The organism is Halopenitus salinus, from assembly GCF_042662125.1.
Lineage (GTDB): Archaea > Halobacteriota > Halobacteria > Halobacteriales > Haloferacaceae > Halopenitus > Halopenitus salinus.
Genome location: NZ_JBHSXL010000004.1, coordinates 1 through 54573 on the forward strand (window position 1 = coordinate 1; position 54573 = coordinate 54573).

The 54573-nt window shown below is 61.0% G+C and carries 59 protein-coding genes and 3 pseudogenes; 34 read left to right on the top strand and 28 right to left on the bottom strand.

Features of this window, described 5'->3' with window-relative positions; genetic code table 11:
* Positions 1-1245: 1245 nt before the first annotated feature.
* Positions 1246-1671: pseudogene (locus ACFQE9_RS05170) on the top strand (DNA-binding protein); the annotation flags it as partial.
* 188 nt (positions 1672-1859) lie between these two features.
* On the opposite strand, the gene ACFQE9_RS05175 reads toward ACFQE9_RS05170, so the two are convergent.
* On the bottom strand, positions 1860-2672 hold the full coding sequence (locus ACFQE9_RS05175) for a DUF3267 domain-containing protein (RefSeq protein WP_379741358.1): 813 nt from the start codon (positions 2670-2672) through the stop codon (positions 1860-1862).
* Positions 2673-3045: 373 nt separating this feature from the next.
* On the opposite strand from ACFQE9_RS05175, the gene ACFQE9_RS05180 reads away from it, so the two are divergent.
* From ACFQE9_RS05180 to ACFQE9_RS15240, 4 genes are all read left to right on the top strand, one after another.
* Positions 3046-3462, top strand: coding sequence for a DUF2178 domain-containing protein (locus ACFQE9_RS05180; protein WP_465261097.1), 417 nt, complete (start codon positions 3046-3048; stop codon positions 3460-3462).
* 5 nt (positions 3463-3467) lie between these two features.
* Entirely contained in the window at positions 3468-3671 is a 204-nt protein-coding gene (locus ACFQE9_RS05185; protein ID WP_379741364.1) for a helix-turn-helix transcriptional regulator, read from the top strand.
* Between the two features lie 121 nt (positions 3672-3792).
* Positions 3793-4239, top strand: coding sequence for a DUF8162 family protein (locus tag ACFQE9_RS05190; RefSeq protein WP_379801125.1), 447 nt, complete (start codon positions 3793-3795; stop codon positions 4237-4239).
* Between the two features lie 109 nt (positions 4240-4348).
* The gene (locus ACFQE9_RS15240) at positions 4349-4585 is read left to right on the top strand and encodes a DUF8066 domain-containing protein (protein WP_379801217.1); all 237 of its coding nucleotides are present in this window, start codon (positions 4349-4351) and stop codon (positions 4583-4585) included.
* Positions 4586-4661: 76 nt separating this feature from the next.
* Here the strand turns inward: ACFQE9_RS15240 and ACFQE9_RS05200 are convergent.
* Positions 4662-4793 (bottom strand): annotated as a pseudogene (locus tag ACFQE9_RS05200) (TRAM domain-containing protein); the annotation flags it as partial.
* Between the two features lie 64 nt (positions 4794-4857).
* On the opposite strand from ACFQE9_RS05200, the gene ACFQE9_RS05205 reads away from it, so the two are divergent.
* The gene (locus tag ACFQE9_RS05205; protein WP_379741371.1) at positions 4858-6633 is read left to right on the top strand and encodes a hypothetical protein; all 1776 of its coding nucleotides are present in this window, start codon (positions 4858-4860) and stop codon (positions 6631-6633) included.
* 62 nt (positions 6634-6695) lie between these two features.
* Positions 6696-7124, top strand: coding sequence for an RDD family protein (locus ACFQE9_RS05210; RefSeq protein WP_379741374.1), 429 nt, complete (start codon positions 6696-6698; stop codon positions 7122-7124).
* A gap of 60 nt (positions 7125-7184) precedes the next feature.
* On the opposite strand, the gene ACFQE9_RS05215 is transcribed toward ACFQE9_RS05210, so the two are convergent.
* The gene (locus ACFQE9_RS05215; protein ID WP_379741378.1) at positions 7185-7871 is read right to left on the bottom strand and encodes a helix-turn-helix domain-containing protein; all 687 of its coding nucleotides are present in this window, start codon (positions 7869-7871) and stop codon (positions 7185-7187) included.
* 339 nt (positions 7872-8210) lie between these two features.
* Between ACFQE9_RS05215 and ACFQE9_RS05220 the strand changes: the two are divergent.
* Together ACFQE9_RS05220 and ACFQE9_RS05225 are read left to right on the top strand one after the other, a co-directional pair.
* Positions 8211-9007 (top strand): annotated as a pseudogene (locus ACFQE9_RS05220) (alpha/beta fold hydrolase).
* Between the two features lie 208 nt (positions 9008-9215).
* The gene (locus ACFQE9_RS05225; RefSeq protein WP_379741381.1) at positions 9216-9992 is read left to right on the top strand and encodes a CPBP family intramembrane glutamic endopeptidase; all 777 of its coding nucleotides are present in this window, start codon (positions 9216-9218) and stop codon (positions 9990-9992) included.
* 293 nt (positions 9993-10285) lie between these two features.
* Here ACFQE9_RS05225 and ACFQE9_RS05230 read toward each other — a convergent pair whose 3' ends face one another.
* A complete protein-coding gene (locus ACFQE9_RS05230; RefSeq protein ID WP_379741384.1) occupies positions 10286-11149 on the bottom strand; it encodes a halocyanin domain-containing protein in 864 nt (287 codons plus the stop codon).
* 226 nt (positions 11150-11375) lie between these two features.
* On the opposite strand from ACFQE9_RS05230, the gene ACFQE9_RS05235 reads away from it, so the two are divergent.
* The 3 genes from ACFQE9_RS05235 (at position 11376) to ACFQE9_RS05245 (ending at position 14209) form a co-directional block, all read left to right on the top strand.
* Complete coding sequence (locus ACFQE9_RS05235) at positions 11376-12152, top strand: ABC transporter ATP-binding protein (RefSeq protein ID WP_379741387.1); 777 nt, start codon at positions 11376-11378, stop codon at positions 12150-12152.
* Positions 12149-13765 (top strand): hypothetical protein, encoded by a 1617-nt coding sequence (locus ACFQE9_RS05240; RefSeq protein ID WP_379741390.1) that lies wholly within the window; start codon positions 12149-12151, stop codon positions 13763-13765. Before ACFQE9_RS05235 ends, ACFQE9_RS05240 begins: the two co-directional genes overlap by 4 nt.
* 78 nt (positions 13766-13843) lie before the next feature.
* A complete protein-coding gene (locus tag ACFQE9_RS05245) occupies positions 13844-14209 on the top strand; it encodes a hypothetical protein (protein ID WP_379741393.1) in 366 nt (121 codons plus the stop codon).
* A 127-nt stretch (positions 14210-14336) separates the two neighbouring features.
* Here ACFQE9_RS05245 and ACFQE9_RS05250 read toward each other — a convergent pair whose 3' ends face one another.
* Positions 14337-14858: a hypothetical protein gene (locus ACFQE9_RS05250; RefSeq protein WP_379741396.1), complete on the bottom strand. Its 522-nt coding sequence runs from the start codon at positions 14856-14858 to the stop codon at positions 14337-14339.
* 273 nt (positions 14859-15131) lie between these two features.
* Here ACFQE9_RS05250 and ACFQE9_RS05255 point away from each other — a divergent pair, with 273 nt between their 5' ends.
* Together ACFQE9_RS05255 and ACFQE9_RS05260 are read left to right on the top strand one after the other, a co-directional pair.
* A complete protein-coding gene (locus ACFQE9_RS05255; RefSeq protein WP_379741399.1) occupies positions 15132-16232 on the top strand; it encodes a PQQ-binding-like beta-propeller repeat protein in 1101 nt (366 codons plus the stop codon).
* A gap of 179 nt (positions 16233-16411) precedes the next feature.
* On the top strand, positions 16412-17020 hold the full coding sequence (locus ACFQE9_RS05260; RefSeq protein ID WP_379741402.1) for a hypothetical protein: 609 nt from the start codon (positions 16412-16414) through the stop codon (positions 17018-17020).
* A gap of 217 nt (positions 17021-17237) precedes the next feature.
* Here the strand turns inward: ACFQE9_RS05260 and ACFQE9_RS05265 are convergent, their stop codons facing one another.
* The gene (locus tag ACFQE9_RS05265; RefSeq protein WP_379741406.1) at positions 17238-18305 is read right to left on the bottom strand and encodes a DUF8173 domain-containing protein; all 1068 of its coding nucleotides are present in this window, start codon (positions 18303-18305) and stop codon (positions 17238-17240) included.
* 348 nt (positions 18306-18653) lie between these two features.
* Here ACFQE9_RS05265 and ACFQE9_RS05270 point away from each other — a divergent pair, with 348 nt between their 5' ends.
* The 3 genes from ACFQE9_RS05270 (at position 18654) to ACFQE9_RS05280 (ending at position 21639) form a co-directional block, all read left to right on the top strand.
* Positions 18654-19829 (top strand): hypothetical protein, encoded by a 1176-nt coding sequence (locus tag ACFQE9_RS05270; RefSeq protein WP_379741409.1) that lies wholly within the window; start codon positions 18654-18656, stop codon positions 19827-19829.
* Positions 19830-20030: 201 nt separating this feature from the next.
* Positions 20031-21227, top strand: coding sequence for an outer membrane protein assembly factor BamB family protein (locus ACFQE9_RS05275; protein WP_379741412.1), 1197 nt, complete (start codon positions 20031-20033; stop codon positions 21225-21227).
* Complete coding sequence (locus ACFQE9_RS05280; protein ID WP_379741415.1) at positions 21220-21639, top strand: hypothetical protein; 420 nt, start codon at positions 21220-21222, stop codon at positions 21637-21639. The genes ACFQE9_RS05275 and ACFQE9_RS05280 overlap by 8 nt, the downstream gene beginning before the upstream one ends.
* A gap of 32 nt (positions 21640-21671) precedes the next feature.
* Here ACFQE9_RS05280 and ACFQE9_RS05285 read toward each other — a convergent pair whose 3' ends face one another.
* Entirely contained in the window at positions 21672-22010 is a 339-nt protein-coding gene (locus ACFQE9_RS05285) for an ArsR/SmtB family transcription factor (protein WP_379741417.1), read from the bottom strand.
* Between the two features lie 136 nt (positions 22011-22146).
* Between ACFQE9_RS05285 and ACFQE9_RS05290 the strand changes: the two genes are divergently transcribed.
* Positions 22147-22653, top strand: coding sequence for a GbsR/MarR family transcriptional regulator (locus ACFQE9_RS05290; RefSeq protein ID WP_379741420.1), 507 nt, complete (start codon positions 22147-22149; stop codon positions 22651-22653).
* A 9-nt stretch (positions 22654-22662) separates the two neighbouring features.
* Here ACFQE9_RS05290 and ACFQE9_RS05295 read toward each other — a convergent pair whose 3' ends face one another.
* Together ACFQE9_RS05295 and ACFQE9_RS05300 are read right to left on the bottom strand one after the other, a co-directional pair.
* Positions 22663-23214 (bottom strand): hypothetical protein, encoded by a 552-nt coding sequence (locus ACFQE9_RS05295; RefSeq protein WP_379741423.1) that lies wholly within the window; start codon positions 23212-23214, stop codon positions 22663-22665.
* A 54-nt stretch (positions 23215-23268) separates the two neighbouring features.
* Positions 23269-23682 carry a phosphopyruvate hydratase family protein gene (locus ACFQE9_RS05300; protein ID WP_379741426.1) on the bottom strand — a complete coding sequence of 138 codons (414 nt, stop codon included), beginning with the start codon at positions 23680-23682 and terminating at the stop codon, positions 23269-23271.
* A gap of 17 nt (positions 23683-23699) precedes the next feature.
* Between ACFQE9_RS05300 and ACFQE9_RS15245 the strand changes: the two genes are divergently transcribed.
* From ACFQE9_RS15245 to ACFQE9_RS05315, 4 genes are all read left to right on the top strand, one after another.
* Entirely contained in the window at positions 23700-23864 is a 165-nt protein-coding gene (locus ACFQE9_RS15245) for a DUF7987 family protein (protein ID WP_465261084.1), read from the top strand.
* A gap of 423 nt (positions 23865-24287) precedes the next feature.
* Positions 24288-25016: a hypothetical protein gene (locus ACFQE9_RS05305; protein ID WP_379741429.1), complete on the top strand. Its 729-nt coding sequence runs from the start codon at positions 24288-24290 to the stop codon at positions 25014-25016.
* A gap of 377 nt (positions 25017-25393) precedes the next feature.
* A complete protein-coding gene (locus ACFQE9_RS05310; RefSeq protein WP_379741432.1) occupies positions 25394-26422 on the top strand; it encodes a hypothetical protein in 1029 nt (342 codons plus the stop codon).
* Between the two features lie 60 nt (positions 26423-26482).
* The gene (locus tag ACFQE9_RS05315) at positions 26483-26728 is read left to right on the top strand and encodes a PRC-barrel domain-containing protein (protein ID WP_379741435.1); all 246 of its coding nucleotides are present in this window, start codon (positions 26483-26485) and stop codon (positions 26726-26728) included.
* Here ACFQE9_RS05315 and ACFQE9_RS05320 read toward each other — a convergent pair whose 3' ends face one another.
* From ACFQE9_RS05320 to ACFQE9_RS05330, 3 genes are all read right to left on the bottom strand, one after another.
* On the bottom strand, positions 26729-27448 hold the full coding sequence (locus ACFQE9_RS05320; protein ID WP_379741438.1) for a hypothetical protein: 720 nt from the start codon (positions 27446-27448) through the stop codon (positions 26729-26731).
* Positions 27448-28284: a hypothetical protein gene (locus tag ACFQE9_RS05325; protein ID WP_379741441.1), complete on the bottom strand. Its 837-nt coding sequence runs from the start codon at positions 28282-28284 to the stop codon at positions 27448-27450. Before ACFQE9_RS05325 ends, ACFQE9_RS05320 begins: the two co-directional genes overlap by 1 nt.
* A gap of 297 nt (positions 28285-28581) precedes the next feature.
* Positions 28582-29247, bottom strand: a complete 666-nt coding sequence (locus tag ACFQE9_RS05330) for an AIM24 family protein (RefSeq protein ID WP_379741444.1) — start codon at positions 29245-29247, stop codon at positions 28582-28584.
* Between the two features lie 424 nt (positions 29248-29671).
* Between ACFQE9_RS05330 and ACFQE9_RS05335 the strand changes: the two genes are divergently transcribed.
* Positions 29672-30181, top strand: a complete 510-nt coding sequence (locus ACFQE9_RS05335) for a hypothetical protein (RefSeq protein WP_379741447.1) — start codon at positions 29672-29674, stop codon at positions 30179-30181.
* Between the two features lie 381 nt (positions 30182-30562).
* Positions 30563-31558 carry a M48 family metallopeptidase gene (locus ACFQE9_RS05340; protein ID WP_379741450.1) on the top strand — a complete coding sequence of 332 codons (996 nt, stop codon included), beginning with the start codon at positions 30563-30565 and terminating at the stop codon, positions 31556-31558.
* On the opposite strand, the gene ACFQE9_RS05345 is transcribed toward ACFQE9_RS05340, so the two are convergent.
* Positions 31555-31932, bottom strand: a complete 378-nt coding sequence (locus tag ACFQE9_RS05345) for a YccF domain-containing protein (RefSeq protein ID WP_379741453.1) — start codon at positions 31930-31932, stop codon at positions 31555-31557. The genes ACFQE9_RS05340 and ACFQE9_RS05345 overlap by 4 nt on opposite strands.
* A gap of 182 nt (positions 31933-32114) precedes the next feature.
* Here ACFQE9_RS05345 and ACFQE9_RS05350 point away from each other — a divergent pair, with 182 nt between their 5' ends.
* A complete protein-coding gene (locus ACFQE9_RS05350; RefSeq protein ID WP_379741456.1) occupies positions 32115-32480 on the top strand; it encodes a sensor histidine kinase in 366 nt (121 codons plus the stop codon).
* A gap of 552 nt (positions 32481-33032) precedes the next feature.
* On the opposite strand, the gene ACFQE9_RS05355 is transcribed toward ACFQE9_RS05350, so the two are convergent.
* Positions 33033-33857: an SDR family oxidoreductase gene (locus ACFQE9_RS05355; protein ID WP_379741459.1), complete on the bottom strand. Its 825-nt coding sequence runs from the start codon at positions 33855-33857 to the stop codon at positions 33033-33035.
* Positions 33858-34143: 286 nt separating this feature from the next.
* Complete coding sequence (locus ACFQE9_RS05360) at positions 34144-35307, bottom strand: mandelate racemase/muconate lactonizing enzyme family protein (protein ID WP_379741462.1); 1164 nt, start codon at positions 35305-35307, stop codon at positions 34144-34146.
* Positions 35308-35422: 115 nt separating this feature from the next.
* On the opposite strand from ACFQE9_RS05360, the gene ACFQE9_RS05365 reads away from it, so the two are divergent.
* The 3 genes from ACFQE9_RS05365 (at position 35423) to ACFQE9_RS05375 (ending at position 37714) form a co-directional block, all read left to right on the top strand.
* Positions 35423-36262 (top strand): NAD-dependent epimerase/dehydratase family protein, encoded by an 840-nt coding sequence (locus ACFQE9_RS05365; protein ID WP_379741466.1) that lies wholly within the window; start codon positions 35423-35425, stop codon positions 36260-36262.
* Positions 36263-36416: 154 nt separating this feature from the next.
* Positions 36417-36545: a hypothetical protein gene (locus ACFQE9_RS05370; protein WP_379741469.1), complete on the top strand. Its 129-nt coding sequence runs from the start codon at positions 36417-36419 to the stop codon at positions 36543-36545.
* Positions 36542-37714: an MFS transporter gene (locus tag ACFQE9_RS05375; protein WP_379741472.1), complete on the top strand. Its 1173-nt coding sequence runs from the start codon at positions 36542-36544 to the stop codon at positions 37712-37714. Before ACFQE9_RS05370 ends, ACFQE9_RS05375 begins: the two co-directional genes overlap by 4 nt.
* Positions 37715-37780: 66 nt before the next feature.
* On the opposite strand, the gene ACFQE9_RS05380 is transcribed toward ACFQE9_RS05375, so the two are convergent.
* Both ACFQE9_RS05380 and ACFQE9_RS05385 read right to left on the bottom strand, forming a co-directional pair.
* Positions 37781-38884: an AI-2E family transporter gene (locus tag ACFQE9_RS05380; RefSeq protein WP_379741475.1), complete on the bottom strand. Its 1104-nt coding sequence runs from the start codon at positions 38882-38884 to the stop codon at positions 37781-37783.
* Between the two features lie 118 nt (positions 38885-39002).
* Positions 39003-39443, bottom strand: coding sequence for a universal stress protein (locus ACFQE9_RS05385; RefSeq protein ID WP_379741478.1), 441 nt, complete (start codon positions 39441-39443; stop codon positions 39003-39005).
* A gap of 110 nt (positions 39444-39553) precedes the next feature.
* Between ACFQE9_RS05385 and ACFQE9_RS05390 the strand changes: the two genes are divergently transcribed.
* Positions 39554-40876, top strand: a complete 1323-nt coding sequence (locus ACFQE9_RS05390) for a divalent metal cation transporter (protein ID WP_379741481.1) — start codon at positions 39554-39556, stop codon at positions 40874-40876.
* A gap of 43 nt (positions 40877-40919) precedes the next feature.
* Here ACFQE9_RS05390 and ACFQE9_RS05395 read toward each other — a convergent pair whose 3' ends face one another.
* Positions 40920-43796 (bottom strand): PAS domain S-box protein, encoded by a 2877-nt coding sequence (locus tag ACFQE9_RS05395; RefSeq protein ID WP_379741484.1) that lies wholly within the window; start codon positions 43794-43796, stop codon positions 40920-40922.
* A gap of 222 nt (positions 43797-44018) precedes the next feature.
* Between ACFQE9_RS05395 and ACFQE9_RS05400 the strand changes: the two genes are divergently transcribed.
* The 3 genes from ACFQE9_RS05400 (at position 44019) to ACFQE9_RS05410 (ending at position 45984) form a co-directional block, all read left to right on the top strand.
* Positions 44019-44279, top strand: coding sequence for a glutathione S-transferase N-terminal domain-containing protein (locus ACFQE9_RS05400; protein WP_379741487.1), 261 nt, complete (start codon positions 44019-44021; stop codon positions 44277-44279).
* Complete coding sequence (locus ACFQE9_RS05405) at positions 44276-45088, top strand: nucleoside phosphorylase (protein WP_379741490.1); 813 nt, start codon at positions 44276-44278, stop codon at positions 45086-45088. The genes ACFQE9_RS05400 and ACFQE9_RS05405 overlap by 4 nt, the downstream gene beginning before the upstream one ends.
* Positions 45089-45381: 293 nt before the next feature.
* Positions 45382-45984 carry an LURP-one-related/scramblase family protein gene (locus ACFQE9_RS05410; RefSeq protein ID WP_379741493.1) on the top strand — a complete coding sequence of 201 codons (603 nt, stop codon included), beginning with the start codon at positions 45382-45384 and terminating at the stop codon, positions 45982-45984.
* 57 nt (positions 45985-46041) lie between these two features.
* Here ACFQE9_RS05410 and ACFQE9_RS05415 read toward each other — a convergent pair whose 3' ends face one another.
* The 6 genes from ACFQE9_RS05415 to ACFQE9_RS05440 all read right to left on the bottom strand — a co-directional run bounded on the left by ACFQE9_RS05415 (position 46042) and on the right by ACFQE9_RS05440 (position 51048).
* Positions 46042-47049 (bottom strand): sulfite exporter TauE/SafE family protein, encoded by a 1008-nt coding sequence (locus ACFQE9_RS05415; RefSeq protein WP_379741806.1) that lies wholly within the window; start codon positions 47047-47049, stop codon positions 46042-46044.
* A gap of 64 nt (positions 47050-47113) precedes the next feature.
* Entirely contained in the window at positions 47114-47266 is a 153-nt protein-coding gene (locus ACFQE9_RS05420; RefSeq protein WP_379741496.1) for a DUF7512 family protein, read from the bottom strand.
* Positions 47267-47613: 347 nt separating this feature from the next.
* On the bottom strand, positions 47614-48804 hold the full coding sequence (locus tag ACFQE9_RS05425; RefSeq protein ID WP_379741499.1) for an inorganic phosphate transporter: 1191 nt from the start codon (positions 48802-48804) through the stop codon (positions 47614-47616).
* Between the two features lie 25 nt (positions 48805-48829).
* Positions 48830-49288 (bottom strand): YeeE/YedE family protein, encoded by a 459-nt coding sequence (locus ACFQE9_RS05430; protein WP_379741502.1) that lies wholly within the window; start codon positions 49286-49288, stop codon positions 48830-48832.
* Positions 49289-49846, bottom strand: coding sequence for a YeeE/YedE family protein (locus tag ACFQE9_RS05435; protein ID WP_379741505.1), 558 nt, complete (start codon positions 49844-49846; stop codon positions 49289-49291).
* An 8-nt stretch (positions 49847-49854) separates the two neighbouring features.
* Positions 49855-51048, bottom strand: coding sequence for an MBL fold metallo-hydrolase (locus ACFQE9_RS05440; protein ID WP_379741508.1), 1194 nt, complete (start codon positions 51046-51048; stop codon positions 49855-49857).
* Between the two features lie 249 nt (positions 51049-51297).
* On the opposite strand from ACFQE9_RS05440, the gene ACFQE9_RS05445 reads away from it, so the two are divergent.
* Positions 51298-51543, top strand: a complete 246-nt coding sequence (locus ACFQE9_RS05445; RefSeq protein WP_379741512.1) for a sulfurtransferase TusA family protein — start codon at positions 51298-51300, stop codon at positions 51541-51543.
* Positions 51544-51545: 2 nt separating this feature from the next.
* On the top strand, positions 51546-52118 hold the full coding sequence (locus ACFQE9_RS05450) for a DsrE/DsrF/DrsH-like family protein (protein WP_379741515.1): 573 nt from the start codon (positions 51546-51548) through the stop codon (positions 52116-52118).
* 26 nt (positions 52119-52144) lie between these two features.
* Here the strand turns inward: ACFQE9_RS05450 and ACFQE9_RS05455 are convergent, their stop codons facing one another.
* The 4 genes from ACFQE9_RS05455 to ACFQE9_RS05470 form a co-directional block, all read right to left on the bottom strand.
* Complete coding sequence (locus tag ACFQE9_RS05455; protein WP_379741518.1) at positions 52145-52411, bottom strand: DUF1641 domain-containing protein; 267 nt, start codon at positions 52409-52411, stop codon at positions 52145-52147.
* Positions 52380-53633 (bottom strand): M20 family metallopeptidase, encoded by a 1254-nt coding sequence (locus ACFQE9_RS05460; RefSeq protein ID WP_379741521.1) that lies wholly within the window; start codon positions 53631-53633, stop codon positions 52380-52382. Before ACFQE9_RS05460 ends, ACFQE9_RS05455 begins: the two co-directional genes overlap by 32 nt.
* A 37-nt stretch (positions 53634-53670) precedes the next feature.
* Complete coding sequence (locus ACFQE9_RS05465) at positions 53671-53841, bottom strand: hypothetical protein (RefSeq protein ID WP_379741524.1); 171 nt, start codon at positions 53839-53841, stop codon at positions 53671-53673.
* A 77-nt stretch (positions 53842-53918) separates the two neighbouring features.
* Complete coding sequence (locus ACFQE9_RS05470) at positions 53919-54557, bottom strand: methyltransferase family protein (protein WP_379741527.1); 639 nt, start codon at positions 54555-54557, stop codon at positions 53919-53921.
* Between the last annotated feature and the right edge of the window lie 16 nt (positions 54558-54573).

Below are 54573 nucleotides of genomic sequence, written 5' to 3' on the forward strand. Positions count from 1 at the left end.
TTGTGTCGGCTTGTTTCCGTCAACATTGTCAAGCGCCTCTTGGAGTTCTTCGACGGAGATCTCGTTGAGGTGATCCATTAGATACTATATTAATCTCTGAGTAAAAAATTCTATCGGCTACTATATTTATGCATGTGATATCACACGTGTGAGCCAATCTCGGGTGTGGTATCAAACATACAACCATCGCGAGTACGAGTCTATTCGAACTTCTACAACCTCGTCGGCAGCACTCGGGGATCACCGAAACGATCGGATATCGATCCAGCGGTAAAAGCAGGGTATCAATCGATGTGACGAATTCCTCGCAGAACGCCAACTCCGGGGGGAAGAACACGCTCGCCAAAATTGTAAACGAACACGCAACGGATTGCCATCGGGCGCACGGAACCATCCGGTTCTATTGGAATTCTCGTCTAATGATAGATTCTGATCCGGTGGTGATCAGTACATCAGCTGTACTGAACGTTTTGGCCCATACGGGGCTTCCTCTCCCGACGGTCTGTGGCGTGGATCTACAACTACCTACCTCGTCGTATCGTGTCTATTAAATCAACACCGGGATTACAACCCCTTTGAAACTTTTTGAAAAGAAGGGTGAGGGACGCCCACCAGTAGATGTTCTCGGTCTTGTAGCCGTATTAGCGGTGTTCTCAGCTCTCTCATTCCTGTTTGCAGCACTATCTCAGTTATCAGGGCCAGTTGTTGAAACCGGGGTCAGTCCCCAAACTGTCGCTGGTCTTCAATGGAGTGCGGTAGGGATTGTACTTAGTATACTGGCGGGGTTTGTGTATCTGCAAAGGCCTATTGGCTGGTACGGAACACTCGTAGCGGCAATGGTTTGTGTGATTCGGGCTGTGAGAATATATATTCCATTTGAGGTATTGATCATCTACCTATCAGTCCCAATGGTCGTGATCACTCTTCTGTTGGTACGACGAAACATTTTCTTTGGTCGGTAGGTTCGAACTCCTTAGCGACCAGTTGTTTCAGCTTATTCCATGTCTGAAGATATCCTCCATGAAGTATCGGTTAACCACTGAAGACACCCCAAGATATCGTACTTGGTACTGATCGTCGAGGTCGGTTGGACGGATATGACGAGACGGATCGCCCCGCTCGCCGCCTACCGCCCGGCGCACCGAGGCGCTCCCAAAGTCGCGCCTCGCGTCTCTCACGACCGACCATTCCGGGCGTGCGGGCGCTCTCCGCACAGCGAGCGCCCGTTCCTAAAGTGCATGTGCCGCGAAGCAGCTGGGTGGCTGGACGCGGGCGGCGCTCAGTCGGCGAGTGGCCGATGAGTTGGTGCGTGGAACGAGTTGGATGGCTGCGGTCATCTGGGTCTTCGAAGAGCTCCGGATGGGGCCGGGACGGATCGTGCCGATCGAGAAGCTCGAGGACGTCGATCGACGAGAGGTGGCGGTTGAGGGGCGCATCGAGACGTTGTGGGAGCCGTCGAATCGGAAGATCGCGTAGGTCGGACTCATCAGTGACGACAGTGGAACGACTCGAGTGACCGTGTGGAAGGCGTCCAAGCAACCGTGGATGCGCGAGGGCGAACGAGTGCGCATCTACGGGGCGGCCCGAAACTGGTACGAGGGGCGCGTCTCACTCGCGCTGACCGGGTGGAGCACCGTCCATTTCCCCGAGCGCGATCGGTGGTGGGAGTAGCCAGGTCGTCGCACCCCTTTTTGCTAATGCCGGGCGCCGACCCAAACCCCACCTCCCCACCCACCGCTCCGTGCTCGCTCCCTCCGGTCGCTGCGCGCGCAGCCACGACCTTGCTCGCAACACTCCTCAAACGTCAAAGAGCTCTAGATATGGGATTTACGCCACCGCGTCAATTGAATGTCTTCAGATCAACTCCTCGTACGTTGATAACTTCGAACGAAGGCGTAACAAAGCCCTATCACGGTTCCAACGATGAAGACTGCAGGACCGACACTTAGAGAGATCTCGGTTGGCGAGCTTGTGAAGGCGAACAGGAACGTGATCGTTTCTGGGGTGCCTATCGTGAACGATCGGATCCCGAGACGGTCCAGAACGAGCGGGCCACCGATCGCCAACAGGAGCAACAGTCCGACTGCCGCGACGGCGGCGCCGGCGAGCGCATCCCAGACGAGTGCAGTCACCGATAGCGGACGACGTCGATCACGCTCCCGACCGAGAATTCTCACTCCATCGCGGTGGTCCTCAAGCCGAACGTCGGCGGGAAAGCCCAACAACGTCAGCGTCATCCAGAGATCGACGATCGCCCCGGCAGCGTTCGCAGCCAGCGGCACGATGAGCCACTCCCACTCGAACACGAGCATGAGCGGCACGCCGATGGCGGTCATCACTACGAGCGGCGTCAACAGAACGACGATGAACTGATCGCGGGTGAACTCGTGGTCGGTCGTCGCGTACGCATACGGGAGGATGAAGTGAGCGAGGCCGACACCGTACGTCGGCTCACCGCCGTAATACCGGATTGCGAGACCGTGTAACCACTCATGAGGAACGAGGATGACCGTCGCGAGCAGCAGGATCACCAGGAGATTCACCGCTTCGGTCCACCAGCCGACGCCGGCGGGCGCAAACTGAAACGTCACTGGCTGTCCGGTAACCGTTTCATACAGGCCGGCGAGAACGCCCACGGCGACGGCTAGCCCCAGCGTCCCGAGCGCCGTCATCTGGATCGTGAGCCCACGAGTCAGTTCGAGCTCCGCGAGGACCGTCTCCGTGTCAGTATCTGTGTGCGTTACCGTTCACCAAGGTCTATCGAATGACTCTCAATGAACGGCATAACTGTACCGGACCAACAATGTGGGCGGTTACCTGGGTGGTGATCGTTCGCTGTCTCCCAGATCGATTCGGTATCCGTCCCGATGGACCACGAGTACGCGACTGGCTAGTATGGTGGGTAATCGATATCGTGATCACTGCACTGGGGTTGCCGATCGCCCTCGAGCTACTCATTCTCCTCGGAGCGATCTGAGAGTGAGCCAGCAGGCAAAGATTCATTTGCATGTAAAGTTTGCTTTACTGTAAAGCATGCTTGACACCATGATCCCCAACGTGGATGCTCCGGGACGGGCCCGACGCGTGTACTATGGGGTCGTATACGCTATCGTGGCTGTCTCGATCGTCGGATTACTCGCTGGAATGGGCACGGGACGCGAACTTGTCGGAACGATCGTTTATGCCGTCGGCGTATGGATCGGCGGCGGGATCGCGTTTCTCGCACCAAAACTCACCGAGATGCCGCTTCAGGACGAGCGCGACAGTGATCTCTACAACCGTGCAAGCGGATTGACGCTCGGCGTCCTGTTCGTGGTTGGACTCTCGGTCATCCCCGCCATCTACGTACTCGAAGCTGCGGAACGTGTCGAGACGCCGCCGGAAGTGAACGGGGCGGTACTGCTCGCTTCCGGGCTGTTCCTACTGTGGGGAGTCGCCTACGGGATCGTCAAACGACGCTGATCGCCATGGAGAACGACCTTCCACGACGACGCGAGGCGGCGGGACTCAGCCAGGGCGAACTGGCTGAAGCGGTCGGCGTCACCCGCCAGACGATCAACGCCATCGAACGCGAGCGATACGACCCGTCCCTCGAACTCGCCTTCAAACTCGCAGTACATTTCGAGTGCAATATCGAGGACATCTTCCAGCCGAACGTCGACGACGAGTAGGCGTGAGACTATTCAAAACGTGTTTTGAGTCTCCTGTACGGTTTTCACGCACGGACTCGTATATGGCCCATGTACCACCTCGAACTGTGGAGACGTGGGTTCACCGCAAGCCTCCAGATCGATGTTTGACACGCTCGCGTTCGTGTTCACTCCCGGAATCGTCGCGTCGATCCTCTGGAGTCCGATCCTGCTCATCGGCCGATTCCGTTCGTTGTTCGATCGACTGCCGCCCGCCCGATCGATGATCGCAAGTTACCTCCTCGTCGCTGTTGGGCTATCGCTCCCGTTCGTGATCGGTACCGGGTTCGTGTTTGCGACGATGAGTATGGGGGGAGCTGGGCTTTCGAATGCGCTATTGAACGTGGTCTTTTTGCTCACGATCGCATACGTGATCGTACTCCCCCTCGTCGCGGGCGTGGGGCTGCCGCGGATCGGTCTCGATTGGGACCCGGCTGACTACGGAGTCGGGACGTGGCTGTTGCTCGTCGGTGCGATGGTGTGGTACGCTGCGGTCTTCGTCATACCGTTAGCGTTCTTCGCGTTCGTCCTCGCGCTACCAACCGGGTGAAACAGCTGGGACTGTTCGGCTGACCATGAAAAGTGAACATCGCGAGTGCATTCGTTCCGAACCTCCAGTATGAGCAATTCCTAAGTTGTTTGTAGCCATTTGCGGTTCTATGGCTAATTGGTCCTCTCCAGCCCTCTCACGGTCTTGGCTTGTTACGATCGTGGTACTGTACGCGTTGCTCCTCGCGTATTCGATAGTTATCGCCGGTCGATTGTTACTCGGGGTGCTTCCCGGTCTCATCCTCCTCGTGATCTACCTTCTGTGGCGGTTCGTCATCGCCGTCGAGGCGATCGCCGACGCCCAGCAGCGGATCGCCAACCACGATGGCGAAGATGATACCGAGTGACCATCACAAGACGTGGATTGGTACTTCGAAGGTTAGGTAAGAGTGTACAAACAATTACGTTTGCCTTCCACTGGTGATAATAACTCACACGCTCCACAACTTCCGCGAAGGCGACATTCGCACCCACATCTGTTATCTCGATAGTAACACGCTCGCTCTGTTTGGTGTCGGGAACGATAACGACAAACCCGCGTTCAACACGATTCAGTTGATAAATATAATTGGCTACCGGTGATTTATGCAAAACCAGGTTATAGAACTAACTACTGAGGATGGCAAAACGGCGTCAATTTCTCCGTACGACGACTGTTGGCCTCGGGTGCGTGTTGGCAGGTTGTTCTGCTATTGGTTCATCAAACAAAAATTCTGATTCGGACCAACCATCTAATCTGCAAAAGTTCGAAAATGATACGCCTAAAGACCCGGTGGTAATTGAAGCACGATTTGCCAGATCAGAGTCAACAGAGGCGGATCTCCGAGCCGCTTTGGACATCATCTCTATTCCCCCATCCGGGAAGTATGGATCTGTGAATCTGGTTCTGGACGCCGTTAGCGATTTTACTCCCTTTTCTGCTAGTGTTGATACACTCCACCACGTAGATAGCGACGGCTTCGAAGAAATTAGACAGGGTATCTGGAAGTGGAACGGGCAGTCAAACGCTCCAAACCTCACTGTGGATATTGAGATTGGTGAGCGGGCGGGGATCAATTACGGAACATACGAATCAACGGTATTTGCATCATACGGATCGCACGTTCACGGCGTACCGGCGTCTTTCAACGCACAGTATCGGCCGAACGACGAACTTGACATTCCAGATGGAGCTACCACGGATATCCCGGTAGAGATAGATATAATGTTGGAGGACCAGGGATTTGGTTCTCGTCATTCCGAGGCATTTGTTGTATTTGGACCCCACGAACGCGTCCGACTATCTGATGATGATTTCGAATTATATACTGTTGGACTGCCAGACTTTTTCCCCGACGGACACGGCCCGGTTGCCATAGCTAGGTCACTTCATAACGTTCGCCAAACACTCCGACTAGGTGGTGGCATCAAGAAAGCACACGGTTGGACTATTCCACAGGAGAATGTAGCTGGACGCGCGTATGGGACAGAAGATGACATCGGCGAGTTTACTGCGACGAGAGATCTTGGTACATGGTTCCATGAGTATCTACATCTCGAACAACAATTCAATCTTGGTGATGACCTTATTTGGTTTAAAGAAGCAAGTGCGACGTATTTTGAAGAATTGGTCGGGCTTTATTTGGGATCTTTCGAGTACTCTCGATTCTATAGATTCGTTTCAAATTTTTCGTGGTCTGAAGCTGTGTCTGATATATCAGACCCAACACATGCTATGGCATACGGTGCGGGGGCACTATTAGGCGCTCTCGATGCCGAAATTAGGACAAGTAGTGGAGACACGACATTAGCCGCTGTCTTCCGATCAATGAACGATTATAATGGGACGATTAGTTACGACTTGTTTGCGGACTTCGTCGCGGAAGCCGCTGGTGAGCGACTTGATGGATGGTTAGAAGAGAACGTTTTGGAACCCGCAAGCACCTCCGTTCCGAATGATCCCAAACTATTCCTCAACCGCGATCAGTACGATATTCCGCAAAAATATGAATTGAAAGTGGGTGAGGTCGAACACCATACCGTAGGTATTGGTGGGAATTCCGAATCTCCAACAGATTCACAAGTCAGTTGGGAATCAGAACCGTCGGAGACTGCTAAAAAAAGTCTGGCCAAACCGGTCGTTCAGTACATCAACGCGCTCGATCGGAATAATTTCGATGCAGCTACTGCTGTAACCCATAGTGAAGCCAAAACAAACTTTAAATCCACCTACAATACTGCTCGCAATGGGAAATATGTAATCCAAACTATCGATGTGGATATACGTAATAAACACTATGTTGTTTCATTGATGGTTGTTTTCAAAAACAAAGAATCAGATGGGTCGATTACATTTAATTGGGATATCGAGATGATGAAAGAGAATTCTCAATGGAAGCTCTACAGAATCATATAAACACGGCTTAACTGCTACAATATTTCAACAATAATATAATATGGAGTAGTTACGGGTGAAATATGGAGAAACATCCGCAACCACAACTCGGGACAACTGGAGATGTAATCTTACACAGGATACTCGCGTTCTTTATCGACGGAATCCTCGTCGGGCTTCTCTGGGGTGGAGTCGTGTTCGTTGGGTCTGCTCTCGGCGATATTGCGTTTCTGGTACTGGCGCTACTCGGAGCGGTTGCGATTCTGATCTATGTCTTTCTTCTCGAGGGGCTCTATGGATACACCCCTGGAAAGTACTTGCTGGGATTAGTGGTAGTCAAATCCGACGGGTCGAACTGCACGATCGGTGCGTCGATCCTCCGGAATCTACTGTGGATCGTCGATTCACTTCCGACCGCAAACATCGTTGCGATGGTGTTGATATTGTTTACGGACGACAACCAACGTGTCGGCGATCTCGTCGCGGATACGATCGTCGTCAAACGATATTAGTCGAATCCGATCGATTTCTGGTTGACTAAATCACAAAATGACCGACAGTGAGAACCGGCTTCACTCTGGAAGGGGTGGCCACGTCGGTCCAACGGTTTCTTCGATCAGTTGTGTTTGTGCACGCCGGAGCCGTTCAGACACCGAAGAAGACGACACATCCAGCTCGTCGGCGATCTCCTCAAATGACGTTCGACGGGGGATATCGAAATATCCCAACTCGTACGCCGTCCGTAGCGCTTCGCGTTGACGATCTGTTAGCCCTTCTCCGGGGGATTCTGGGTCACCGCCACGAGTGAGCCGGAGCAATCGAAACCCTGCGTTTTCTCGCCAGAAGGAGGAGAACTCCTTGAAGGTGTCCCGAGTGGCGAACCAGCCGGTTTGACACCACCCGTATGACGTCACTTCGATACGCTCAATGATCGCGTCCGTTCTGGCCAATGTCTTGAGGTCCTCCAAATTCGCGATCGACTCTCCCAGTTGTTCCTCGAGACTGAGTGCCGGAATCGCCTGATACCGTCGAGTCTCATCCGCCTCTCCGATCAGCATCCAGTCCTCGACGTCGTAAGCCTCAGTGAACGCCATCTCGATTCGACGTCGAGTACTCCCCGTCACGGTGACGAGGAACAGAGGACGATCGCCGTGATTATACTGCAGTTCCAGGGTGGCATCTACATCGCCGAGATCTCCAATAGACGACACGAGCGGAAGATCCGTACAGTGTATCTCGAATTCGGCGACGAGCCCCATCGATCACTCACCAATCAACACGATTAGTCACTCGTTAGGGCTTCTTTCGGAGTGCTCTCGTTCATTCGCTCCTCGTTCGTCCTTTGTGTCGGCAAGGAGTCGGTCAGCGCTCGCCGATCGTCGGTGTTGTGGTGAGACGATCGCCTCTCCGGATCCCTCGATGCGGTCTTCGGGATCCCCCACCGAAAACCGATCACGGAGGTGAGAGAGAAGACATCGAATCATCGTCCGATCGAGTGTTCGAGGTGTGGGCTCTTCAGCGTTTGGCGGCGTCCGATATTTAAACGCCCGGATGGCTGAGAGAACGAGTTACCGCGTCGTCGATCGAACGACAAATGCATGCAGCGAACACGATCGCAAGATGAGACCGGGATAGCGTATGAACGATATGGTGACGGGCAACCGTTGATACTCCTCCACGGCGGGATGGCTCCCAAAGAGTACTGGCACGACGTGATTCCTGCCCTCACGGGATATGCCGCCATCGTCCCTCAACGGCCTGGTTTCGGTACCTGTCTCGATACCGTCGACGAGACGAGTGCCGACGAAGTGTTGGAGCGCGAGACGCGGTATGTCCGGTCTCTCGCGAAAGCAGTTGATGGTACTCCAATTCTGTTTGGTCACTCCTACGGGGCGCTCACCGCGATCGAAACGGCGGTCAAGCCGACCGCCAGTGTGGAAGCCGTCGTCGCGTACGAACCGGCGATCCTTCCCGAACAGTACCGCGAAACCGCCAATCTCGCCGATCGTATGGAAGCCCTCCTGGAGGATGGAAATCGTCGCGAGGCGGTGAAACGATACATCGAGAGGGTTCTTCATCCGGAAGGGATCACGGATCTCGACGCGTGGCTCGCGGAGTGGCCAGTTTGGCCTGAGTGTGTCGACCTCGCAGAGGAGGTAATCCGAATGAATCGCGCCGTCGAACGATACCGGCTTCCGGACAAGCTGGCGACGTCCCCGTTCTCGTGATGTCGGGTACCGATGGACCGGAATTTCTCCGCAAGAGCGCACGTACTGCTCACGATGCACTCGAAACAAGTCGATTCGTCGAGTTTAACGACCTCAGCCATTCGGGTCCTGCCGAGGCACCAGACGTGATCGCCGCAGAGGTGAAAACGTTCCTCCAGATCTGTTGAATTCCATTTCGCCAGGCAAATTCCCATCTAAATGGCTCTGTTGAAATCGTCAGAGATTGATAGAAATTCCGTACTGTCTACAGAGGATGTATGCAGCAAGCCTTCGTAACCTATCACCGGCTGGAGAATTCATCAACTGCAATCTTGAGATAATTGTTCACACATAACTAAGCATCCAGACCTAGAATAGAGATGATGGCTATACATAATGGATCCATCACCTGTCTCCCAAATCACGTCTGGAGACCCACCCGCCTCGGGCAAAGAGTCCAATCCGAGCCGCACGTTGCTTGTTGGCAGTGCGCTCCTTGCGGTTTCCGCCACAGGTGCTTTCCTCATCATTCAGGGATTCGAGTTACTCCAGATAGAACTAGGCTTCGCGAGTTTTGCGCTGACCTTCCTCGTCGGCGGTGGGTTGGCAACTCTCTGGTTGGCGATCTTCGGCTTGACGTATCTCTGGTTTCGACCGGTAAGAGTATCCTACGGGATCAGATGGCCAACACTCCGTGACGCAGGCTGGATCGTCGGTGGTGTGACCCTGTCCGTTATCGTCGCAGTCCTCGTCGAGATCGTCGTCATACCCTTCGGGGATGGCGGGGCGACGACCATTTCGTCCGCGGCAGCCGTCTCGAATCCTCTGGTAATCTACACGGTATTCCTCATCGGCAATCTCGTCTTCATCGCCCCAATCGAAGAATTCCTCTACCGCGGTGTCATTCAAGGTCGGCTACGCGAATCGTTCGGTCCCGTCGCCGCAATCTCTATTACATCGATCGGATTTGCACTTGGGCATATCCCAAGTTACTGGTTCGGCGGATCTGATCTCGTCTCGGTTTCCGTCGGCGGAGCGCTATTGGGTATCGGCGCCGGTGGGTTCGTCCTTGGTGCCATTTACGAATGGACTGAAAGTCTGTTGATCGTTAGCATTATCCACGGGATTCTCAATTCAATCGGGATCGGAATCGCGTTGCTGGCACTCTTGTGAGGCTTGTCGATCAATAGTGATTGACAGTTTATGCTGCTACAGTCGCGCTCTGTATTCAGCAGGACGCCGAAAACATGTCACCAGTTGAGGATTTCAACAGAGCCGGATTTTACTATTGGCTGTCCAGATTCGCGGTTGTCGCGTTGTTTCCCTTCTCTACAGGTGGAACAGGCCGAGTGCCTCGGGGTCGTTCGGGAGAGCGAAGCTCTCTCGTGATGACGAGACGCCTTCGGCGTCTCGAACCACTTGACCCCGAGGCAGTTCACAGAGGAACGAGAAGGATGCCCACGACTTCAGCCGTGGGAGGAATCAGACTCAACGATAATGGCACCACGCTGTCCGATAGCGTGGTGAGGTTCACAGGAATACCTAAAGACGCCAGTCTCGGTGAACGTTTCTTCGAAATGAACACCAGACTCGGAGTGGATAGTCTCACCGTCTAGATCGGCGTCTTGGAATGCAATATTGTGAGCACCACCATTCCCGGTCCACGACCACCGAACTGTAGTTCCGGTCGAGACTTTCACTGCATGCGGTTCAAACGCAAAATGGCCATCGTTCCCCTTCGCTCCAGTGGTGATCTCGACAAGGTCCGTACCCATACGGTCGGTGATTGTTCCATCATATTCGTTCGTTCCAGCGAGCCACTTGTCAACAGTCGGGTACTCGCTCGACGGTGCAGAATCGACCACAACGACACCTTTCATTCCGGCATCGGCGTGTGGCTCACTGACGTATTTGTACGTCCCTTGCTCTTCGAATGTGTACGCAAAAGTCTCTCCTGACTCCGAAGCAGGTAGACCACTATCAAAGGTGCCATCAGTAGCTACGACGTTGTGCTCTTCGTTGTCCCCAATCCACTCCCACGTCACCGTTGTGTCAGGTGCGATCTTGATCGCGGGCGGCGAGAATGATTTCGTATTCGACACACCAAGGTAGACTGTCGGTGGCTCATCATACCGGTGATCGCGAACCTGATGCGTCTGTGGATCATTCGCAGTTGCAAGCCACGTATCCAATGACTCTTCGTCATCGTTTTCGCCGGCGGAAGAAGTCGAATCAGCGTCCTGTGCTTTTACATTACTGAACCCAGTCAAAGAGCCGAGTCCAATAGCTATGCCTGCGCCGAGAAATGTACGGCGATTGGTGGAGGGCATTCCGTGTAGGTGTTGGCATGGAACACATACAAAAGAGGGGATAGTTTTCAGTCACTTAGAATTGGCTTCATGGGACTCGCTCAGGTATAGAATCACCCACCTAGAGGTCAATCCCTGAGGGCACAAGTGGAGTACCTCAAGTTCAAGCCCTGCACAAACGCATCAGCTATCACAATTTTGATAACCTAAACTCTTAGGCAAACAGCTGTTGAAGGGAAATACGGATATGCCCTCCTCGAATACGGATGTCGCCGTCGAGACGAGCGACCTTCGGAAGACGTACGGATCCGAGGTCGCTCTCGATGGGGTATCGCTTACCATCCCGATCGGCACCGTCTACGGATTTCTCGGGCCGAACGGTGCTGGGAAGACCACGACGATGCGGTTGCTGACTGGACTGTCGAATCCCACCTCCGGGACGCGTCGGATCTGTGGCGTCGACGTCGAAGATCGCCGCGCGATCGCGCCACTCATTGGGTACCTTCCTGAAACACCACCTCTCTACGAAGAGTTCACCGCCCGCGAGCAACTCGAGTACGTGGCCGATCTTCGTGATATTCCTGGTGAAGATGCTTCGGAGCGGATCGAACACTACCTCCAGGAGTTCGATCTACACGACGACGCCGATCGGCGTATCGAGGACTACTCGAAAGGGATGAAACAAAAAACGGCCTTCATCCAGTGTGTCCTTCACGATCCGGAGGTTCTCTTTCTCGATGAGCCAACGTCGGGGCTGGACCCGCGGGCTGCTCGCCGGATCCGCGAGTCAATTGTCGACCTTGCCGAAGAAGGGACCACGGTCTTCCTGTCAACGCACGTCCTGCCGGTTGTCGAAGCAGTCGCCGACGAGATCGGCGTGCTGTATAACGGTCAACTGGTCGCCGAGGGGACGCCTGCAGAGCTCCGATCCCGTGCGGAAACCGCTGAAAGCGGATCGCTCGAAGACGCCTTCCTGGCCGTGACCAGCGAGGACACCGTGGCCACTTCGACGGACCGAGTATGAGTCTCCTTCGAGACGTTCATCACGGGCTACGCATCGGACGTGCGGAGTTTCGTCGCAGCGTTCGACAGCAGATTCACAACAATCGCCGACTTCTTGGCCTCATCCTGGCGATTCTGTTCTTCGGCGGGAGCCTGCTCTTTATGCTCCCCACAGCGTTCATCCTGGGACGAACGGTACGCACTATCGATACCCTTCCGTATTTTGCCCCTGCCACCACAGTGTTGCCGGTTGGATTACTACTCCTTGCGATACTCAGAACCCTGGAACGAATCGGCAGTAGTGACACGGAGGATCTCCTCTTGACGACGGTTCATCCGCGAGCGGTCGTCATCGGGCTCGTCACCGCAGAGGTCGCACGAATGGTTGCGTGGTTCGGCGTTCCATTAGGGGCGCTTCTCGTCGCGTTTTCACTCGGACTCGGAGCACCAACGCTACCCATGACGGTCAGCCTTCTTATGGTTCCCTTAGTTTGTTGGACTGCCGTGTGGGGATATGCAGGAGGACTTGTCGTTCTTCGGGTGTTTCGGCGTCTTCCGACAGTTCGACGCGTTCTGAAAGGGGTAGGCGTTTTCGCAATGGTCGGGTTAATCGTGGTGTCCCAATTCATCGGCCCGTTAATCATTGAGGAGGGACAATTGATACAAGATATTCTCGAGGGAATCGCGTTATCGCCGCTGACTGACTACGTGGCGTTAGTGTTTATTGGGACACATCTAGCACGAACGGTCACGCCGGGAGCAATCGCTGTCCTCTGTGGGCTCGGAGTAATGATTCCTGTTGGTCTCCATATCGCGACACTCCAGGCATCGGAGCTGTGGTTCACGGACGTAGTATCTCATGGAGGAACAGCTAAGAGAAGGATCTCGACTTCGAAATTCACCGTCCCACGGCCGTTTGCGTGGCGAAAGTCCGGACGTATTGCGTGGGGACTACTGGTCCGGGGAGTTCGCAATCCCGGGAAATTCGGTCACCTCGTAATGATCGTGTTCATCATCGGGCCATTTGGAACGACGCTTGCCCAGTCATCTCACGATGCGCTCGGTCTACTCGTTGCTGGGATGGGCGTCGGACTTGGTGCATACTTTTCGGGGGCGACGTTCGGATTGAATCCACTCGGCGACGATCGACCACAGCTACCGCTTCTCCTACTCACACCGACCAACCCCCAAACGATCCTTCGAGGGCGGATGTGTGCCAGTCTCGCCGTCGGGATTCCGATTGCGGTGAGCATTCCTCTTGGCTCGATACTGCTCGGCACCGCGCCGATGAGTGCGATCGTGTTCGCAACTGTCGGGCTTGGAATGTGTCTCACCGCGGCCCTCTTTTCGATCGGGATCGGGACGGTCTACCCCATCTACGAGAAGCGCAAATTCTGGGGAACAGAAACGGTGGTTCCATCCACCCTCGTGATGATCGGCTATCTCGTTGTCGTCACGGGGGGGACGGTGATCGGGTTAATACTGACGTGGTATCACCTCTCGAACGGGATCGGATCGAGTCCAGCGATCTGGGTCGGGTCGGGTATCTATCTGCTCATCACTGCGGGTGTGTCGTACGGTTCCTACCGATACGGGCAGGTTCGATACGAACGATACACCATCGACCAACAGTAGAGGAGTTATCGAGTTGACACTCAAACTCCAGTTTGACTCATAAGCGGATATTCTTGTGTTCGCTATGTAGCTGTAGATATGCCGATCGAAGTCGAGAAAATGGCTACGAATTCTGGACTCGATAGTACCGAACAGCACCGTGATCGATCAACTGAGAGCGAGGACATACTTATTCGGAACTACGACACCAACGATCCCCACCGTATCAAAGTCGCCCTTCGAGACAAGAATGGGCAACAGGTGTTTGAGAATAAATACGTAGTACGACCTCAAGGGATCAAGAGCGTATCTGACGCTTTCAAACCAGGGACGTACGTGATTTCAGTTCAATGTGACGACATACATGAAGAACAGCTTGAGATCGATATCGGCACTCAGCCCGAGAAAACCGCAGTGATCGAACTAGGTAATGGAATACTCTCCATCACGCAGGGTCTTTTCTAGTACTATCTGGAAATTGTGGTTATCTGATGCTTTATGAGATCCTCGGATAACGATTTAATATAATATAGTTCCACCGTCAGTTCCGGCCAGATTTCGAGAGGTGGTGGACGTCGTCATCAATCATCGGCTATCCGCGGAGGAGCCACCCGATCCCGCCGGCACAGGTCGACGATCCCTCGGATCCGGAGGGTTCCAACGTGAGCGAGTGCGTCTGGCCACGCCGCTTGCAGGTGATCGCTCGCGAGCTCGTGTGTTCCCTCTCGGTGCCACGTTCGACGACATACACGGTTGCGTCACCTCGGGACCAGCCGTCGATCGTCCCCGTGGTCGTCTCCCCGGGCTCGACGGTGAACGAGTGCGTGTCGACGCCGTCGTCGACGAGCGTCACGTTCCGATACTCGCCGGGCCAGACGAGTTCCTCGTAGGTGACGAGCCGTCGTTGTCCGTCCTCCGTCGTCACCTCGAAGTTGAGAAATCCGGCCGCGTCCGCATCCGTCACGGTGTACGCCGTCACGTGGTAGGTCGCGTCGTCCTCGTTTTCGAGCGTCACCACCGGCTCGGGGGTTCCGACTCCGAGGACTCCGCTCGTGAGCACCAACGTGAGGACGAGGAGGCCCCCACCGACGAGGAGGGATCGCCGCGAGACCATACACCACGATCGACTCCCGTCTGTAAAAATTCGACCCTTCGCCGTCTCGAACGGGGTTGAAATGTGTGTTTGCGCTCGATGTCCGAGCCCGGTGGCACCGCCACGTGGTACCGGTAGACCCATTTGTGCGGGCCCGAAGGTACGGATCGAAGCCGAATGCCCTCCAGAAGACACTTTCTTGCAGGAGTGGGGACGCTCCTCGCCGGCACAGCCGCCGGCGCCCGGGGAGTTGCATCCCCCACCGAACCGACGTCGTCGCCACTCGACTGGCCCATGCCTCGGTACGACCCTGCGGGGACGGGCCACAATCCGGACGTTTCGGGGCCGACGAGCGACGTGGAGCCCGCCTGGATTCACGAGGCACCCGCCTGGTTCCGCGGCGCCAGCGCGCCCGTCCGCCTCGGCGAGACGGTGTATGCGACGGGCGGGGGACTGCTCGCCTGTGCTGCCGCCGACGGCACGCGGGCGTTCACACACGAGGGACCCTACACGTCGAGTCTCGCCGCTGCGAACGCCTCTCCGTATCGGACGTCCACGCTCGCTGCCACCTCGACGGGAGGCCTGTACGGTCTGAACGCCGGGGGCGGAATCGAGGTTCCCGGTTCCGATCGACGGATCGGAGCCCAACGGTGGAGCGGTCCTCCCCGAGCGGAGTATCGCCCGACGATCGACCACGCACCGACGACGAATCCGGTCGCCGCCGACGGAACGATCTATGCGCCCGTCGTCGGGACGAACGATCTCGCGGCGGTAAACGCCAACAACGGGTCCGTCGACTGGCGGGTGACCGTCGTCGACGACGAGGTGATCAGCGCGTCGTTCGGGCGACCGGCCGTAGACGACGACGCGGTGTACCTCGCGAACTGGCCGAATCGGGTTTCCGCATACGATCGTGTGGACGGCACACAACTGTGGCAACGCGACCGTGACGAACAGATGCAGCTGAGCACGACCGTCACCGACGCCGGTCTCGTCGTGACGACACGACGGGGCGTCGCGCTACTCGACACCGACGATGGCGAGCCGATCTGGGAACGCGACCTCGATGGGAACGCGACCGAGGGTGCTGGAGCGGTAACCACGGAGCGAGTCCTCGTGAGCGACGGCCTCGAGGAGTTTCACGCGCTCGACCTCGAGACGGGCGAGGTGGACTGGTCGGCTCCCCTCGAGGGAGAAACCGAACCCGTCGTCGCCGACGGCGTCGTCTACGCGGTCGAGCGAAACGCGTCGCTGGTCGCGTTCGATGTCGAGAGCGGCGAGGAGCGGTTCCGCTACGAACCGTCCGAGGTACCGCTTTCCCCACCGATCGTCGGGGACGGACGGCTACTCGTCGTCAATCGAAGTCGCCTGATCGCCCTGGAGGAATCCACATGACCGCAAACGGAACTCGGGATCGTGGATCCAAACGAAGTGATGGCGAGTGCGATCCAGAGTCAGTTCCGAAGGAGATACTGGCCACGCTCCGTTCGAGCGTTCGTCTCTGGGTGCCCTTCGTCATCGTCGGTTGTCTCTGGACCGTTTTGGATCGGCTCCGTCTCCGAGATCCGCTTCCGGTGAGGCGACCGGGATCCGGATCGACGCTGCAGGTGGTCTATACGCCCTATCCGACCGGAGCGCCGGGGACGGTTCGGACACTCGATGCGCTCGTGGATCTTCCCGCGGAGGTGTTCGTGTACGCCCTCATGGTCGAGCTCGTCGCGGTGAGCGCGGTGGCGGCTGCAAGCTGGCTGACGATGACGTGGGCGAGCGACGTGTCGTTCTCCCCACACGGCTCGTTCGTGTACTTCGTCGGTGTCGGTGGGCTCTACCTCACGGAACGGGTGGGTACTGCGATCTCCTTGGAGTACTCCCCCGGGTCGCTCCTGGTTGGAGTCACGGCACTCGGTATCGTCGTCTTCATCGCCGTACGAACGTTCTTCCTCCCGATCGCGCTTCTTCTGGAGCCAGGGATCCTCGCCGCCATTCGGACGAGTTGGAGTCGGTCCGTCTCCCACGGATTCGCGTTGGCCGCCCTGATCGTGACGCTCGGTCTCGGGGCGGGCTGGCTCGCCGAATTGCCGGCCGTCGGCGTCTTGCTCTCCGCAGCTGTCGTGGGTCCCGTTCACTCCGTCGCGCTCGTGGTCCTCTACGAACGGTATTCGGATAGTTCGGTCACCTCGTGACTGTGGAGTTGGGACGTCCGTTCGTCTGCGTGGTCGGCAGGTGACGGATGCGACATCTCGCTCGTGTGGGATCCCCGATCGCATCCGTTGGTCGATCGAAGTCGTGATGCACCGCCTCAAGGAAATCCCAAAACGTCGGAGCGTGATCTCCGTCCAGCATCAAGATCACAGAGATTCACGGAGGATGCCCACGGCTTTAGCCGTGGAAGGGATCCGACTACCTCGTTTCGTTCACCGGCGGAGCTGGATCGGGATGATCTGGAGCTTCCCCATCCTCTTTTCCGCGGACATGACGGTCATAGAGCGAACGCACGATCGCACCGATTCCGAGAAGCGTGAACAACACGAGCACCCACCCGACGTATGGAAGCGCGTTCGCGATGCTCACGAGGGCGAGACCGACCGCGAGCGCCCCCCATCGATGAACACGATCGAACAGCGACAAGGTGTAGGTGCCGACAACGAAGGCCCCATAGACCAGTCCGATCCACACCGCGAAGATGATGTTGTAGCTCGCGAAGAACGCCAAGGGAATGCCGATCACCGAGAGGAACACCATCACGAGGACGATCGGTGCCGCAAACAGGCTGACGAGGCCGACACCCCCGCATACCACCGGTCGATCGATTCCCCGATCGGACACGCTCTCGCTGAAGCTCGGAGCGACGAGAAGGAGTATTGCCCCGAGCAGGAAGTTCGCGAGAAAGAGATACGCACCGAGCAGGGGCGTCACGACGAAGTCGGGGACGTCCGGAAGTGACGTATCGGAGAAGGGACCCATACCGGAGTCCTCACGCTCGGTAACCGTCCCGGTGATCGTGGCGGAATCATCTATCTCGGCGCGATCAGCGCGATAGGTGAGGTCACCGTCAATGCTCGCAGTCGGTCCGACGGTTACGGAATCGCCGTCGAGACGTGTGTTCCCGTCGATCGAACCGTCGATCGTGATCGTTCCACCGGTTATATCGGCGGGTCCGCCGACCGTGGTACCCTCACGGACGTGGATAGTGCCACCAGTGGCCGTTATAGCGCCGCCGACATCCCCGCTAACGTTCGCGGTGCCTGCCGTCACGGTCAGATCTCCGGTCACGTTTCCGGGGACGAATACCGACCCACCCGTCACGGTGAGATCGCCGTCGACGGTCCCCTCGATCCGGACGTCACCACCGGTCACCTCGAGGTCACCGTCGTGTGTTTCATCGGACGCGATCGTGACCGTCCCGCCCGTCCGATCGCTTTGTGCGCTCGCAACACCCCCGACGAGCGAGAGGCAGAGAAGACACACGATGGCGAGGACGATTCCCCGTGTCAGTCGATTTCGAGAGGGGCGAAGTGTGAGTTGCATGAGTGGGGAAGGTAGATAGGCACGTTACCGTTCGACGAGCGAGCCACCACGAGGGGATGCGGGCAAGCCGGGGGCATTGATCCCTCGCGTGTCGCAGTCTCGGAGTAGAACACCACCAGCTCGAGCGAGGAACCGATCGATACCGTCACTGAACGTTCGGCCGAGTTGGAGGGCCATACGGGTCATTCGGTGATAGACCGAGATAAAACCGGAGGAGACTCATACCGTGTTTTCACCAACGTGCGAGTTGCCCTCGTGCGTTGAGCGTCCGACCGTGGAGTTCCTTAGGTGTCCGGAACCGAGGAGGAGCCACCACCCAGTCAGATTCATATTTTCACCAATCGTACCACAAGTATGGCGAGAGCGTGGCTCAGGTTCATCGTAAGTGCCCTCCTAGTGATCGGACTATCCGGTGGGTTGGGGATTCCGGCAAGTACCCCAACCGACACAGCTCGGATGACCAGTCCGGTCGTAGAGGCATCAGCACAGTCACCCGATTTCGAAGCGTTGGCACCACGGGGGCGATGGAACTCCTCAACGGGAACCGGTGAGATCATCCTTGACAACGAGAGCTATTACACGGTCTTCCAGGGAGAAGAGGACATCCGGACGTGGCGTGATACATCCGGAACGGACGTCTCTGAAACCGTTCTGGAGGGAGAGACGGGACGGAACGAGGGAGAACCGCTTCGTCTATCGGGGTCGATCCAAGCCGATCAGACGCCCGGCCGATACTCCGGTGAGGATCTCACGGTACGTGTTCAAGAGCCTCGGATCAGCACCGTCACGCTCTACAACAGCGTCGGAACGGAACTCGACGACACGTCCGAGCTGCAGCGAGACGAATCGCTGTTGGTGATCGTCGACTGGAACTACGTCGAGGCCGAGGACCTCGAGGTCGACCTGGTCAGCCACGAGGGGAACATCTCCATAGAGCGGGAAGTGCTCTCGGCGAATCCAACGGACGCACAATCCGATCGTCTCCCGGAAGACGTCGACGAGGACGTTCTCGCTCGGGAGGTTCAGGGACTCGGAACGACGAACGATCGTACGGCCTACTGGTTGTTCGATTTCACCGAGGTTGACGAGGGAACCTACACGCTCCGTATCGAGGGAGTCGACGATCTAACGGCCGGCGAAGCGAGTGAAACCATCCGGATCGACGTCGGAACGGACGACACGTCGACCACGACGCCGACTGCAACGCCGACCGCCACACCAACCGACCCCGCCACACCGACTTCGACACCATCCGATTCACCAACGATAACCCCAACTACATCACCCGAACGAACACCTACAACAGAACCACCAACAGCGACCACGTCGCCGACGGATACCGCCACACCAACGGAGGCTCCGACTCGAACGACGGACGTTGAGGAGCCCGGATTCGGGCCCATAGCCACCGTCGTCGCTCTCGTCGTCGTGTCAGTATACGCAATTCGATCTCGCCGTGACTGAGGGCCCTCTGGTGGGTATCCACTCCCGGTGGCGACGATCAGTCGACGACGGTCGGTCATCTGAATCGATTCTGATCATGTGAGAGGAGGACGTCGGGCCGCGTCGGACGAACCTGATCTAACACCCGGGTGGAGAGGTACAGTACGCGTTCGACGGTCCACATGGATTATGGGGACACGCCGAAAAGGTGATGTCGACGAAATGCCGCCCTCCATCACGAGACGTCGTCTCCTCGCCCTCGCCGGCGCGTCGGCCGTCGGCGGAGCCCTCCTTCCGAGAGCGAGCGGGACGGCCCACGATTCCGCAGAGATGGATGCCTGGAACCATCCACGTGCAAACCCACGAAACACGGCGAGCATCGCACAAACCGGACCCAGCGCTCCCGACACCACGTGGACTCGCCGGTTCGATCAGTCGAACCTGTTCCGGTTCGAGGGGTGCGCGCTCGTCAACGATCGACTGCTCGTCCCGGCACACGATCGACTCCGTGCCCTCTCGAGCGAAACGGGCGATACACGATGGTCGATTACGTTGCCCACGGATCGGCGCCGTGAACACCACCAACTCGATAGCGCCCCACGGGTTCACGGTGATCTGTGCCTGGTCGCGTCCCTGTCCGCAGTGTACGCGATCGACATCGCGAGCGGTGACCCTCGGTGGCGGTTCGAGTTGAACAGCAGTACCGACGGGCTGACGCTACTCGGGAACACGGCGTACGTTTCGGCGCTGCTCGATGGTGAGCATCGACTTGTCGCACTGGATGTAACGTCCGGTCGCGAGCGTTGGCGAACCGATGGACAGTACGTACCGCTTGCAGCTGATGAGGACGCGATCGTCGTTGGATCACCTACAGGACGGAGCGAGGAATCCCGACTCGTCGCGTTTGATCCGGAAACGGGAACACGAGAATGGACGAGCGACGAGACGCTCTCGGAGGGACGACATCGGCAACGTCGAAGCGGAGTCGCGATCGGCGAGAACACGCTCTTCGTGACGGATTCGGGAACGCTCCGTGCGTTTGACCGGGACGATGGCCGCCACCAGTGGGACGTCCCGCTCGGTGACGAGGAGTCGACGTTTCTCGATCGGATCGCCGTCGACGGCGACGTCTTCGTGGTCAGACCGGACGTGGACCGCGTCCTTCGTGTGAACCGGTCTGGAGCGATCGGTTGGGACCGCGAGTTCATAGGAGCAGAACACGGGATCAGCGTCGGCGCCGACCACGTGTACGTGGCTCGACGATCCGGAGTGAGTGCACTCGATCCGGAGACGGACGAGAGCGTGTTTGCGGTCGACGTCGCCGACACACCAGGGCATGGATGGACGCCCGTGATCGACGAGGGGACGGTATACGGGATTGCCGGTGACACGGTCTATCGGGTGAGCGACGATGAGTGACTCCGACTCCGGCACCGATTCCGACTCCTGGTTACATGATGCGGGTCGAGCCCTCCTACTGTTCGTCGTACTCACGCCGATCGTCGGACCACTGGGGGGAATCTTCGAACACGTGGCGGTACTCGTCGGCGCCGACGAATTGTCGTGGATCGTCGCACCGACGATGATCGTGGCGCCGATCGCGGGATTGCTCGCAGCGTACGAGGAGCGCCGATACGGGGCGGTGTTCATTACGGGAGTCCTCACGCAACTCCTGTGGAGCATACTTACTCGAGCGACCGCCCTCACGGACGTTCACGTGGTGGGGAACGTCCGGATACTGACTGCAGAACTACTGCTGTACGTGGCCGCACTAAGTCTCGCGCTCGTCGTCGTGTTCTACGTCGACTGGGACCGTATTCGAAGCTCGTGACTCACCACTACCGATCGTGATCGGAGCGTCGATCAATCCTCTTCAAACGTCACGACGATCCGTTCGCTCGCCAGTGCGAAAACCGTCATCGGCTTGCCGCGCGCCGAATACCACGTACCTGCTGTTTCAACGAGGTCAGCTCCCTCCAACCGCTCGAGGTGGTACTGGACGTTTTGGATGGAGGTGCCGATCGACTCCGCGATTTCGGAAGTGGTGTGGGGCTCGTTACGGAGCGTAGCGACGATCGCCTGCGCGGTGTCCGAGGAGAGCACCTCGAAAACGTCGGTCGAATCGTTCCGACGAACGACCACGTTATCGGCGTCTTTTGGCGTGTGATCGACCGGCGTCTGGTGTGGAAATGCGCTTGACATTGGGTGGAGGGACGGCCGTTTCTCTTGTTCGGTACATTCCGAACAAACAAACCAAACGGTTTAAGGATTACGGAATGAAAAAGGCTGGTGTGGATCAAGAGGGTTCTCATACGGAGCGGGGGGACATACCTACATTATGACCGGGGAGCACACGGACGTCACCGAGCGAGTCATCGAATCGATGGAACAATCCGCGGAGGTATACGGATTAAGTCGGAGCGCGGGACGCGTGTATGGCGTATTGTATTTCGCCTCGGAGCCGCTATCGATCCCCGAGCTGGTCGAACGAACCGGCTATGCAAAATCGACCATCAGTACCGTTACTCGCCAGCTCACACGGATCGGATTGATCCATCGACGATCGTCGCGTGGAGGCGGGAGGCGGGTACGATTCGAGGCGGAACACGAGATCTGGTTCATCCTCCAGGACGTCTTTCAACAGTATCTCCAACGCGAGATGCAGTCAACGCTCCGCACGCTTCGACAGGCCGAGTCCGATCTTGAAGAAGAAAAAAATCCGAACGCCCAAGAGCGGATCCGGAATCTCCGTCAAACCTATGAAGACCTACAGGTGGTCGTTCGTCTGGCCGCCGAATTTTCACCCGAGGAACTCCGTAATGCGCTCGAAGAATACGATTCCTAACGGAGAGTGCTACCAGTAGACGGTGAATTCACATTCATCTCCGCCGTTCCGACGACACTCCGTTCCGGTTTCCTCGACGAACACGAAGCTATCGACGGGTGCATACTCTTGAGCGGCACCACGGATGAGTCCACGATCGAACGGACACGGGTATGGATTCCGACAGGTAACGGTGCCAACTTGATCGCCAGTCTGTTTGAATCGGTAGTATCCGATCCCTCCGTTTCGATGGTTTTGCTGATACGCATCGTCGATCGACTTCAAGCCCTCCGGGACGGTCTCCGGATCGGTCGGCCAGTCAGCAACCGACGGGATCTGTTGACCGAGTCGATCGAGTACGTGCGTCTCGAGATCATCCGAGATCACCTCGAACGCGTTGAGCCACGCTTGCTGTGGATACCACTCATCAGGCCCGGGATCAACGATTCCTTCATCAGCGAGCGCATCCATCGCTCGATCACGATATTCGTCGGAGAACTTCCCCATCGCTTCCGTGACGATGGTACGGACGACCTGACCACGAACCTCGGTCTCGTCGTCGAAGGCCTCGTACGGAGTCATTGGATCCGAAAAGTCATTCAAGGCGTATAAAACCGTGAGAAACACCGCGATTCGTTAGACGGACGGGAGCGCGAACGAGGCGAAGTTACGGGTCGTCTCCGATTCGATCTCGAGCAAACGATTGTACTTGGCCAGCCTCTCGGAGCGGGCGAGCGAGCCGATCTTGATCTGGCCCGCATCCAACCCGATCGCGAGGTCGGCGATAGTGCTATCGCACGTCTCTCCGGATCGAGCCGAGACGACCGGGTTACATCCCGCATTTTTGGCGTGGTGAACGACGTCGATCGCTCGCGTGATCGTACCGGCCTGGTTCGGCTTGACTAGCACGGCATTCGCCGCGTTGTGTTCGATCGCTCTGTCCAGCCGGTCCTCATTCGTCACCAGAAGATCGTCACCCAGCAACTGAAACAGCTGGTCGCTGAAGGGGAACCACCTTTCGGTAGGTACTTCGTTCAATTCATGGTTCAACTCCCTTGATTTGCAATATGGTTTCCCGCGAAAATCAGGTAATGGTCACCTCTGCCACGATAGCCCTCATTGTTCTTTTCGCTCTACGGGCATTTACGAACTTAGGGGTGTTATCAAGGGTCGCAATTGTCGTCGTTGTCATAATCGTCACACAATCTATCCTCGGACGGGTGTATCAGTAAGCACAATCTACTTACCCGCTGATATGCCTCAAAAATATGGAGATCAATACCAGTGAACTGTTCTGTGACACCTTGTGAGGTGGATAGTTCACCTTCGGAAGATAGAAACGAGGGTGCCCAGTCTGACATCCTCCCCGCCCTGAAGGGCGAGGTTTTGCACATGTTAATCCCATGAGCAGTGCGAGGGCGATATGGAGCGCTCCAGATGGACCATTGAAATTGATTTCCATAACTCGGATTGGAACCTCAAAGCGGTAAAAGGAGGACTCGTGTTTCTGAGTCCGTAACTCGTTAGGAATTGCCCTCATCCTACCGAGCACACCTATTGCCGGTTGCTCCGTGAGGAGAGGAACCGCGCGTCCATAGCGGAACACACATTTTCTTCCACAAACCCTTTGTCACCAACTCGAAGTCTCTGTAGGTATGTCCCCGACGCGCCGCTCCCTCCTCCAGATGGTTGTCTCTGCAGGTATGGCTGGTGTAGCCGGCTGTTCGACGTCGAGTGAACCCCCGTCCCCACAACGTTCTCCGCCGGATCGCGAAACACGATCCGGGTCCATCACGAAGCCAGCAGTCAGCAAGCCCCGAAACCCGGCTGAAAACGTCGTGTTGCTCACCCGCAACGGGACTGAAACGGAGAGATCCGGTAGCCACACGTCTTCTACCGAACACAGGGTTATTCAGACGCTTTTCGTCGATGACGAAGACGTCTCGGAGGTAACCTTCGCTGATGGGGTCTCACAACGCGACGTCGACGAAGCCAAATCATTCCTTCAGGAAACGGATTTCGACGATCAGTCGGTGTTTTTCAGGACCGTCAGGACCGAATCCTGTCAGCGGTACCGGATCCAGTCCGTCTCGTGGGAACCTGGTCACGTAGAGTACGAGTTTTGTCGTGAGCTTCGCCCGCCAACTCACACGTGTGCAGCCGACAGGTGGGAGGCAGTTGGACTATTCATACGCATACCGGCAGCTCTCAATACGGATCTCTCGGGCACGGGCGCGAGCGGGCACTCTCCCTGTGATGCGACGGACACTGACTACCGCCAAATCGATGCGAACGTGACGGTTGAGGGTTCACGTACGATCACGGGAGCGAATGACTCTTCGAGAATCCGAACTACGCCGGTAGAGACGGGTGAGGACGCGTGAGTCGAGTCGATTCACTCTCCCGACGGGAACTCCTCTCCGCCGTCGGCGCCGCGGCGATCGCAGGCTGTACGGAACGTGAGCGGTCGTACTGGGAGAATCCTCCCGAGTTTACCACTGATGGACTCGACAGTGCCCTCCATCGATCGCTCCCAACCCGCCCGGCAATCACTCCCGTCTCGTTGACGCAATCGACGGTTTCCCGACACCGGGAGCGGATCGAGAATCTCCTCGAGCCGATTCCGGATCCACTTTCCGACGAGACGCTCCCGAACGCAACGATCCGGACACAGATCGTCGAGAGCCGTGATCGGGCACGCCGCGAACTCGAGCAATTGGCAAACCTCCGCCGCCATCGTGGGAATCCCCCGGCTTTGTCAGTGATCGAGCGACTGGTCACGGCACGATCGGAGGCAGCGATCGCCGTTGGAACGTGGGCGGCAGTGACGGAATCCGGCTCGCCAACAGCGATCGCCCGATCGGTCCAGGCCGTCCTCGAGACTATCGAGTCGTTCGGTGATTCCCTCCCGGGACCGGGACGAACCATTGGCGAGGGGGCAACCATCTACGGAGCGATCGAACGGTGGCTCGACGTTGCCCGTCGATCGACGCTCGTTGGCGGACCACGAACCGTCGCGGAGCAACCGAATCCGGTTCGTACCGGGAGAATGGTCGGCGACATCGAACGGGTACAGGCACAGATCGATCTGGGGAGATACCTCACTTCGCGATATGTGGAGATGGTTGACGGTGGGCTTTCCGCTCGTGAACTGGAGCGTGCCCTCGAAGAGACGTTGGCGTCGATCGCACCCGAAATCGAGGAGCGATTACGAGCGCTACACGGTGCCGATGAGGGTGACGAGTTGAAGCGGCCGATACGGTATCCCGACTCCGACGTATATCTCGACCGGTCGGATCTTCCTGACGATGCACCCAGTGCACGGCTTCTCTCTCGACGAATGGGCGAGTTCTTCGACGATGCACGGTTTGATCCGATCGCTCTGCCGGGGTACTCGCCCACCCATCCCGCAACGACCTTTCGCCGCACATACCGGATGTGCTGCTACCTCAACGCGTTCGATGTCGTGGGCAACCGTCTCGAGGAGGGGACAGCGTTCAGCCCATCCGATGGAGACGCGATCGCGGAAGCCCGTTCAAATGCGATCGACGCTGTCGAAACCCTTTGTCGATCGGATGTTGATCTCGAGCGATGGATGGGCCGTCGATTAATTCCGACTTTCGAGGAGCCGGATTCGAAAATACGAACCGCTATTGAGGGACAATCCGAGAACGACCAACGGTCGCTCACGAGGGCATACACGGACTACCGATGGATATCGGTCCTGGTTGGAGTCATTCCAGAGGCGACTCACACGTTCGAGGACGCAGGGGCCCAGTTGGAGAAGTGAAGCTAAGATATCCATTTCACCTATTCGTGAATTTATCCTCATGGGACACCACGTGTCCGTATGGAACAGGTCCTCGCCTCCACCATCAGCGGAGACAGCGTGATGACGACAACCGGGCTTGAGTTGGGCGTCTTGGAGAATATCTCGTTTGATCCGAAAACGGGTGAGTTACAACACCTTCGTGTTGAGCCAGCTGCGAATGTTGATGCGGGATTCACACGAACCGAGGATGGCCAATTGCTTATCCCTGCTCATGCAGTTACCGCGAAAAATGACTATCTCCTCGTGGAACCACGAGAACCGTGATCACGTGACGATGCCAAACAGTCCTACACCGATGAAGATGAGTCCAACACTCAACGGAAACACCGCATCTCGAAGTCGTTCAGTTGCGAACCGTCTCGGAGAGCGGTCCGTAACCACGAGATTCCCGTTGAGAGCCACTTCCCCCTGTCTCCGTTCCGTGGGTCCTGCCACGAGATATTCCTCACCCGGGTCGATCCGCCGCTCGACGTAGCGCCGTGTTCCAAATCCCGGAAGTATGCGTATCCAATCCGCCACCGGTTCGAGCTCCTCTCTGACGTCGACGAATTGCCGGATGCGGTCGGGTGGTGTCTCGTCGGCGCCAACCGTGATGACGGTCGATTCCGTGTCGAGGCCGAATCGCTTCGGAGACGGACGGACGTTCACGCTGCCGTTCGGCCCGTCGAGGGTGAACGGACGTGTTGCGACGCCGTCGTCGAGATGCGCCTGCACCCACGGGAGCGTGATCCCGAACGGCTGTTTCTCGGTGACCTCGAACTCGACGCCGAGGCACGGCGATCCCGTGAACGGTGCCGAAAGACCCTCAGTCGACTCGGTGGCGATCCCCCGGCACACGACGAACGAATCCTCGTCCGTGACCGCGTCCGGATCGACGACGTCCGAACGGAGCACTCGCGGGACGACAGCGAGCCGACGGAGTCCGTACCAGCCGATCGCAACGCCGAGGGCGACGAAGACGACGCCCAGAACTGTGAGCAGCATCAGTTGGAGGAGTTGACGTTGTCGTCCGCATCGGGCTCCCGTCCCGCCGGCGTCACATCGGAGGGAAACTCGGCGTAAGTGATGTACGCCGTCCCTTCGTACTCGGGGAGCCAGGTCCCGTACGAGTCGCTCGTTTCGAGGCCAGGATGCGCTCGTAATCTGGAGATCACCGACCGAAACGCGTCACTCGCGCCGTCGAAGTACCCGCCTTCGATCGCTTCCTCGACGATCTCCCGTTCGGCGGACGACAGCCCCGAAAGGGTGAACTGGTAGGTCGATCGGAGCTGTTCGGCGTATGCTTCGGTACTGGGGGCGATCTCCGTGACCGCATACTGGTAGGTGATCTCGTCGACGGTTCCGCGTTCGAACTGCACGCGATACGTCGACTCCTTATAGCGGATGTATTCGTACTGTTGTGTCGGAACAAGGACCGATGATTCGGTAGCGTTCTCGGGATAGACGTATCGCGTCCCCATATCGAACCCGTCGTGTTGCGGTGGATCGTCCCGCGGCGGGATCAATCCCTCGAGCGCGTTCCTGTCTTCCTCCGGGAGATCGGCATACGCAATCGAGTCGGCCGTATCCGGGGAATCCGGGTTGTAGTCGACGCGAATGTCGTAACTGGTTCGCTCTCGACGGGCGGTTTCGGTCGCGGAGACGTCGTAGTATCCGCCCTGAAACCGGACGGGCTCGTCAACGTCGATCGGTGGTGTGGTCCCGGATGCAGTCGCCGAGCCGTTTTCGACCGCGTTCTGGAGTATCCGATAGTCGTCCGACTCGGACGAGACGGACCGTGAGGCTTCATCAGCAAGTCGATCGGACGTCGCTTCCTGCATATCCAAAACGTTGGATGGATGTGCACATCCGGCGAGCGGTGCTGTGAGGAGGGCGGTCGTCGCGAGGTACTGGCGGCGGCGCACAGTCCAACCGATCGTCGGGATGCGCCGAAAAGGTTCTGTACACTTCATGAACCACTTTAGTCTCAAACAGCGAAGCGACCACACAAAGAATTATTCGACTCCCGCTGTTCGTTGCCGTTGGGGCTTCGACTGGAGGGCCGAAGCACCTGTCGCAAACGATGTAGACTTCACGGCTGGGAAACCCAGTCGTGTCTTCTCGTTTGTCACTTACATCTACTGTCCGCCGGCATGTTCCTCGTACGGCTGAACGATGACGAAGCCACCATCATCGGCGAAGTTCATCTGATAGCGTTCGCCGGATTCTTGGCCGATCATGTCGGAGAGATTTCTATTAACTTGGACGCTCGGAGACGTTCCACTCCAAGCAACTGTGGCACTCGGATCTGTTGAGACGGGCGGTTCAAGGACAATGGGATCAGCATGAGTAGTGATTGCGACATATCCGGGTCCTTCAAGGAAAACGTTCGTGAATCCTCCAGCGAATGCGCCAGCTAGTGTATCCATTGAGGAGATCTCGTATGAGACGTCAGGGTCAAACGCAAGAACATCCTCACCGTTGACAGTAATCGACTCGCCGTCATCAAGTTCAAGAAGTTGAACTTTTTTCTCATTATCAGCGAGATACACATGCCCTTGACCTTCGATGGACATGACCGGTGTCCCCTCACCGGTCGCAGCTTCCTTGATGAATCCCGTGATCCCGCCTTCAGCCGAGCTTTTACCGGTGAATGAGAGGTCACCCGTGAAAGCGACCATCGAACCGGCTTTTGCTAAAACTGATCCATCGACTGCGACATCAAGCGTATAACCGTTTTCCAATTGGAACGGTGCATCAGTCTCTGTTGTTCCGTGTTCGGAGGCAAATTGGTCGATATCCATGGGTTATGAAGCCAGTTTAGGGCGGCTTCATTAGTAATTCAACGGGCAAGAACATAAAGAACGGAGTGGTGTTTCTGAGCTAGAATGGGTGAGCAAAACTAAACGTCTCCGTCCATCAACGCTAGTACATGAGCGTTTTTCACAGATCGGACCGTCATTCCGGAAACGACCAGCCGCCGAGTTGGATAAGCAGTCTCAACGGACCCAACGAGATGGCATAGGAGTTCGACGATGGACGAGCATACTGCTTCGATCCCATTCCACGAATTTCCAGCTCCAGGACTCCGTTGAAATCCTCAGCGGCTGATACAAACGGCGTGCTGAATAGAGGACGCGAGTCGGTCACGAGTGAGCGGTGTCAGGTGAGAGGATCGGTCGTCGAACGTTTATTACCGAGTGACCGCAAGCATTCGTCGATCGGAGTATGACCGACTATCTAGGTGTGTCCCGGCGAGATATCGGGGCGGGCCTCGCCGCCGGCGTGTCGGCGCTCCTCGTTGCCGTTATGATTAACCTCTGGAACTTTTTCCAGACGTTCAGGCCCCGAGGATTTGACTCCGCGAGCCTAGCAGGGTATCGACGAGGAAGTGAGATCATTTTCCTCGGGACGATCGTCACACCGGTCGTCGCCCTCATCGTAGCGACCGTCATCTGGCGTCTGATGATGCCGGATGAACCGAACTCGGTCTTCGGTGCGGTAGCAGGTGTCGTTTCAGCGCTCGGATCGCTCTTCATATTCGCAACTCTGATAGGCCTCATGTTCTCTCTAAGTCAGTTTTCCGCTGGCTCACTCGTCAGTGCGGTCTCCGAGTTCATCTTCATCACTGCTGTAATCGCTCTATTCGGGGGAATCATTACTCTCCCCATTGCAGCCCCTCTAGGGGCTTTTGTGGGATACGGATACGAATGGTACTTCGCTAGACGGGAAAGTTGAGACAGCTCTTGAGGCGTATATGCGTCGATCCAATCGCGGTCACTAATCGTCGTGATAACGGACTGTATTGGAGATCCCAACGGACTTGAGACAGGAATCGCCTCACTCGCTCGAAATGATGTTGTGTTAGTACAAGTACTCTCACCAGAGGAACGGGATCCACCGGTCGGAGGAGATACGATCTTTGAAGATATCGAGTCGGAATTAACTCGTCAAACGTACTTCGGCGGTCGACTCGCGACACAGTACCGTGAACGGGTGGACATATTCGTAAATGACGAGCCGACCGAGCGGAGGATCTTGATGTCACACACAAACTCGTGACATCCAACGAAGATTTTTCGACGCGTTTTCCTCCGTTTGGATCGACTCGTAGGAATGATGGAGTGGTCCCCAAATCGTCGCCTCCAACTGCAGATGGTCGTGTCGCTACTCGGACTCGTACTCCTCGTTCTCGCCGCTGCGATCGCCAGCGGAACCGCCGTCGTCCTGAGCGTCGCATTTTTTAGCCTCTTTACTCCGATGCCCTTGGAGTTTGGGACGTCTGTTACGAATGGACTTGTTGGAATCGCAACGGTAGCAGTTCTCGCCGCAGTCGTGTGGGGGGAACGCGATGCGCCGTCGTACGTGATCGACGCAACCGGAGCACGCCGCGCAAGTACGGATGAATATCCCGCATTGCTAGCGGCGGTGAGATCCGTAAGCCACCAAGCCGATGCGCCCATTCCGGACGTCTACGTTGCCCAGATAGATCAACCAATTTCGCTAACTACCGGATTCACCCCGCAGGATGCGCATCTGCTCGTCAGCGAGGGACTCGTTCATCTCCTAGACGATACGGAACTCGAGGCAGTCGTCGCGCACGAAGTTGCACACATTAAGAACCGGGACGCTGCAGTCATGACTGGCGTCGCGCTACCGTTGGCAGCAGCCGGTCGTATCGGGAGTTTGTTGGCAGGACCGACGGCGGGCGTCGAGCACGGATTCGCAAGTCGTGCAGACTACGCCGACGCGCTTCTCACGGTCGGTCTCGTGGTTGGGTTTCCGATCGGACTCTGTACATTGCTGTTGTCCGCCTCGTTTTCACGGACACGGGAGTTTGCCGCCGATCGGGGCGCGGCGGCGATCACTGGGGAGCCAGCAGCGCTCGCAACCGGACTTCGAACGATCGAGAACGCGGTCAATGAGCGACCAGCCACGACCGTCCCACGCGCGGAGATCGGTGCATTCACGATCGTCTCCCCGGATGTCGAGGCGAACGGAACATTCGGTTCACTGCAGAGATGGTTCCAACCAATCGTCCGGATGCACCCAAACCTAGAGACACGCATCACACGGCTTCGGGAGTTGATGGATGCCCAAGAGCGCGACAATTAGCCGTGAAACCGGTACAGCGACGTGACGTAGGGCAGTCGGTTGAGCATCCAGATCGCGACCGGGACCCCCACGACCGTGAGTGCGAGGAACGACGCCACGTTCGCCCACAGCAGGCTGAGCCACCAGCCGACGAGGACGAAGTAAATCGCCCGGACGGCCAGCGAGCGTTGTCCTCGCGCCGATTCAGGCTCCGAAAGGGACCGCGGCTCCGCGAGCGTGAGCACCGTCGGCACGAGGTTGATCAGCTTGATACCGATCGGCAACAGGATGACCGTGACGTTGAGCAGCCACGCAGTGTTCACGACGATTGGTGTGACCCACCAACCGACGAACACGAACCACAGCGCACGAACCAGAACGGATCGTTGTGTCATCATTACCGATAGACTCCCGGGAGGTTAATCCGTATCGCCGATCCTGGCGGTCGATACTGCGCTCGGACTAATCTGCAGGCCGGTGTCACACACAGGACTCGATAGACCTCGCACAATCCAACGAGGTTCCAGGCCCCACCGAGACCGCCGCTCTCAGCACCGTCGCCCAAGATGCGTGGGAGATGGTCGAGACCCGCGACGCATCTTTGGATGTCACTGATATTCGAGTACAGGCAGATCGCGGGCAGTTGCAAGCCCTCTTCGAGAATCTGTTCCGAAACGCGATCGGACACGGCGGCGATGACGTTACGATTCGAATCGGACCTGTTGAGGATGGGCTCTACGTAGAAGATACCGGTACAGGAATTCCAGAGGAGAAGCGCGAAGTCGTCTTCGAGCACGGATTCTCGACGGGGTATGGCGGTAACGGAGTCGGACTCACCATCGTTGGTCGTATCGCGAACCGTCACGGCTGGTCGATCGAATTAGGTGAAGAGCAATCTGGCGGTACACGCTTCGAATTCACCGGCGTCGAGATTATTGACTGATCGCTAGGTGCAGCCCCGAGTCTTCCTGTCCGACCGCGAGATCGGACGGTTCACACCGAGGGAACGAGGAGATTGCCAACCCTACTATCCGACTGATCGGGATTCCTCCGGGGTTAGCGGAGGAGGACGTCTAAGATTGGCGTTCCCCTCTCGAGAACGAATCTCGCATCGGTTAGAACCCCTCGTCACGCTCGAGAACGGCGGCTTCGTCGGTTGACGCTTCGACCCCGATCCTCCCCACATGAAAACGTCTTTTTCGATCGAGCAACCGTGCACACAGTCGAACCTCTCGGTGAACGCGACGGGGGACACGGACGGTATTACACAGATACTTGTGTAATTATATTGCGTCGAGGCATTTGGAATCGTTCTCCCAGAACGAACGGTTCGTATCCACGTTCGATCCGAACCGGGCGATCGCCTGAGCGTTCGATAGGCCGGGTACGAACGAACGATTCATACGGCAGGCTTCGTCGAACCGTGCAGGTCAGATCCCGCGGAGCAGCTCGTTCGGAAACCGTAAACTTCGAGCAGAGGCGACGTGGCGATTCCTCAGACACCGCTGAACGCGGAGAAGCCGCCGTCGATCGGGATCACCGTCCCGGTGACGAACTCGGAGCCGGGTGCGATCAGCCAGAGAACGGTCGTCGAGAGGTCTTCGGGATCGCCGAACCGACCTTGTGGTGTCTGGTCGATGATCGCCTGCCCACGGTCGGTGTACTCCCCGGTTTCCTCGTCGATCAGCAAATACCGGTTCTGTTCGGTGAGGAAGAACCCGGGCGCGATCGCGTTCACGCGGATGTCCGGGGAGTACTGCCGTGCCATGTGGACGGCCAACCACTCGGTGAAGTTCGAAACGGCGGCCTTCGCGCCCGAGTACCCCGGAATCTTGGTTAGCGGCGTGAAGGCGTTCATCGACGAGACGTTCAGAATCGTCCCCTCTCCCCGGTCGACCATGTACTCGCCGAAGGCCTGGGAGGCGAGGACCGTCCCCACGAAGTTGACGTTCACGACGGTCTCGAGTCCCTCCTTCGGGAGGTCGAAAAAGGACGTCTCCGCCCCCGTCGTCGCGTCGGGGTGGTTCCCGCCGGCGGCGTTGATCAGAACGTCGATACGCCCGTACTCGTCGACCACCGTCTCGGCGGCCGCTTCCAGTTCGGCACGGTCGAGCACCGATGCCGGGATGGTGATGTTGTCGATCCCCCGTTCCGTGAGTTCGGTACTCGTCTCCTCCAGTTCCTCCTCGCCACGGGCGAGGAGTGCGACCTTGCCGCCGTTCTCGCCGATCGCCTTCGCCATCTCGGAACCGAGGACGCCCGATCCGCCGGTGATCACACAGACCGTCTCGTCCATCTCAAAGTCGTTTGCGACAGTCATCGTTTCCTACGACCCACGCCGTGGCGTGGGTGTATGTATGTTCGCGTTTTCGACGGACGTGGTGGTGGTGGTGGTGGTGGACGAAGTGGTTCACCCGTCAGCGTCTCGTTCTCGGACTACCGTTCGCAGTCAGGGGCGGACTCCGGAGGTAGCCCTCGTTCTGGCACTCACGTCCCTCCCTCCAGGCCGACCAAATAGGGATGCCGAGGAAGCGTTCGTCGTTCGTCCGACCATGTGACGCCGCGACCGTCCCGCGTCCGGCCGCTTCCACCTCGATCCCAACCGCTCATTCCTCGATTCGGTATCGCTCGACTGCGGTCTCATCAAGCGTAATTCCGAGCCCCGGATCGCTGGGTAGCGCGACCGAGCCGTCGTCCGGCTCGATCGGGTCCACGAGGAGTTCGTCGCGAAGCGGGTTTTCGCTGCGATCGAACTCGAAGAGGACCGGCTCGGGAAGCGCTCCCGAGTGGGGATACGCCGGGATCGACGCGGCGAAGTGCAGCGAGGCGGCGAGCCCCACGGCCCCGTTCCAGACGTGAGGTCGAACCCCGACGTTCTCGGTCGTCGCGAGCTTGCCGATGAATCGCGCCTCCGAGAGCCCGCCGCAGTGGGTCAGGTTGGGCTGGACGATGTCGACGGTGCGATCGTCGACGAGTCGTTTGAACTCGAATCGGCTGTAGTGGGCCTCTCCCGCAGCGAGAGGGACGTTGGTCGTCCGCGAGAGTTGGCGATACCCGGACTCGTTCTCCGGCGGGATCGGCTCTTCGGCCCAGGTGATGTCGAACGGCTCGATCGCCTCGATCGCCCGTGCGGCCTGTTTGGGTCGGTAGTTCCCGTTGTAGTCGACCATGATGTGGGCGTCCTCGCCGAGCGTCTCGCGGGCCGTTCGCACCCGCTCGACGTCGTCGTCGATCCCGCGGCCGATCTTGATCTTCGCGGCGTTGAATCCCTCCTCGAGGGCGTCCTCCATGGGTTCGGCCGGGTCCTGTCCCCATTCCGTGATGTACATCGTCGAGGCGTACGGGACGTTGTCTGCGGGATCCGACCCGTCGATGAAGCGATCGTCGTCCGACGTCCCGAGCAGTCGGTGGATCGGTTCGCCGATCTCCTTGCCCTTCAGGTCCCACAACGCGATGTCGGCCGCGCTGACCGCGCTGTGAACGATCGGTCCCCGACCCATGTGGTAGTCGCCCGCGTAGACGTCCGAGGTGAGCGTCTCGACGTCGTGGGGGGAGCGCCCCTCGAGGTAGGGCGCGACGACCTCCTGCATCGCCCTGGCGACCGTCCGGGGCGGAGCGGAGGCCTCGCCCCATCCGACCGCCCCGTCGGCCGTCTCCAGCCTGAGGAGCGTTACGGCCCGGCTGTGGGTTATGCCTCGGGTTCCCCCGAAGCCGCGATCGTCCGGTAGCGCGTACGAGAGCGGAATCGCCTCAATGGATCGAACGTCCATGGGCGGTGTGGTACTCCGCCGTGTAAAACCTTTGTTGGAGGTCGAGCCGAACGGGATCGTCCGTCATCGTCGGTTATTCCCCCGTATTTATCATATCGAGGCCCAACCCGTGGGTATGGACGTACTCGTCACCGGCGCATACGGCCGCTGTGGGACGGCGATCCTCGATCACCTCCACGACGATCCGGACCACGAGTTCACCTATCTGAACCGCTCCGACAGGGACGAGGATCACCCCTACGGCGGATACGACACGGTCGTCGCCGACGTCGCGGATTACGAGGCGCTTCGATCGGCCTGCGAGGGAATGGACGCCGTGGTCCACCTCGCCGCGTATCCGTTCGTCGACGGGGAATGGAACGACGTGCTCGAACCGAACATCGTCGGAACCTACAACGTGCTCGAGGCGGCCCGTGACGCCGGGGTCGGGTCCGTCGTCTTCGCCTCGACGAACCACGTCATGGGGATGTACGAGGAGGAGTTCGCGCCGGAGCTCTACGAGCCCGACTTCGACCTCGAACTCACCCACGAGGATCCGGTTCGTCCCGACTCGCTCTACGGGACGAGCAAGGTGTTCGGCGAGGCGATCGGCCGCCAGTACGTCGAGAACTACGAGTTCCCGAACCAGTTTTACGCGCTGCGGATCTGTTCGGTGCGACACGAGGCGTACGATCACCCCTACGGCGACGCCGAGGCCGCCGTCGAGGAGGGACGGATCGAGCGTGGATCCGCGGAATACCGTCGGGAAGTGAATCGAATGAAGGCGACCTGGCACTCCAGACGGGACTTCGCCCAGCTCGTGGATCGGTGTCTCCGCGACGACGACGTCTCCTTCGGGATCTTCAGCGGGGTGAGCGACAACGATCGACGGTGGTTCGATATCGAGCACGCGAGGGAGGTTCTCGGATACGAGCCGCAGGACAACGCCGAGACGTGGGACGCCCCGCCGGAGTGATGAACGAACGAGGACGTCGGTGGAGGAAAGACCGGATCGGTATCGGTCGACCCTGGCGTCTCGCCCGGTGAACACTCGTCGGGAACGGTCACCGATTCCGGATCCATCGCCCCCGACCAGTACGTACATGGTCCCCCGGGCGGAAGCCCGTCGTATGCATCCGCAGGCGGTTCGCGACGTTCGGGGGAACGTCGCCTCGGTCGGGTCGGGTCACGTCACCGCACCGACCAACTCGGAGCGCGCCATCCCCCCGGCCGAGCGTGAGGGGGGAGACCGCGCGTGAACTGGCGATACCGCCACACCGTCTTGACGCTCTGTATGCTCGCGTTCTTCGTGACCTACTTCGCGCGGCTCGCGATCAGCCCGGTCGTTCCGCTGATCGTCGAGGACTTCGCGGCCTCCAACACGGCGATCGGGCTGGCCCTCTCGGGGATGTGGTTCGCCTACGGCTTCTCGCAGTTCCCGAGCGGCGTCCTCGCCGACCGGTTCGGGGAGCGCCCGGTCATCCTCGCCGCCGTCTCCGGAACCGCCGTGATGAGCGTGGTGTTGGCGTTCGCGCCCGGTCTCGTCGCCTTCGGGCTCGCCGCGATCCTGCTCGGGCTCGTGGCCGGCCTCCACTACGCGGTCGCGACGACGCTGCTCTCGCGCACCTTCGAGGACCTCGGGACCGCGATCGGCATCCACTCCGCGGGCGGACCGCTCGCCGGGCTCACGGCCCCCATCGCCGCGGCGTGGGTCGGCACGCGCTACGGGTGGCGGCCCGCGGTCGCGCTCGCGGCCGTCGTCGGCGTCCCGAGCGCCGCGGTCTTCTACTGGCGCGTTCGGCCGACCGAACCGCGACGCCCCGACCAGCCGATGCGCGAGCGGGTCCGGCTGGAACCCCTCTTCGAGCTGCTCTCGCGTCCCTCCATCCTGTTCTCGCTCGCGCTCGCGATGACCGGAACGTACGTCGCCCAGGGAATCCTGTCGTTTCTGCCCACCTTCCTCGTCTCGTTTCGCGGCTACTCGACTGCGGCCGCGGGGACGGCCTTCTCCGCGTTCTTCCTCGTTCGGGCGGGCGCGCAGATCGGGATCGGACGGGTCTCCGACGACGTGGGTCGCGACGTCGCCATCGGGGGCGCCCTGCTGGCGGGCGGGATCGGAACGTCGGCGTTCGTCCTGGTTCCCGGCCTTTTCGGGGTCGCGGTCGGGATCGTCCTCGCCGGCGTCGGCACGAGCTTCTTCTCGGCGATGGACCCCCGGTTCATGGACGCGCTCGGCGACGCCGAACGCGGGGCCGGATTCGGGCTCGTTCGAACCGCCTACACCGTGGTCGGCTCGGCCGGATCGCTCGGTGCCGGCGTCATCGCGGACACGTTCGGGTGGGGCGTCTCCTTTCTCGTGCTCGGCGGGCTGTTCACCCTCGCGGTCTCGGCCATCGCCGTCAACGAGCTGTTCGGACTCGGGTACTGAACGGGGGCGCGAGCTCCGGTACTGAACGGGAGTACTCCATCTCACGTCATGGGCGGGAGGCCGGACTCAGAACTCGTCGATCCGACGCTGATCGCCCGGCAGTTCCGGATCGTCGTCGGGGTCGGCACCGAGCAGCCGCGGCAGCGCGGTGTAGGCGAACGTGAGCGCGAGCACGAGGATGATCGGCGCCAGGAACAGTCCGTGGACGCCGAAGACGACCGGGCCGAGGATGTACGCGAGCATCAACAGCCCGACGTGGGTCGTCTCGCCGCTGAAGTAGGGGCGCAAGACCAGATCGGGGACGGTATCGACGATCACGATGGTCACGAGAAGGAACCCGACCACGTATCCGAAGAGCCCGCCCTCCCCGGACAGCGCGGGCGGGATCGCCATCACCGCCGCGAGCGGAACGTAGACGATCTTCATTCCGACCGCGGGGATCAAGCTCGCGATGCCGGTCAGCGCGCCGGCCAGCGCGGGATATGGGACCTCGACGGCCGACGGGGCGACGACGTTGTACCCCATGTAGGTGGCGACCGCGATGATCGAGATGGCGATGACGTTGAGCAGGTTGCCGAACAGCACCGCCTCCAGCTCCTCGTCGGCCGCCTCCAGATACTCGCGCACGATCGCGTCGTCGTCGAAGGTGAGAAGCCACTCGTGGGCCTTCGAGCCGTCGATGAGGAGGTAGTAGGTGACGATGACGATGATGAGCATGTTCAACAGAAAACTCGAGAGCAGGGCGGTGACGAACCCCGCGTGTTCGAGCCCGAAGTCGATGAGGGGGTCGAACCCCCCGGACCGATACAGTTCGACCATCGCGTCGAAGGTCAACTCCGGCGGCGTCGCGGCCGGATCGAGCCAGTCGACGTTCTCCGCCGCCGCCTCCATCACGGGATACCGCTGGACGAACCGGCGCGCCTCGACGACCAGCAGGACGACGGTGTAACTCAACAACAACACGAGCGGGACGCCGAGAACGGAGAGCGCCAGCCCGGCGCGGATCCGCGGCGGAAGTCGGAACCGCTCGAGCATTCGATAAAACCGCCTCGTTGAGTAGTACAGAAACACCGCGACGGTAAAGGCCGCGACGAACCGGTAAGCCATGTAGCCCGCGATGAGGGCGACGACCAGACCGAAGAGGGCGACGACGAACCGCTTTTCGTCCATACGTCGCGAGTCTCGGCCGCGGAGTATATAGTTTATTCCGACTCACTCGACTCGCCGCGTCTCTCGTTTCCGACTTATCGTTCTCGGATCGCCCCGTTTCCCGTTTCCCGTTCCCCATCTACCGTTCGGAATCGCCTTCGATGTCCAACGGGATCGTCACGACGGGGACGGGGCTCGACCGGATCACGCGTTCGGTGACTCCGCCGAGGTGGACGAGCCGTTCGATCCCCGTCCGCCCGTGGGTTCCCATCACCACCATCTCGGCGGGGTACTCGTCGATCGCCTCCAGGATCTCCGTGTGGGGAACGCCGCGACGGAGGTGTTTTTCGACGTGGACGCCGTGTTCCTCGCCCAGCCGTTCGACCGCCTCGACCGCTCGCTCCCCCTCGCGTTCGGCCGCCTCGACGGGGATGTCGAACTCGGTCGGAACGTATCGTTCGTCGATCACGAAGAGCGCGTGCACCTCGGCGTCGAAACGGTCGGCGAGAACCATAGCCGCCTCGGCTGCCACGGTCGATCCGGGGCTTCCGTCGGTGGGTACGAGAAGCGTTTCGTACATCGTCCCTCGTAATGGCCTGCGAGCCCCGACGATATCAATCCTCGCGCCGAAGCGACTCCTCGTCGTCCGCGAACCGACACCGGTTTATTCTCGAGTGATACCACGAAGGTATGGTCAACACTAACGACGGTTCGAGCGGGATCGGTCTCGGGACGCTCCGTCGGTTCGTGGGCGAGATGGGGCCTTCGTGGGTCGCGGGCTCCATCGCGGCCGGCCCGGCGACGATGGCGAGCCTGATCACGGCCGGTGCGAGCTTCGATTACGACCTGCTTTGGGTGGTCGTCCTCTCCGCGGTCGCCGGCGCGCTGGCGCAGTACCTCGCGATGCGGCTCGGGCTGCTCACCGAACGCGGGATCGTCGCCGTCGTCGAGGACCACCTCGGCGAGCGATGGGCGTGGGTGCTCGTCGCGGACGCGGTGATCGCCGCCGGCGTGGCACAGCTCGTGATCATGAACACCGTCGCGGCCGTCTCCGCGACGATGACCGGGATCGACGCCCGTGTCTGGGGCGTCGTCTGGGCGCTCGCGCTCGCCATCGGACTCGCCGGCCGCGGGTACCGGTTCCTCGAGATCTTCGCGAAGGCGCTCGTCACCGCGGTCGTGATCGCCTTCGTCGCCTCCGCGTTCGTGGTCCCCATCGACCCCGGCGCCGCGGCTCGCGGGCTCGTCCCGTCGCTTCCCGGCGGGAGCGCGCTCGTCGCCGCGGGCATCCTCGGGGGCGCCGTCCACATCACGCTCATCACGATGCACTCCTACACGATGCGCGCTCGCGGCTGGACCGACGACGACTACGACCTCGCGACCCTCGACGTCGGCGCGTCGATGCTCGTCGCCTTCGGGATCTACAGCGTCGCCATCTTCCTCGTCGCGGCGAGCGTCCTCTCGGATCCGGCCTTGACCACCGTGAGCGCCGCGACCGCGCTCGGCCCGCTCGTCGGCGAGAGCGCGAAGTGGCTCTTCCTGCTCGGGCTCGGCGGCGCCGCGGTCTCGACGCTCGGCGGAAACACGATCGTGCCGCCATTTCTCCTCGCCGACAAGCTCGGGTGGGGAACGACCGTGGCGGATTCCCGCTATCGGGCTCTGCTCGCGGCCGTCGCGCTGGCGTCGGCCCCCGGCGCGTTCATCGGCGGTGAGGTCCTCGGCCAGCTCGTCTTGGTGCTCGCGGTCGGAACGGTCGGCACCCCCTTCGCCATCGCGATCGTCCTCTACCTGCTCAACGCCGACGCGGTCTCGCGTCCGACGCCACCCCTCGCAAACGTCGGCGGAGTCGCGTTGTTCCTCGTCTCCGGGGCCCTCGCGGCCAACTTCCTCCGCGAGCAGGTCGCCGCCGGCGTCGGGCCGCTTTCGGGAGCGGTCACGCTCTTCGGGATCGCACTCGCCGTTGCGAGCGTACTCCTCATCGGCAAGTACGCCCGCGAGGAGCGTTCGACGTAGCGCTCGCGGTCGGCTTGTTCGCCCGAAATCGTGATAACTATTATCACGTCCTGATCTCGAATCGGGCCCCCTCGAGGGACTCCGCGTCGGTGATGTCGATCGTCCAGCCGTGTTCGTCGACGATCTGACGGACGCTCGCCATCCCCATCCCTTGGCCCGATGACTTGGTGGTGAATCCCGGATCGAAGACGCGCGTTCGGTCCTCGGGATCGATGCCCGGCCCGTCGTCCTCCAGATAGAACCCCGACTCGATCCGTCCGATCTCGACCGTCGTCTCCCCGTCGGCGTGCTCGACGGCGTTCGAGAGGAGGTTCTGGAGGAGCCGTTCCGTGGCGCCGGGATCGCCCTCCAGGTGGGGGTTGGAGACCACCTCCAACGTCGAGGCGTCCGCGGCGGCGACGCGATCCCAGACGTCCTCGGCGAGCGCGCCCACGTCGATCGGTTCGGTCTCGGTGACGACCTCGCCGGTCCGCAGCATCTCGATGAGGTCGGTCCGGATCTCCTCGAGCCGCGAGAAGGCCGACAGGGCGGCCTCGACGTGGGCTTGGTCCCCGGTATCGGCCGCCAACTCCAGCCGTCCGCGAACGGCCTGGATCGGCGACTGGAGGTCGTGTGAGACGACGCTCGCGAGCTTCTCGAACCGTTCGTTGTGGCGCTCGAGCCGCCGCTCTCGCCGTTTGAACGCCGTGACGTCCCGGGAAACCCCGACGACGTGTGAGATCGTTCCCTCCTCGTCCGTGTGCGGCCGCACCCGCGATCGGACCCACTCCGCCTCCACCTCGGGGATCGTCCGGACCTCGACGCTTCGTGACTCCCCCGGATCCGGAACGGGCCCGAGGGTCTCGCGAAGCCGATCGCGGTGGTCCGGGTGCACTCGCTCCAGGTAGTCGTCGAGGGAGGTGATCGTCGCCTCGAGAACCGGACAGGGATCCGGATACGTCGTTATCTCCCCCGTCCCGGGGTCCCGTTCCCAGATGACCGAGTCCGTCCGGTCGAGCGCGAACTCCATGCGGTCTCGGATCCGCTCGAGTTCCCGCTCGCGTCGGTCCCGCTCCGTGGTCTCACGGGCGGAGACGATGAGCGACTCGACGGCTTCCCCGTCGTCGGTCACCGGCATGATCGTCCCCTCAACGCTGAAGGTGTCGCCGTCGGAGCCCGAATGTTCGACGCCGTACTCGACGTATTCGCCGCGCGCCGCCCGATCGATCCACTCGCGCAGCGCCGATTCGTGTTCGGGACGCCACCACGGCGTCTCGGGGAAGGGACGTCCGACGACGTCCTCGCGGTCCGCATCGACGTATCCCATGGCCGTCCGATTGACGTCGACGACCGTTCCGTCCGGCTCCAACAGCCCGACGAGGATGTTGGGGTCGTCGAACATCGCCTGGAACCGACGCTCGTTGCGACGCCGCTCCCGCTCGCGTCGCTTGCGGTCGGAGATGTCCGTCGAGACGGCACAGATCCCGATCGGAGCGCCCGCATCGTCGTAGAGCGGGGACTTCAGGGTCAATCGCGTGCTGGCCTCGTCCGTCCCCGGAATCGTCTCCTCGAACTCGATGGTCCGTCCCTCCTCGAGTACGCGGCGGTCGTCCTCGCGGAGCCGGTCGGCAACGGCATCGGGAAACAGGTCGTGATCCGTCAGCCCGGTCACGTCCGTCCCCGGATCGACGCCGAGGACGTCACGGCACGCCGGGTTGGCCAGCTGATAGCGTCCCTCCGCGTCCTTGATGAAGATCGCGGCCTCGACGGTGTCGAGGACGGCCTCGAACCGCCGGTTCGTCTCGCGGAGCCGCGATTCGGCCTCCCGGTGTTCGGTGACGTCGGTGATGAACCCCTCGAACGCTTCGAGTTCCCCCTCGGGTCCGTAGACGCCGCGACCGCGCTCTCGGACCCATCGGACGTCCCCGTCGGCCGTCCGGATCCGGTAGGTCTCCTCGAAGGAGTCGCCCGTCCGGAGCGACTGGCGGATCCGTTCTCGGGTCTCGCCTTTGTCCTCGGGATGCATGACCTCCTCGAACCACAGCCGGCCGTCGGCCTCCAGATCGTCGGCCGAGTAGCCCGTGAACTCGGCGACGTCGCCGTGGACCTCCTCGATCGGCCACCCCGACTCGTTCAGACATCTGTAGACCATTCCGGGGAGGTTGCTCGTGAGCGTCTCGAACCGACGCTTGCGCTCCACCCGCTCCGTGATGTCCCGGGTGATCCCGGTCTGTACGGCCGGGTCTCCACCCTCGCTGACCGTCCGTCCGTTCATCTCACCCCACCGCGTTCCGTCGTCGAACCGGAACCGAACCGAGTAGGACTCCCCCGAGCGGGCCGCAGAGCGGATCCGATCCTCCACGGTCCGTCGGTCCGTGGAGTGCACCTGCTCGAGGAAGTCCTCGAACGAGTCGATCGACGTCTCGAAGACCGGGCACTCGCTCGGATGGATCTCCATCTCGTCGGTTTCGAGATCACGGGTCCAGACCGCTGCGTCCGTCGATCGAAGCGCGAACTCCATGCGGGATCGCTCCCGCTCGAGCGCGCTCTGTGAACGGTTCTGTTCGACGACGTTTCGGATCCGGTTGGCCAGCAGCTCGTACTGTTCGGTGTCCGATCCCTTCTGGAGGTAGTCGGTGGCGCCCGCGGAGATGGCGTCGCTCGCGACCTCCTCGGACCCCTTGCCGGTAAAGAGGATGAAGGGGAGATCGGGGTGTTCCTCGCGGACGTTCTCGAGGAACTCCAGTCCGTCCGGTCCCGGCATCTCGTAATCGCTCACGATGCAGTCCGGCGTCCGCTCCGTGATTCGATCCAGTCCCTCGGACGCGTCATGAGCTGTCCGGACCTCGAACCGATCGTCCACCCGTTCAAGGAAGTCGGCGGCGAGCTCGCCGAAGCTCGCGTCGTCGTCGACGTGGAGGACCCGGATCGGTTCGGTCATGGACCGAGATAGCGGCCCCGGTCTAGTGAATGTTGCCCCGACACTCCGGAACGGCCCGTTCTCTCCGTTCGAAGAGGGGATCCGGCGACCCTCGAGATCTCGAACGAGGAACCGGCGCGGATGATGGCCCCCAGTGGCGAATCGTGGTGACACCGGGTGGCAGGTGGTCGAGCCTTCGGGAGTATCTTTTAGTCCATCCGAAACGTTCGCTCCATCGTAACGATGCTGGAACTCTATCAGTCGGAGGGGTGTCCGTATTGTGCGAAGGTCCGTGAGAAGCTGTCGGAGTACGGCGTATCGTATGTCGTCCACAATCCACGTCTCCCCGGCGATGAGGGCGGCGACGTGACCAACGATCTCACCCACGAGGAACTCACGGCCGGCGGGGAGGACCAGATCCCGTATCTCGTCGACACCGACCGCGGCGTTGCGATGTACGAAAGCGGCGACATCGTCGACTATCTCGAAGAACACTACGCGTGAGTGGGGATCGATCCGACTCGCCACTTTTCGAGGCCAAACGATACGACGAGCCGTCGGTCTTCACGCCGGGGTCCCTGATCCGTGAGGCGCGTCGTCAAAAGGACCTCCCCGACCGGCCCGTCCCCGACGTCTGTGTCCTCGATCCCGACGGGGACCTCGTCCGTCACCTGACCTCGACCGGCCGTGCCGAAGCGGATACGACGTGGCCGGGGTACCACACGGACCTCTATCGGTTCGAACTGGACGGCGTGGATGTCGGGATCGTCGGGTGTGCGGTCGGCGGACCGTTCGCAGTCCTCGTGGCCGAACAGCTGTTCGCCGCCGGGTGTCAGTTCCTCGTGAGCGTGACCTCCTCCGGTCAGATCGTAGCGCAGGACGACCCGCCCTACTTCGTGCTCATCGACCGAGCACTGCGCGACGAGGGAACGAGCCACCACTATCGATCGCCTGACCGATACGCGACGCTCGATCCCGAACTCCGCGAGCGGGTCGAGTCGGCGTGTGACTCCACCACCAGACCGGTCTATACGGGGACGACGTGGACCACGGACGCACCGTTTCGAGAGACGGAATCGGCGATCGAGCGGGCCCGCTCCGATGGCATCCTCGCGGTCGAGATGGAAGCTGCCGCGCTCTATACGTTCGCCGCCGAGCGGGACGAGCCGGTCGTGTGCTTCGCTCACGTGACCAACGAGATGGGACGGGGGGACGGCGACTTCGAGAAGGGCGACGCGAACGGGAGTGCTGCGGCCTTGGAGGTGATCGCGTCCGCGATCGATGGCTGGAAGTCCTCGGACGCGAGCGAGTGAGGAGCCCGAAACGGCCGACGCATCTCCCATCAGTTGTGGATCGCGTTCCCGATCTCTACGGTCCGAGACGGCCAGATATTTGTCCCCCTCGGCCCTCGGAGTTCGATGACGACTTCCACTCCCGCACCTACGCGACCCCGAGTCGCTCCTCGACGTGTTCGATCGCCGCGTCGAGGGTCCCCGGTGACGGATGCGTTCAGATCCGCCCGTGGCGCCGGTTGGACGTTCGACCCGAAAACGCTGTCTCCCACGTGTAGAAGGCTTTTTGCCGGACGTGGATCTCTTTGTTACCCATGAGTGAGCCCTTCACGTCCGGTTCGGCATCGAAGACGTACGACATCTCCACGGTCGATCTCGACGGCGACCGCTACGAGGTCAAACAGTCGATGGTCCGGAACAAATACGTCGTCCGCGACGCCGGCGGCGACGTCGTCCTGCGCGGCAAGCAGAAGTTGTTCAAGATGAAAGAGGAGTTCCCGTTCGTCACCGGCGACGGCGCGGACGCGTTCACCGTCAAGGCCGGCGGGATCATGGACATCGCGGGAAACTACGCCATCACGGACGCCGGCACCGGCGAGGAGGTGGTCGTCCTCGACGAGGACTTCTCGCTTTTCGTGGAGAACTGGACGATCCGGGACCCCGAGACCGGCGAGACGCTCGCGACCATTCGATCGAAGAGCAAGCCGCTGTCGGTGCTCCGGCACCTCGTCGGGATCGCGAACCTGATCCCGAACAAATACGAGATCTTCGACGCACACGGCGCCCACGTCGGCGACATCGAGGGTGCGTTCTCGCTTCGGGACGCCTACACGGTCACCATCGACGACGCCAGTGGCGTCCCGAAGGAGGCGGTGATCGCCGCCGCGTGTATCCTCGACGCCCTCGAAAACCAGTGAGCCCCGGCTCCGCGTCCCACTCCCCGCCCCACGCCGTGTTTCTGCCCACGCCGCACCTCACTCCGTGCCCGCGGTCTGTCTGCTGCGCGTCGTTCGAAGCGAGCGAACCGACGTATAGAGGATCGCGGCGGCGACGACGACGGCCGCACCGACGACGAGCACCAGGCCCACCGTCTCGAGGGTCGGAATCGAGAGGTAGGAGCCGATCTCGCCGACTCCGACCGCGATGGCGCCGACGAGCAACATCCCGCCGAAGTAGACCTTGATCCCGTCCGCGTCGACGATCGCGGTGGCGGCGGAGCCGATCCTGGCGCCGAGCGCGCTCCCGAAGAGCAGGGGAACGACGATGCCGAGGTCGACGCCGCCGCTTTGCCCGTAGAGGTAGCTCCCGAGACCGCCGGAGAAGACGATCTCGAACAGATCCGTCCCGACGGCGACGGGCACCGGGACGCCGATCGCGTAGATCATCGCGGGCATCCGGATGAATCCGCCGCCCACGCCGAGAAATCCCGACAGGAGACCGGTCGCGAAGGCGACCGCGGTGATGACCCACACCGAGACGCGGACGCCGCCGCGCAGCGTCACCATCGGCGGGATCCGAACCGTCTCCTGGATCCACCTGGCGACGTCCGGGACCTCGTGGTCGCCGAGGTCCTCGTCGTCGGCGTCGTGATCGATGCCGCCGTCTCCGTCCCCTTTCAGCGCGTCACGGGTGACCATCGCCCCGACCCCGCCGAGCAGAACGACGTAGGCGACGCTGATGAGGGCGGCGGCGAGCCCGACCGACTGGAGATAGTAGACGCTCGCGCGTCCGGCCTCGATGCCGATCGTCGTCCCCGTGATCATGATCGCCCCGAGCTTGTAGTCGACCTGGCCGAGGTCGTGGTGTTTCAGGGTGGCGATGACCGCGGTCCCGAAGACGAAGGCCATCCCGCTCCCGACGGCCACCGAGGGCTCGTAGTCCAGCATCAACAGGGCGGGAGTGACGAGGAACGACCCGCCCATCCCGAAGAACCCGAACAGGATCCCGACCACGAGTCCGAACCCGACGAACAGGGCCGCCATCTCGGGGCTCGTGTTCAGCACGTCGAGTCCGTCACCCAACCATTCGAGTGTGCTATTGGGAATACTACTCACCACCAACCACCAGTTTCAAAAGCCGAGGACCCACGATCCGCTCGAGCCCTCCGTAGCCGACGTACAGCACGATCGCCTCCAGCAGTATCGTTCCGATGAGTAGGGCCGTCTCCGGGTCCCACGTGGGGATCGCGAGCCCGGCCATCAGTTCCCACTCCGACGTTCCAACGCGGTATTTCGGTGCTGGCACATTTCCGTTCGGTTTCCTCTATCCGACCGACGCTCATAACGGTTTTGGAGTTATTGCACAATACTATATCTCCATCACCTCCCCGGCACTTTCTATAACGTATAGAAAAGTTATGGACCCAAGCGAACTCCGGCGTCCGGGTCGATGGATTATCCGACGCGAGGCGTCGTCGTCGCGACCGGACGAACGTCACCTGAAGGCGGTCGCGACGTCTACGAAGGGACGATCACGCCGTAGAGACGAACGACGCCAGACGGGGACGATCAGGTCGCCGTCACACCACAGAGACGATCAGACCGGCGTCACGCGGCGGAGACGACCGCCAGGAGGACGGCGGCGCCATAGCCGAGCGCCAACGCCAACGCGAGCGAGCTCGCCCACGCACCGACGGTCTTGAGGATCTTGTTCGCGTCGACGGCGTCGCCGCCGCCGACGGCCGCTCCGCTGCCGATGATGGCGCTGACGACGATCTCGTTGAACGAGACGGGCACGCCGAACAGGACGGCCAACTGGGCGATGAGGAACGACGGAACCAACGCGGAAATGGAGCGCCGCGGCCCCAGCGACGAGTAGTCCCGCGACAGCGATTTGATCATGCGGGGGGCGCCCGTCCACGACCCGACCAGGATGCCGAAGCCCCCGCCGACGAGGACCGCCAGCACGGGAATCGCCTCCAAGTCGTCGAAAAGCGGGAGCAGCGGCCCGACCGCGAGGCCAACCTGGCTCCCGCCGGCCGAAAAGGCGACGAGCGAGCCGAGCGCGAGCAGGACCCGTCGCAGACCGCCGTCGATGTCGCGGTCGACGTCCCACCGGACGAGGGCGGCGACCGACGCCGCCGCGAGCAACGAGACGGCGATCGGTACCGCGACCCCGTCGGCTCCGAGCGTTCGCCGGACGAATCCGGTCACCGAGCCCATCGAGTTCCCGGGACCGAGGTGGGCGAACTCGACGTTCGCCAACGCCGCCGCGACCAGCGCCGCGAGGAGCGCGACGCTGTATCGTTCAGGGACGTCGGAGCGCGGGAGGACGCTCGCGATACAGTAGGCGATACCACCGCCGACGACGGGCGTCAACACCCAGACCGCGCCGATCTGGAGATACTTCGACGGGACGGGCGTGCCGCCCAGCCCGATCCCGACGCCGATGACCGCCCCGGTGACGGTGAAGGCGGTGGCGATCGGATACCCGGTCTTGATGCCGAGAGCCATGAGGCCGGCGCCGATCACGAGGACGACGATGACGCCCGCGGCCGGCAGGGTAACTCCACCGACGAGGCCGTGACCGACGGCCTCGGAGACGTTCGCGCCCTGGACGACCGCGCCGGCGAAGCCGAAGACGCCGACGACGAACGCCGCGCGCATCGTCGAGATGGCGTTGGCCCCGACCGCGGGCGCAAAGGGGGTCGCGCCGCTGGAGCCGGCACCGATCACCCACGCCATGAACAGGCTGGCGAGGCTCGCGAACACGAACAGTGCGATCACTGACGGACTCATGGGGGGACGAAAAACGGGCTCCGTCTCAGTCGGCTCGCGTGCCGGCGTGGCCGGAATCGCTCGCGTCGCTGCGCCAGTATCCCTGGAGGTACGCGCCGACGAACATGCCGGCGATCCCCCAGAGGATGGCGAGGTTGCCGACGCCGAGGCTGGCGTAGGCCGCCCCGGGACAGATGCCCGAGAGTCCCCAGCCCACGCCGAAGACGGCCCCCCCGACGAGCACGTTCCGGTCGAAGGACTTCAGCCGACGCTCGTACCGATCGCCGGTCAACGGCGCGGCCTCCCGAACCCGCGGCATCACCGCGAAGGTGATCCCGGAGACGACGGCCGCGCCGAACATGACGAACAACAGGCCGAAGTCCTCGAACTGGAGGAAGTTCAACACGACCTCCGGCCGGGCCATCTGGCTGAAGCCGAGCCCGAACCCGAATATCAGGCCGCCGAGCAGGACGAGCGGCATGAACAGGGGATGACGGTCGGACATCTACGGGCTCACCCCCAACGCTGCGATGACTCCCGCGGTCGCGATGGCGACGAGCAGGAACGTCATAACGCCGACGATGGACGTCTTCGACGCCGAGCCGACGCCGCAGACGCCGTGGCCCGAGGTACAGCCCTTCCCGATCCGGGTTCCGATCCCGACGAGAACCCCGCCGACGAACAGCCGCCACGGCTGGACGTCGGTCGACCAGAGGGTCACGCCGGCGACCTCGTACAGGTGGCCGGTCGTTCCGGGTTCATAAAGCGACGTCGTGACGACGCCCGATTGGACCGTCGCCGCGAAGGCCGCCGCTCCGAGGACGATGCCGAGCGTGAACACGACGCGCCAGTCGCGCGAGTCCACGTACCGGCGGAACCGCGATCGGCCCGAGACGTACGACAGCGTCGACTCGAGGAACGTGCTGGCGCCCGCCGGGATGCCCGTCCCGACGTAGATCACGGCCGTGCCCAGACCGACGAGCAGTCCGCCGACGAGATAGCGGCTGATCCCGTTCGGGAACAGCTCGGCGCCCAGCTGCACGAGGAGTGGATCGCTCACCATCGCCGAGGTTACTCACCCGCGAGGGACCGTTGGCTCGCAGCGCAGTTGTTCGGCCCGAGCTCCAGGGAGAACGCCTTCTCGTCGTCGACGTCGTGTTGCCCGAGGTTCGTTTCGATGATCTCCTCGTAGTTGGCCGGCCGCGGCGGCATGTCCGAGAGGATCAACTCGACGAAGTCGTCCGCGTCCATCGAGAGCGCGGCCATCCGCTCGACGAGCTCGCCGATGGGCGCGGTGTAGGTACCGTCGGCGGCGGGTTCGGCGGAATCGCTGAAGTGTGCCCCGCCGATCAGCGTGTCGTCCGGAAGCGTCAGGACGCGCTCCTGGAGGGACTCGTGGAGCATGCGTGCGGCCTCGGGTGCGCCCTCGTCTCCCTCCTCGAGGTCCGGTCGAGCCACGCTCTCGACGAAGAGCCCGTCGCCGGTCGCGAGCAGTCCTCCGTCGACGAGGTAGGAGGTCATGCCGGTCGTGTGGCCGGGCGTGTAGACGGCCTCGATGGCGGCGTCGCCCACCCGGAAGGCGTCGCCGTCCTCGGCCGTGGTCACTTCCTCGGCGTACGTGACGCCGCGGTCGACGGCGGGCTCGGGAACGACGCCCTCGACGCCCTCCTCGGCGAGTTCGCGCACGCCCGAGACGTGATCCGCGTGGATGTGGGTGTCGAGGGCGTACTTCAGGTCGACGCCGAGGTCGTCGGCGTCCTCGAGGTACCGGTCGGTGAACGCTCGAAGCGGGTCGATGATCGCGGCCTCGCCGTCGTCGTAGACGAGGTAGCCGAGACAGCCCGAGGAGGGGCGCTGGTACTGGAGGAGCGTGCCGGCGCCGTCGTAGCGCTCGACTTCGACGGCCTCGTAGATGCTCGCCCAACCGTTCATGCCGTCCTCGAGGTGGTTGACGTCGTAGCCGCGCTCGGCGAGCGCGCCCGCGACGAACTCGCTTGCACCCCCCTTCGCACACAGGACGGTCACCTCCCGGTCGTCGGGAATCCGTCGGAGGACTTCCTCGTCGATCTCCTCCTCGAGGAACTCGTAGTACGGGACGTTGATCGACGTGACGTTCTCGCCGTCGATGTGCCACTCCTCGTAGTCGGAACTCATACGCGCGTCGAGGAGCGTGACGTCCTCGCCGCCCTCGATGCGATCTCTGAGCGACTCCGGATGGATCGATTCGACGTCGATCTCGGGAGTCGGGAAGTCGTCTGGGTTCATCTCGTGTGCCCGTTTCTACCGCCCGGACGTACAAAAGCGTTCGGATAGTAATTCACAATTTTAACAAGACTATTGGATGGGCCGAATGTCAGAAAACCCGTAAAGTGGCTGTATTTCGCGCTTCTGAGTTCTAATGAGCGGTAGTTCTGGTACCAGTTGTTTGTGCTGTCCACAAGAATCGACAATCTTTTAATCCGTGGAATGGTATTGTGTGATAGCTCCAATACGGACGATCGGAGCAGCTAACCCATGACTGCCGAATTCGACATCACGGAGACGCTCGACGTGAAAGGCGCATCGTGTCCCATGCCTGTGGTGAAAACGAAGTCCGCCATCGACGACCTCGCCTCCGGCGACGTCCTCGAAGTGCTGGCGACCGACTCGGGGAGCATGAGCGACATCGACGGCTGGGCCTCGGGGACCGCGGGCGTCGAACTCCTCGACCAGGAGGAGGGCGACGGCGTGTACAGACACTACGTCCGCAAGACCGAGTGACGATGAGCACGGATACATCCGAGGCGGCGTCCGACGACGTGCCCTCGCGTGCGGAGCTGGCCGCGCGCGTCGACGAACTCGAGGACGCGCTCGCCGAGGCCACGAGCGAGGACGACACACGGAAGATGAGCATCATCGCCACGAAGGGAACCCTGGACATGGCGTATCCCCCGCTCATCCTCGCCAGCACGGCCGCCGCGTTCGGCTACGACGTGACCGTCTTCCACACGTTCTGGGGGCTCGACGTTCTGCACGAGGAACGCTCGAGGAACCTCAAGCTCAGCTCCGTCGGCAACCCCAACATGCCCGTCCCGAACGTCGTCGCCGCGCTTCCCGGCATGGACCGCGTGACGACGCGAATGATGGAAAAGAAGATCGCGGACAACGACACCGCCACCATCGAGGAGCTGCTGGAGACGAGCCTCGAGATGGGCGTCGAATTCCAGGCCTGTCAGATGACCATCGACCTGATGGGCTACGACGAGGACGACTTCTACGACGGCGTCACCACGGGCGTCGGCGCGGCAACGGCCCTCGAGGACATGGCCGACTCCGACATCCAGCTTCTCGTCTGAGCCTTTCTTTCAGCCGACGAGCGAGGTCACCGCGAGTCGTCGCCGGCGCGTTCGCGACCGATCGCGCCCGCTATCGCTAACGGATATCCGAGTCCGTGTTGCACGTCCGGATCGCGCAGTTCGCGAACCAGATCGACCCACCAGACCCCCGAGTCGGTCGTACCCTCCGGTCCCCGAACCGATCGAACCGACCACCTCCCGAAACGAACGAGTCGACCATCCCTCCAAACGAACGAGCCGTCCAGCCATCGGACCGATGGCCTACCGTCCCGCCGTCGAGGACGCCCATGCATCCGGGATCCGCGTGTAGATGACGGCGTTGTCGACGAGCGCGTCGATCGGCGCGTACTCGTCGGGAGCGTGAACGGTGTCGGTCCCGAGGGCGAACTCGACCGTCGGGACCTCGGCGTTTCGAAGCGCCTTCGCGTCGCCGCCACCGGTGGCGCTCCGTCGGAACACGCGTTCTCCCGTGACGTCCGCCGCCGTCGACGCGACCGCTTCGACGAGCGGGCTGTCCGGATCCTCTGCGGTCCCGACGCTCCATGAGACGTCGGCGATCGTGATTCCCTCGCAGTCGGCGATGCAAGACCGGATCTCCGAGAGGACGTCCGGCGTGGGGATTCCCGCGGTCAGTCGAACGTCGATCTCGGCGCGAGCGGACTGTGGAACGCTGTTCACCGCGTCGCCGCCCTCGAGAACGCCGAGGTTGATCGAGGGGTACCGGAACAGGTCGCGAGCGACGTCCTCGCCCATCGACGGGGCGTAGTATTCGACGGACTCCTCGACGATCGCCTCCACGCCCGGATCGACATCGAGCCGTCGGGACCCGACGCGTTCGCGCAGTCTCTCGACGGCCTCGTAGAGCCGGTCGATCGCGTTGACGCCGAGGACCGGGCGCGAGCCGTGGGCCCCCTCGCCGCGTGCCTCGAGCGTCAGCCAGATGCTGCCACGGTCCGCGATCGTGACGGAGTGGCGTCCCGCCTCGCAGGTCGGTTCGCCGATCACGCAGGCGTCGGCGCCGAGACGCCCGGACTCCAACAGCGCGGGCAGGCCGGCATCGCCGCCCACCTCCTCGTCGCTCACCAGGGCGACGAGGAGGTCGACCGGCGGTTCGGAGCCGGTCGCCTCGAACGCCCGGATCGCGAACAGCATCGACGCGACGGCGCCTTTCATGTCGGTCGCACCGCGGCCGTAGACGCGGTCGTCGACGCGTTCCCCGAGCGGGTCGTGAGTCCACGCGTCGGCGTCGAACGGCACGGTGTCGAGATGGCCGTTGTACGACAGCGTTCGTTCCGACGATCCGGGTACTCGAACGAGGAGGTTCGGCTTCGCCGGATCGACCGCGAAGCGCTCGTGGTCGACCGAAAGCGGATCGAGAAATCGCTCGATCTCCGCGACGATCTCCCGGGTGTCGCCGGGCGGGTTGGACGTGTCGATCGCGAGCAGATCGAGGGCGAGCGTGATCAGCTCCTCGTCGTGTGCCCGAACGTACTCGGCTGGAGTCACGTCGCTCATCGGCGGTCGAGTTCCCAACCGACGTTTCGATCACGGCTCATCGGCGCCGCTCCTCCAGATCGCGAACGCCGGAGTACCCCCGGAACGTGTCGAGCAGCCACCGGCCCGCCGCGACGATCCGATCGACGCTTCGAGCCGCCACCCGGCGCCACCGGGGTGTCGATTCCCCGTTCGCCTCCGCCATCGGCTCGCCGTTCGCGTCGCTCATCGCCGCGAAACTACGGCTCTCGCCCGCTTAACTGTACCCCCGATCGGGTCGCCTCGCGGCGGCTCGCGCCCCCGAAGTCACTCCGAGGTCGCTCGCGAATCCCCAGCCGCGATCTCGCGACCGAGACGACGGAGCGTCTCCCGGCCGACGAACCGGGGAACGCGTTCGGCGTACCGATCGTACTCCTCGCCGTACGCGGAACGGAGGTGCGGCTCCTCGGCGATCGGCAACAGCAGCACCCACCCGACGTGGAGCGCGGCGAGGAGAGCGAAGACGGCCGAGTTCACCGCGAGGGTGGCTCCCAGCATGCCCAACACGATCCCCACGTACTGCGGATTCCGGCTGTAGGCGTAGGGACCGTCGGTGTACAGATCGCCGGTCACGCCCGCCACCTCCGCGGTCCGCATCGCGTTCGCGCCGCGATGAAAGACCGCGCCCCCGGCCAGCGCGATCGGAGCGCCGACCGCGAGCGAGATCGGCCTCGCGAGCATCCACCCGTTCCAGTCGGCGACCGCGACCACCGCCATCGCGATCGTGTACGCGGTGACGAACGTCCAGTGGAGCCGGCGTTTCCAGTCGGCATCGCCTGGCGGCCAGAACCGGAGGTCGGTGAGTAGCGTCACGCCGACAGTTCCGTAGACCCCCGCGGCCGCGATCGCCGCGATCGCGAGGGCCCAATCCACGAGAACGTGCGTCGTCGGATCGAGCGGTGACATCGGTTCGTTTCGTCCT

Coding starts and splice junctions, on each gene's coding strand:
- ACFQE9_RS05175 (WP_379741358.1), bottom strand. CDS start 2,672: ATGACGGCGCTCGGGACGCTGGGGCTAGCCGTCGCCGTGGGCGTTCTC.
- ACFQE9_RS05180 (WP_465261097.1), top strand. CDS start 3,046: ATGATCCCCAACGTGGATGCTCCGGGACGGGCCCGACGCGTGTACTAT.
- ACFQE9_RS05185 (WP_379741364.1), top strand. CDS start 3,468: ATGGAGAACGACCTTCCACGACGACGCGAGGCGGCGGGACTCAGCCAG.
- ACFQE9_RS05190 (WP_379801125.1), top strand. CDS start 3,793: ATGTTTGACACGCTCGCGTTCGTGTTCACTCCCGGAATCGTCGCGTCG.
- ACFQE9_RS15240 (WP_379801217.1), top strand. CDS start 4,349: ATGGCTAATTGGTCCTCTCCAGCCCTCTCACGGTCTTGGCTTGTTACG.
- ACFQE9_RS05205 (WP_379741371.1), top strand. CDS start 4,858: ATGGCAAAACGGCGTCAATTTCTCCGTACGACGACTGTTGGCCTCGGG.
- ACFQE9_RS05210 (WP_379741374.1), top strand. CDS start 6,696: ATGGAGAAACATCCGCAACCACAACTCGGGACAACTGGAGATGTAATC.
- ACFQE9_RS05215 (WP_379741378.1), bottom strand. CDS start 7,871: ATGGGGCTCGTCGCCGAATTCGAGATACACTGTACGGATCTTCCGCTC.
- ACFQE9_RS05225 (WP_379741381.1), top strand. CDS start 9,216: ATGGATCCATCACCTGTCTCCCAAATCACGTCTGGAGACCCACCCGCC.
- ACFQE9_RS05230 (WP_379741384.1), bottom strand. CDS start 11,149: ATGCCCTCCACCAATCGCCGTACATTTCTCGGCGCAGGCATAGCTATT.
- ACFQE9_RS05235 (WP_379741387.1), top strand. CDS start 11,376: ATGCCCTCCTCGAATACGGATGTCGCCGTCGAGACGAGCGACCTTCGG.
- ACFQE9_RS05240 (WP_379741390.1), top strand. CDS start 12,149: ATGAGTCTCCTTCGAGACGTTCATCACGGGCTACGCATCGGACGTGCG.
- ACFQE9_RS05245 (WP_379741393.1), top strand. CDS start 13,844: ATGCCGATCGAAGTCGAGAAAATGGCTACGAATTCTGGACTCGATAGT.
- ACFQE9_RS05250 (WP_379741396.1), bottom strand. CDS start 14,858: ATGGTCTCGCGGCGATCCCTCCTCGTCGGTGGGGGCCTCCTCGTCCTC.
- ACFQE9_RS05255 (WP_379741399.1), top strand. CDS start 15,132: ATGCCTCGGTACGACCCTGCGGGGACGGGCCACAATCCGGACGTTTCG.
- ACFQE9_RS05275 (WP_379741412.1), top strand. CDS start 20,031: ATGCCGCCCTCCATCACGAGACGTCGTCTCCTCGCCCTCGCCGGCGCG.
- ACFQE9_RS05280 (WP_379741415.1), top strand. CDS start 21,220: ATGAGTGACTCCGACTCCGGCACCGATTCCGACTCCTGGTTACATGAT.
- ACFQE9_RS05285 (WP_379741417.1), bottom strand. CDS start 22,010: ATGTCAAGCGCATTTCCACACCAGACGCCGGTCGATCACACGCCAAAA.
- ACFQE9_RS05290 (WP_379741420.1), top strand. CDS start 22,147: ATGACCGGGGAGCACACGGACGTCACCGAGCGAGTCATCGAATCGATG.
- ACFQE9_RS05295 (WP_379741423.1), bottom strand. CDS start 23,214: ATGACTCCGTACGAGGCCTTCGACGACGAGACCGAGGTTCGTGGTCAG.
- ACFQE9_RS15245 (WP_465261084.1), top strand. CDS start 23,700: ATGGTTTCCCGCGAAAATCAGGTAATGGTCACCTCTGCCACGATAGCC.
- ACFQE9_RS05305 (WP_379741429.1), top strand. CDS start 24,288: ATGTCCCCGACGCGCCGCTCCCTCCTCCAGATGGTTGTCTCTGCAGGT.
- ACFQE9_RS05315 (WP_379741435.1), top strand. CDS start 26,483: ATGGAACAGGTCCTCGCCTCCACCATCAGCGGAGACAGCGTGATGACG.
- ACFQE9_RS05320 (WP_379741438.1), bottom strand. CDS start 27,448: ATGCTGCTCACAGTTCTGGGCGTCGTCTTCGTCGCCCTCGGCGTTGCG.
- ACFQE9_RS05325 (WP_379741441.1), bottom strand. CDS start 28,284: ATGCAGGAAGCGACGTCCGATCGACTTGCTGATGAAGCCTCACGGTCC.
- ACFQE9_RS05330 (WP_379741444.1), bottom strand. CDS start 29,247: ATGGATATCGACCAATTTGCCTCCGAACACGGAACAACAGAGACTGAT.
- ACFQE9_RS05335 (WP_379741447.1), top strand. CDS start 29,672: ATGACCGACTATCTAGGTGTGTCCCGGCGAGATATCGGGGCGGGCCTC.
- ACFQE9_RS05340 (WP_379741450.1), top strand. CDS start 30,563: ATGGAGTGGTCCCCAAATCGTCGCCTCCAACTGCAGATGGTCGTGTCG.
- ACFQE9_RS05345 (WP_379741453.1), bottom strand. CDS start 31,932: ATGACACAACGATCCGTTCTGGTTCGTGCGCTGTGGTTCGTGTTCGTC.
- ACFQE9_RS05350 (WP_379741456.1), top strand. CDS start 32,115: ATGGTCGAGACCCGCGACGCATCTTTGGATGTCACTGATATTCGAGTA.
- ACFQE9_RS05355 (WP_379741459.1), bottom strand. CDS start 33,857: ATGACTGTCGCAAACGACTTTGAGATGGACGAGACGGTCTGTGTGATC.
- ACFQE9_RS05360 (WP_379741462.1), bottom strand. CDS start 35,307: ATGGACGTTCGATCCATTGAGGCGATTCCGCTCTCGTACGCGCTACCG.
- ACFQE9_RS05365 (WP_379741466.1), top strand. CDS start 35,423: ATGGACGTACTCGTCACCGGCGCATACGGCCGCTGTGGGACGGCGATC.
- ACFQE9_RS05370 (WP_379741469.1), top strand. CDS start 36,417: ATGCATCCGCAGGCGGTTCGCGACGTTCGGGGGAACGTCGCCTCGGTC.
- ACFQE9_RS05380 (WP_379741475.1), bottom strand. CDS start 38,884: ATGGACGAAAAGCGGTTCGTCGTCGCCCTCTTCGGTCTGGTCGTCGCC.
- ACFQE9_RS05385 (WP_379741478.1), bottom strand. CDS start 39,443: ATGTACGAAACGCTTCTCGTACCCACCGACGGAAGCCCCGGATCGACC.
- ACFQE9_RS05390 (WP_379741481.1), top strand. CDS start 39,554: ATGGTCAACACTAACGACGGTTCGAGCGGGATCGGTCTCGGGACGCTC.
- ACFQE9_RS05395 (WP_379741484.1), bottom strand. CDS start 43,796: ATGACCGAACCGATCCGGGTCCTCCACGTCGACGACGACGCGAGCTTC.
- ACFQE9_RS05400 (WP_379741487.1), top strand. CDS start 44,019: ATGCTGGAACTCTATCAGTCGGAGGGGTGTCCGTATTGTGCGAAGGTC.
- ACFQE9_RS05410 (WP_379741493.1), top strand. CDS start 45,382: ATGAGTGAGCCCTTCACGTCCGGTTCGGCATCGAAGACGTACGACATC.
- ACFQE9_RS05415 (WP_379741806.1), bottom strand. CDS start 47,049: ATGGCGGCCCTGTTCGTCGGGTTCGGACTCGTGGTCGGGATCCTGTTC.
- ACFQE9_RS05420 (WP_379741496.1), bottom strand. CDS start 47,266: ATGGCCGGGCTCGCGATCCCCACGTGGGACCCGGAGACGGCCCTACTC.
- ACFQE9_RS05425 (WP_379741499.1), bottom strand. CDS start 48,804: ATGAGTCCGTCAGTGATCGCACTGTTCGTGTTCGCGAGCCTCGCCAGC.
- ACFQE9_RS05430 (WP_379741502.1), bottom strand. CDS start 49,288: ATGTCCGACCGTCATCCCCTGTTCATGCCGCTCGTCCTGCTCGGCGGC.
- ACFQE9_RS05435 (WP_379741505.1), bottom strand. CDS start 49,846: ATGGTGAGCGATCCACTCCTCGTGCAGCTGGGCGCCGAGCTGTTCCCG.
- ACFQE9_RS05440 (WP_379741508.1), bottom strand. CDS start 51,048: ATGAACCCAGACGACTTCCCGACTCCCGAGATCGACGTCGAATCGATC.
- ACFQE9_RS05445 (WP_379741512.1), top strand. CDS start 51,298: ATGACTGCCGAATTCGACATCACGGAGACGCTCGACGTGAAAGGCGCA.
- ACFQE9_RS05450 (WP_379741515.1), top strand. CDS start 51,546: ATGAGCACGGATACATCCGAGGCGGCGTCCGACGACGTGCCCTCGCGT.
- ACFQE9_RS05455 (WP_379741518.1), bottom strand. CDS start 52,411: ATGCATGGGCGTCCTCGACGGCGGGACGGTAGGCCATCGGTCCGATGG.
- ACFQE9_RS05460 (WP_379741521.1), bottom strand. CDS start 53,633: ATGAGCGACGTGACTCCAGCCGAGTACGTTCGGGCACACGACGAGGAG.
- ACFQE9_RS05465 (WP_379741524.1), bottom strand. CDS start 53,841: ATGAGCGACGCGAACGGCGAGCCGATGGCGGAGGCGAACGGGGAATCG.
- ACFQE9_RS05470 (WP_379741527.1), bottom strand. CDS start 54,557: ATGTCACCGCTCGATCCGACGACGCACGTTCTCGTGGATTGGGCCCTC.